The sequence below is a fragment of the Phormidesmis sp. 146-33 genome, from assembly GCF_052939515.1.
Genome location: NZ_JBJPHU010000006.1, coordinates 57,672 through 98,567 on the forward strand (window position 1 = coordinate 57,672; position 40,896 = coordinate 98,567).

Consider the following 40,896-nt stretch of genomic DNA (forward strand, 5'->3'; position numbering starts at 1 on the left):
CTGGTCGAGCCACACCATCTGAGTTTGCAATCGATGCGGCCGGGTCAAGTCGGAACCCCGTGGCAACTTTGCTGGAGTCAAGGACAATATCAGCCTGACAGCGTTTGGTACTGGAATTTTCACTATCCCGAAGAAACTCAACGCGGCTTAAATGATTGCGAAGATCTCTATAGTCCAGGATACATTTCAACCAGACTGCACGCTGGAGAAATGATCACATTAGAAGCAAGCGTAGGATTGACAGCCGAATCACTAAAGCTCACCAGCGAAACGTTTGATCGCGAACTCCAACAACAAACCGATCGGATTGCACCCTTGACCAACACAGCCTCATCAAACTTTCAGAAAAGACTATTAGAAACGAGCGATCGCTTTGTCGCCTTTAGAAGCACAACCGGAACGCCAACGCTCATTGCGGGTTACCCCTGGTTTAGAGATATCGGACGCTTTACCTTAATCTCACTTCCTGGATTAGCCCTGACGACACAACGCTATTCACTGGCGCGATCGCTATTAAAAACACTCGGACAATACTGCTATCAAGGGCTGATTCCCAATGGCTTTGCCGAACCTGACGGAAAGCCCATCTACAACAGCATCGACACCTCACTCTGGTGGATCGAAATGCTCGGACTCTATCTAGAAGCCAGCCAAGATTGGGACTTTCTCACTCAACAGTACGGCGTAGTCAAACAAATCTACAAATCTTTTACAGCCGGGACGCTTTACAACATTCGCATTGATGCCTCCGATGGACTGGTGATTTGGGATGATGCCACGATCGCCCTCACCTGGATGGATGCCCGCGTCCACGATCGACCCGTCACTCCCCGCCGAGGCAAACCGATCGAAGTGAATGCGCTCTGGTATTCTGCGTTGTGTTGGGCCACTCAGTGGGCTACAGCTTTGAGTCGATCGGATGCCACCAATGCTGCCCTCGTCAACCAAGCCCGTCGCTATGCCGATCAAGCCAGTCAGGTAAAGCAGTCTCTTCAGCGATTTTGGAATGCTGATCGCAGCTATCTATTTGACGTGATCACCCCGGACGATCGCAGCGACCCGACCCTTCGACCCAATGCAGTTTTGGCCCTGTCGCTTCATCACTGTGCGTTTTCTTCAGACCAGGCAAGACAGATTTTGCAGGTGGCCCGCGATCGACTCCTGACTCCCTATGGCTTACGAACGCTTGACCCCACTGATCCCAATTATCAAGGACGCTATGAAGGCGCGGTCTGGACGCGAGAATTGGCTTACCATCAGGGCACAGTTTGGAGTTGGTTACTCAGTCCTTTTTTGCGGGCATGGAATCATTTTTATGCGGATTGTCCCCTGCCATTTGATTGGCAGCCGTTGCAGACTCATCTAGAGCAGCAGGTTTGTTTGGGCGCGATTTCAGAATTGTTTGATGGCGATGCACCGCATCTACCGAGAGGAGCGATCGCCCATGTCGGCACCATTGCCGAACTTTTACGCTGCTTAGACGAATGCACAGACTTCTAACCAAGTTTCATTTCATCCAAAAATGTTGCGATAAATCAAGAGTGATTGCTGGGTTGATCAACTCAAGTCAATTGTCAGGAAATCATGTTAAAAACTAAAAGAAATCTTAAATTCTTCTGCTTTTGAATCACTGCGCGGTAAATAGCCTTTCCCATCGTTTTACTTGAGCTTGATCGCCCCAAAACCAGGAGCAATCCGCAAACTCATTCACCCGGAGGCTGTTATGTCGGGACTCATTCCCAGACCTCAGAGAGAGCGTCACTTGCCTAACTTAGATCATTGGAATGAGCCGTTTGAGCCAGAAGTAGCGGCTTCTAGCAGGGTGACGAATGCCTCTCAGGAGCACGACCGCGTGGTGGTGTTGGTCGATGGCTCTAATCTGTTTTATGCAGCATCGGTCTTGAGTGTTGGCATCGATTATGCAAAGCTTCTGCAATTTTTAGTCGGGGGGCGGCGACTGGTACGGGCTTACTTTTACACCGGAGTCGATCGCAGTAACGAAAAACAACAGGGATTTTTACTTTGGATGAGCCGCAACGGATATCGCGTCGTTGCTAAAGAGTTAATTCAGTTTCCAGATGGCACTCGTAAGGCTAATTTGGATGTTGAAATGGCGGTCGATATGTTGAGGTTGTCAGGTTGTTGTGACACGATCGTTTTGCTTAGTGGAGATGGAGATCTCGCTTATGCAGTCAATTCGGTTAGTTATCGGGGCGTGCGGGTCGAGGTGGTGAGCCTTTACTCAATGACCAGTGACAGCTTGATCAATGTGTCTGACCTCTACACCGATCTGGCAACCATCAAAGACCAAGTTCAGCGAGAGGAAAGCGATCTCTCCGAGTTACCCTCCAGGGGTCGCGAATCTCAGTCACCCACCTGGCTAAATATTCGTCGTGATTGAGTTCGATTTGCTCTTGTTTATTCTTGTTTATTAGTGTGAATTTGATGGATGCGGCTTCGGTGTTGACGGCTTCTGCCCCCCAAGCTGCCAATTTTGGGGGACTTTAAGAGTGACTTGAATTGATCGTTTTAGCTGCGATCGTAGATGCACTAAAATCAAGATCGAGCCTTTTGGAGAAAAGAAATTGCCTACTCTCGGCGTTAACATTGACCACATCGCCACTATTCGTCAAGCACGACGCACTGTAGAGCCTGACCCCGTTGCGGCCGCCGTCCTCGCAGAACTAGCCGGAGCCGATGGCATTACCGTTCATCTGCGCGAAGACCGTCGCCACATTCAAGACCGGGATGTACGGCTGTTGCGTCAGACGGTGAGAACTCATCTCAATCTAGAAATGGCAGCGACTGATGAAATGGTGGCGATCGCCCTCGATATCAAACCCGATTACGTCACCCTCGTCCCCGAAAAGCGTCAAGAAGTCACCACCGAAGGCGGATTAGACATTGCAGGGCAGCGTGATCGTATGCAGCAAGTTGTCGCCCAACTCCAAGACGCTCACATTCCGGTCAGCTTATTCATTGATGCAGATTCTCACCAGATTGCAGCCTCCGCCGCCACAGGCGCAAAATTTATCGAACTCCACACCGGACAGTATGCCGAAGCTCACAGCGAGTCCGATCGCCAAAAAGAATTAGAACTCTTAGCCAAAGGCTGTGAACAGGCGATCGCCGCTGGCCTGCGCGTGAATGCGGGACACGGTTTGACTTATTGGAATGTTTTTGCGATCTCAGGTCTCCCAGGCATGGAAGAATTGAATATTGGACACACGATCATCAGCCGGGCCGCCCTGGTCGGGTTAGAACGAGCCGTGCGCGAGATGAAACAAGCGATTCGAGGAGAACTTTGAACGTGAAGATCTTGGCTTAGGATCGTGAATTAAACAACCTGTAATCTCGCGATTTCGCTTCGTTTAATTCGGCTTCTGCCCCCTAAATCACCCAAATTTGGGGGACTTTGAACCGCGAAACTGCCTCAAATTCTAGAATGTCTGCTTTCTCAAAGTCTCCCAGAATGCGGGATTTAGGGGGCGAAGCAACCAGGCAATCATCGACCTTATTCAATTCACGATCCTTAGAGATTCGTCGAACCTCACACTCAAACCGCCCAAATCATCCTTTTGCCATCCAAACTACAAATTTAAGCAAATGACGACTTACTATTACGTTTTGGCCAGCGAGAAATTTCTCATCGATGAAGAACCGATCGCAGAAGTGATCAAGGAACGAACTCGCAATTATCGAGAAAACGAAAAGGAAATTGATTTTTGGCTAATTCGTCAGCCTGCCTTTTTGGAAGCGCCCGAATTGGCATCCGTCAAAGCTGGCTGTCCGCAACCCGCAGCGGCGATCGTGTCTACCAATCCTCAATTCATCACCTGGCTAAAACTGCGATTAGAATACGTGATCACCGGGCAGTTTGAGGCTTCAGAAACCATTCCTCAACCGCTTGCGTCACTGTCTTCTGTCTCATAGGCGCTTCGGATTTCAGAGATTAGATTGAAGCTCATCGGTAAAATCACTCAAACCCGTCCGACTAAATTTGAAACAAATCGCCTGAGACCGTCTAAAATCTAGAATCCAAAAGTCAAAACTCACTATGACTCGATCGTTACAGGTATTTCTTACAGTTGCAGGGTTGGCGATGACGGCCACAAGCACGATGGCGCAGACCTCCTATCCTCAGTGTCAGCCCCCCAAGTCCGGCGAGTATCTGTTATTGGTTCTCAACAAAACTTCAGAAACCCAGTCCAAAGTCCGGAGTGTGTTGCCCAACAATGCAGATGCGACGGTCTGTAACTACCTGGAAAATGTGGTGACTCGTGTGAGTGGCTTTAGTTCGGTTGAGACGGCTAACTCGTGGGCCCAATACCTCACCCAAACCGTTGGACTCCAAGCCTTTGTCGCCCGCTCAACTCAGACTCCGACAGCGACTCGCCCCCCCGAACCTGCACCTCTGTCGGCCAAAGCCTCTGATCCATCGACCTACAACCCTCAACCGCTTGGGACTGGATATGCCGTCTTGGTCAGCTACTTTGATCGTCCAGAATTGGCGGGACAAGTCCAGCAGGCATTGAGCAAAGAAGTGGGTCTGGTCTCCTATGGTCAGCGTCCCTATCTGTTAGCCATTCAAACGACGGATCAGGCGATCGCTAACTCAACTTTACAGAAACTCAGCGATCGCGGCTTTTGGGCGATGGTTGTCGATAGCCGTCGCGTCACCCTTTTGAGATCTGCGGTGAGTGTGCCTGCGATCGGCGGCAGGTAGCTTTACTTCAAATTATTTACTTTAGATTAAAGGCAAACTCGGCGACACAAGAAATCGCAATTCCCAAAATCGAGCCGACAATCACCTGAACGGGCGTGTGTCCGAGCAGTTCTTTGAGACGTTCTTCGGTAAATTGATGTTCGCCCTGAAAGAATTCGTCGATCATCTGGTTGAGAATTTGTGCCTGCTTTCCGGCTGCCCGTCTCACACCCGCCGCATCATACATGACGATAATGGCAAACACGGTGGCGATCGCAAACTCACTGCTGGCCCATCCCGATGTCTGCCCGACTCCTGCCGCCAGCGCTGCTACCAACGCCGCATGAGAACTGGGCATTCCACCACTTTCGACCAAAACCTTCAAGTTAACCTTCTGATTGACGACTAACTCAACCAATAGCTTTGTAGCCTGAGCAATCAAACACGCGACGAGAGCGATCAGCAGCACTCGGTTGTCTAAAATGGTGCCAAAGTCCTGCATAGGGGGGAGGGATGAGGGATGAAAGGGTTTGGTGGGTTGTTCAGTTGGTTTGAATCGGCACTTTTTATCGGTAGTTCTTAGTGGGTTCGAGCGGTGATAAAGTCCGCGATCGCCATCAGAGGTAGGGCGCGATCGCCAAATCCTGATACGTCTGACTTGGCTTGCTCGACGAGTTGTTGGGCTTGTTTTTTGGATTCGTCGATGCCCCAAAAGCTGGGATAGGTAGCTTTTTGAGCGCGTAGATCTTTGCCGACTGATTTGCCCAATTCTTCTTGAGTGGACGTGATATCTAAGACATCATCGACGATTTGAAAGGCTAGTCCGATCGCTTGAGAATATCGAGTCAATTTCTGAACATCTGTTTCGGAGGCCCCGGCTAAAATAGCGCCACTGACCACCGAAGCTTCGAGTAAAGCGGCCGTTTTGTGGGCGTGGATGAAATTGAGCGTCTCAATCTTGACATCACAAACGCCTTCACAATGGAGGTCAACAGCCTGTCCGCCGACCAGCCCCGCAGCCCCGACGGCCCGCCCCAATCGAGCAATGACTTTGACGAGACGATCGGCAGGCACGTTCTGAGTTTCTTCCGCAATATGCTCAAAAGCGTAAGCCAGCAGCCCATCGCCCGCCAAAATCGCCACCGCTTCGCCAAAAACTTTGTGGTTGGTGAGTTTGCCCCGCCGATAGTCGTCATCATCCATCGCAGGCAAATCGTCATGAATCAGCGACATCGTGTGAATCATTTCTAACGCGCAGGCGGTTGGCATCGCCATATCGATCGTTCCTCCTGCCAATTCGCACGTTGCTAGACAGAGGATCGGCCGTAGCCGCTTTCCACCGGCCAGCAGAGAGTAGCGCATCGCTTCGTAGATCTGCTCAGGGTAGACGATCGGAAGCGAACGATCGAGGGCCGCTTCTACCTTTTTTTGTCTTGCCGCGAGATAAGCCCGCAGATCAAACTGAGGCGCTTGTTTAGAAAACTGTGTTCCGTCCGTCACCACCATTAGAGTCCCTCCTACTGAGCCTTGCTTCCCATTGGGCAAATTTTGCATTAGAGATTTTATAAAAATGAGAAAGGTGAAAATCAGTTTTTAGTTCTCAACCCTCAAAGCTTTTGCGAATAGCTCCACACTGTATTGTGCAACAGCATGGTAACAGTCATCGCACCCACCCCACCCGGAACAGGCGTTAAGTATCCTGCGACCTGCTGCACCGCATCAAAATCGACATCTCCAACCAGACGACTTTTGCCCGTCGCGTCAGTTACGCGATTGATCCCCACATCGACCACCACGGCTCCCGGTTTGACCATTTCGGCTGTGACCAGGTTTTGACGACCGACTGCTGCGATCAAAATGTCAGCACTTTGGGCGATCGCCGTCAGGTCATGAGAGCGAGAATGGGCGATCGTCACCGTCGCATCCGCCTCCAACAACATGAGTGCAATGGGTTTCCCCACCAAAATACTACGCCCAATGACGACCGCTTGTTTGCCTTTACAATCAATTTGATATTCTTCGAGCAGCTTCATCACGCCGGCGGGTGTACAGCTTCTCAGCCCCGGTTCGCCGCGCAGCAGTCGCCCTAGATTAAAGGGATGCAACCCGTCTGCGTCTTTGTCGGGATTGATTTGATTGAGCAGAGCGACACTATCGAGGTGATTGGGTAGCGGCAGTTGTACCAGAATGCCATCGACGCGATCGTCCTGGTTTAATTCTCCGATCGTTTGCGCTAATTCTGCTTGAGTCGTCTCGATCGGAAAGTGTTTGCCAAACGAGGCGATTCCCACGGCTGCACAGGCGCGTTCTTTGTTTCGCACGTAGGCGGCGCTGGCGGGATTGTCTCCGACCATCAGTACAGCCAAACCGGGAGGACGATTTTGAGCTTGCAGGGTTTGCACCTGTTGGGCTAACTCGGTCTGCATTTTTTGGGCGAGGGCTTTACCGTCGAGGAGAATCATGGGGGATGAGGGATGAGGGATGAGGGATGAGGGATGAGGGATGAACTTAGAATTGGGAGGTTTGGCTGAATGCGGGTGATCTTCCGCTCAGTTTGGCAGATTTGGACTACCTTGTAATGGGTTGCTGGATTTGACTTTGGGTGTGGCGGTTCGATCGCCAGCCTTGATTGTAGATGTCCCGGATTGTGAGTTAAACCATTTGAGGCGGTGGGGGTTATGCGATCGCTCTTCTCGGTCTTCTCTTGTGTTGGGCTGGTCTTTTTGGTGGGTTGTGGGTCTCCTCAAGCGTCTGAGCCAGTTCAACCGGGGGCGGTGTTTTCAGTGTTGGATTTTGGTACGACCAAGATCAGTGAGATTCAAAAGGGTAAAACGAATTATACGGTGCGGTTGCAGGGCAAAATTGTCGCTCAAGCGCCGCTCCTGGGTCAACGGGCTTTTGAGCTTCAAGATGCGACGGGGAAGATTTGGGTTGTGACAAAAGAAAAGCTGCCAGTGGCGACTGAGGTGAAAGTGACTGGAAAAGTTCGCTATCAAAGTATTCTGCTAGACGGTCGAGAGTCGGGCACGGTCTATCTTGAGCAACAGGGAGCCGTTGAGGTCGTTTCTGTGGGCAAAACTTCATGAATCGGATTGACGACTTTGTAGCCGCACCAGATGAAACTCGCGTTCAGGTAGCGATCGCCATTCTTACTCGTGAGAATCAATTCTTAATGCAGCTACGCGATGATCTGCCCAATATCGTCTATCCCGCCCACTGGGGCATGTTTGGCGGACACTTGGAACCCGGAGAAACACCCGAAATCGCCGTCCAGCGGGAAGTAGTCGAAGAGATCAATTATGTAATGCCGATCGTTCAGCGGTTTGGCTGCTATGTCGATGAGAAGGTGATTCGCTATGTATTTTATGCGCCGCTCAAGGTGGAGTTGTCAGAGTTGACGCTGATGGAAGGCTGGGACATGCAGCTACTGACTCGCGAAGAGATTCGGCGAGGGGAACGGTATAGCGATCGGGCGCAGCAGATTCGACCGTTGACCGAAGGGGCGCAGCGAATTTTGTTAGACTTCATCGAGCAGGCAGATTAAAAGTAGTACAAATTGTCTAATTCGATGGATCTGGTGAAGTTGCAAAAGGCTCTTGCAGTTGAGGCGGAGCATGGATTCAATAACCTGGAGGGGAATCGTTACCACTTCAATGAATTTTTGCGCCTCAACTTGAGTGAACCTGCGGCAGATCTGCCTGTCGATCGCCAAAAGTGTCAAGAAATTGCCCAAAAGTTTGCAGGGTACGCCGATCTATCTTTTTCTGAACGACAGCATCTAGTGGCTGAGACCAGACGATTTCTGTATCAAGTTCACAAAGACACCACGCACAGCAAAACGGCAGAATCTTCCCAGTCACCAGACCCAAAACCCACGATCAAAACCCCCAAAACGGCTCCGGTTGCGGAAGTCAATCGCGATCTTTCTCTCGATCAAAAATTAACGTATCTGCCCGGAATTGGCCCAAAAAATGCCGAGAAACTGGCGAAGTTGGGGCTGTACACGGTGCGGGATGTGCTGTATTACTACCCGCGTGACCATGTGGACTATGCGCGTCAGGTGAGCATCCGAGAATTGCAGGTCGGCGAGACGGTGACGTTGGTGGGAACGATCAAAAGCTGTAGCTGTTTTACCAGTCCGCGCAACAGTAAGCTGACGATCGTCGAACTTGTAATTCGAGACAGCACAGGTCAGATGAAGATCAGCCGATTTTTTGCAGGAGCGCGTTACAGCAATCGAGGCTGGCAAGAACAACAAAAGCGCCAGTTTCCCGTTGGGGCCGCGATCGCTGCATCCGGTCTGGTCAAAGAAACCAAGTTTGGTAAAACGCTCGAAGATCCGGATTTGGAAATTTTGGATCACTCAGGCGATGCGATTGATTCCCTGACAGTCGGGCGGATCATTCCTATTTATTCGCTGACCGAAGGGGTGGGTGCTGATCTGGTCAGAAAAACAGTCGTCGCCTCACTTCCAGCCGTTTCCAAACTTCAAGAAGCGCTGCCTCCCGGACTGCTTGATCACTATCAGTTGATTGGATTAGCGGAAGCGATCGCTCACATTCACTTTCCCCCTGACAGCGAGACGTTGGCGGCGGCTCGACGGCGGTTGGTGTTTGACGAATTTTTCTATCTGCAACTCGGTCTGCTCAAGCGACGACAAGAACAGCAGCAGATTCAGAAAAGCGCGATTCTGGCTCCCCAGGGCGAACTGATTCACCGATTTACGGAGAGTTTGCCCTTCCAATTTACAGGCGCACAGCAGCGAGTTATCAACGACATTCTGAATGATTTGCAAAAGCCCAGTGCGATGAATCGGTTAGTTCAGGGCGATGTCGGATCGGGAAAAACGGTCGTAGCGGTGGTGGCGATTTTGGCGGCGATCGAGGCAGGCTATCAAGCCGCATTCATGGCACCGACTGAAGTTTTGTCAGAACAGCATTACCGAAAATTGGTTGGCTGGTTCAATTTACTCAATCTGCCTGTGGAGTTGCTGACAGGTTCGACCAAGGCCGCCAAACGTCGCGAAATTCATGCCCAACTCGAAACGGGACAGTTGCCGCTTTTGGTGGGGACTCACGCCCTGATTCAGGACACTGTGAACTTTCAGCGATTGGGCCTGTGTGTGATTGACGAGCAGCATCGATTTGGCGTTCAACAACGCGCCCGACTCCAGCAAAAAGGCGAGCATCCTCACGTTTTGACCATGACGGCGACTCCCATTCCTCGCACGTTGGCCTTGACCCTGCACGGCGATTTGGATGTAAGCCAGATTGACGAATTACCTCCCGGCCGCAAGGCGATTCAGACCACTGCGCTGATGGGACGCGATCGCCCACATGCCTACGATTTGATCCGGCGAGAAATTGCTCAGGGTCGCCAGGTTTACGTCGTCTTACCGCTGGTCGAAGAGTCTGAAAAATTGGATTTGAAGTCGGCGATCGAAGAGCATCAAGAACTTCAAGAAAAAGTCTTTCCCGAATTCAAAGTCGGCTTGCTGCACGGACGCATGACCTCAGCCGAAAAAGACGAATCGATCACCAAATTTCGCGACAACGAAACTCAAATTCTCGTCTCAACCACCGTCGTCGAAGTCGGGGTAGACGTTCCCAACGCTACCGTCATGCTGATCGAACACGCCGAGCGATTCGGATTGTCACAATTACACCAGCTTCGAGGGCGAGTCGGTCGAGGGGGATCTCAGTCGTTCTGTTTGTTAATGAGCAGTTCTAAAGCAGAGACGGCAAGACAGCGATTAAATGTACTAGAACAGTCTCAAGACGGCTTCTTTATTTCTGAGATGGATATGCGATTTCGCGGGCCCGGTGAAGTGTTGGGAATGCGTCAATCAGGACTACCAGATTTTGCTTTAGCCAGTTTAGTCGAAGATCAAGACGTTCTAGAAGTGGCACGAGAAGCCGCCGAAAAAGCGATCGCCAAAGACCCCAGCCTCGATCGTTTCCCCGCCATGAAAGCCGAATTAGCATACCGTTACCAGCGCTTAATGGGTGGCGCAATTTTGACCTGACGTTAAGACTGTTTCGGTTTTTTCTCAAGAATTGGACGAATCATTTCAAGCTGTTGATGCCATTCTTCTTCGGTTTTTGGAGGATGAAATAAAACAGCTTCCGAATCAGGACTGCGCCGAGAAAAAAAGGATTCGATCGCATCCAAATCATCGCGATGTTGTAAACAATAAGTCCTCAATTCTTTCCAAGACATTTTGTTGTAGTCAGGTTTCATTGATGAATCTCCAAGTTCCATCTCGATAAATCACAATCTGAATTTCATCACTTACAAAAAGGTAGATTTCACCCGTCCTATCACTGTATCGAAAGAGTTCAGCACTTTGATAGAAGTTCGACAAAGTTTGAAAAACTCGAATACATGTCAATCCTTGATCAGCAGTCGGTAAAATAGATCACTCCTCAGCTTTTATTTAGGGCGAATCAGACGGCTTCTTCTTCGATCGCTTCTCAATCTCTGCGCGTATCACTTCCTCTTGTTCCTTCCATTCTTCTAACGTTTTGGGTGCAGAAAACCAGGTCGCTTCTGAATCGGGACTGCGACGCGCAAAGAAAGATTCTATTGCCTCCAGATCATGACGATTTTGAAGAATATAAGCTCTCAATTCTTGCCAAGACATTGCATCATAATTGGGTTTCATCTACAAACCTCCATCTGCCATTACGGGGAATAATAATTTGCAACTCTTCACCAGCGAAGATGTAAATTTCGCCAGATTCTGTACTGAATCGAAACAGTTGAATATTACGGTACAGGTCAGAAAGCATCTGACAGACGCAAACGGTCGTGAAGTTTTGTTCGGCAGTCGGTAAAATGGCTCACTCCTCAATTTTGACACAATCATTTTCTCTGGTTCTGATCGTCTCAACACGGATGTAAACTTGTGTTAAGTTCTCTTATCTACAAGACTATGAACCGTCGATCGCTCCTCACTTTCTTCCTTTCCTGCTGTCTCGTTTTGCTGGCTGTGGTTCCTTCTGCGCTAGCGATGGGTGGCAAACTTCCGCCAATTAATGAGCCTGCTCCAGAGTTTGCGCTGCCCACAAATACCGGAGACGGTCAGATTTCGCTGGCAGACTATCGAGGCAAATGGATCGTCGCCTACTTTTACCCCAAAGATTTCACATCAGGCTGCACGATCGAAGCCAAAAAATTTCAGCAAGATTTACCGAAGTATCTCGATCGCAACACTCAAATTTTGGGTATCAGTGCCGATGATGTCGATTCTCACGCCGATTTTTGCGATTCTGAAGGGCTAAAATTTCCGCTTTTGGCCGACACTACAGGCGCAACCAGCAAAGCTTACGGCTCTTGGATGGGCGTTGTCTCATCGCGTCACACCTTCATCATCGATCCCGCAGGCACCCTCAAAGCCACCTTCACAGGCGTAAATCCGATCGTCCACAGCCGCGAAGTCCTGGCTAAACTAGACGAACTCCAGAAAGGCTGAGAAGCGATCGCCCAGAATTTTTGCCACAATCTGTAAAGGTCTCCTCCCTCCTCCCTCCTCTCTCCTCCCTCTTCCCTCTTCCCTCTTCCCTCCTCCCTCCCTCTGCCCATGTCGTCCCAAAACCCAAAAGAACGGCTGGAATTTGCCGAACCCACCCCATCGCCATTGGTAAGATTGCGAGATACCGAACGATCGCTGCGCCTCAAAACTGTGGAAACGATCGCTCCTCTCCTCCCCTCCGAAACCGCGATGAATTTGGGAGAAACTTCGCAAGCCGCCGACGAGTTTTTGGACGAATTGGCCAAGGTTGACCTCGACACCATCACCGACGCAGAACTCAAACCCGCTCGCATTATGGCAGGCTTGACCTTCACCGGGTTTAGCGGATTGATGCTGATGTTTTTACTGGTCTATTTGTCTAATCTGCACCCCGAATTGTCAGCCGTTGCTCAGATTCAAGCCTATTGGTATCAATATGTCTGGTTCATCAGTCTTGGCGTTGCAGGGTTAGCCGTCTTAGCACGAGAAGCCATGCGCCCCCCAGAAGATTAGCCTACAAATTCAAGCTACGAATTTAGTCTACGAATTTGGGTCGATCGCGCTGACTCTGACTAAGACTTTCCTCTAAAGCCGCCCAATTTTCCTGCTCGATCGTTCCAATAATCTGATCCAGCTTGTCTCGATAAACGGAGAGCGATCGCAGCACTTCAACAGTATTGTACTGAGCCATCATCACCCCCAATTCTGGATTGCCGCCCCCCACGCGACTGGTATCCCGAAACCCAGAACTTGCCAATGTTTGGGCGAGTTTCAATGCGCTGGAATCTGACTCACTGGTGCAGGCTGCAATCAAACTGGCGCTGACCATCACAGGCAGGTGAGAAATCCAGGCGACCGCCCGATCGTGATCCGCAGGTGAGCAGTGATAGAGACGGACTTGCAAAGGTTTGATGATCGATTCGACTAGAGCGATCGCATCTGGGGGCGTGGTTTCAGTTGGCGTGAGAACGTAAGGACTTCGGGCAAATAGTCCGTGCTGGGCCGCTTCGATGCCACTTTCTGCGGTGCCTGCCATAGGGTGTCCGCCTACAAAATTTTTCCACAGCGGCGAGATGTCCTGAACAACAGATTGTTTGACTGACCCCACATCGGTTAATACTGTGTTCAGAGAAAGATACGGAATCAACTGTGTAACCGTGGTGTAAAGATGGGCTAACGGTGTACAGAGGAAAATCACGTCCGTGTCTGCTAAAAATTTAAGGTCTACTCCCGCATCATCCACCGCTCCTCGCGTTACGGCAACCTGACAGGTTCGTTCTTGACGGCTGACTCCCAAAACTTCGTGACCCTGCGATCGCAGATCTAACCCCAGCGATCCCCCAATCAAACCCAATCCTACAATGCCGATTTTCATAAATGAAGATACGATTTCCCACCCCGTTATACAGGCTAATTCTGATTTGGATCTGGGTACGTTAATTCCAGCTAAACCGCAAATTTTCGGATATTTGGTCAAAGAGAATCTGAATGAAAGCTGAGGAAGTTCTTGAAAAGTATGGGGCAGGGTCAAGGGCGTTTTCTACCCTCAATCTCCGAGAAGCCAACCTCAGTGGAGTCAACCTGAGTGGAGCAGATCTCAGTCGCGCCGACCTGAGTATTGTCAATTTTACGGGTGCAAATCTCAGCCAAACCAACCTCAGTCAAGCCAACCTCAGCGTCGCCAAACTCAACGGCACTAATCTCAGCAGAGCCAACCTCACAGGCGCAAATCTCAACGTGGCAAACCTGACGCTGGCTGACCTGACGGGAGCAGACCTGACAAGCGCCCAATTGATCAAAGCCGAACTGACACGAGCCGAATTGAGCGGAGCCACCCTCAAAGGAGCCAATCTCAGCAATGCAGACCTGAGAGACACCAAACTGCGATACGCCAACCTGAGTCACGCAAATTTGAGTCGGGCCGACTTGCGCCATGCCGTTTTAACCTCCGCCAATCTAGAGCAGGCAAATCTGACGAGCAGTGATCTCAGTGGCGCTGATCTGACGGGCGTAGACCTCACTCAGTCCGAACTTAGACAAACCAATCTGAGCCGAGCCAACCTTCAAGGCGCAAATTTATCAGGGGCAAATTTACGGTGGGCTGATTTGAGCGGGGCAGATTTGCGGTGGGCCGATTTAAGCGGGACAAAGCTCAGTGGCGCAAATTTGACGGGAGCCGATCTCAGTCATGCCATTTTGCTGGATGCAACCCTGGTACATGTGGACTTAACGCGGGCAAATTTGGCGGGGGCTGATTGGGCCGGGGCCGATTTGAGTGGTTCGATGATGACGGGGGTTAAGCTACACGCCGTTCCGCCTTATGGAGTCAAGACCGAGGGGGCGACTTGCCGCTGGATCGATCTGAGTTTGAATGGCGATCAGAGTCGGGTCTACCAATTTTTGACCGATGACTGTCGCGAATATTTTAATGAAACACCGCCGACGGTGCAGATTGTGGTGGACGATCGCCTCGACACCGATGCTCACTGTGGGTTGGCCGTTACGTATGAACAAATTGCTCGACAGTGTGGCGCTTTGACCCCTCCCCCTAGTCTGACTGTTCGCCGCCGTCGCACGACGCTAACCTTTGAGCTAGAGCGAGACGAACAACTTTTCATTGCTGCCTACGTTGCGATATTTCCGTTTGATGATGCCAAGTTTGTTCAGAAAAATATTTTGGAGTTGATGCAGCAAATCCCGACGCAAGAGATGCACAACGGTTTGGGTAACGGTTCGAGTAACGGGTCAAGCATTCTGCGGCAGTTTCAAAAACTCGTAACTCGCTTGAGTCAGCAAACTCAGCAGGTAGACAGTGTAAAACTTTTGCAATCGATCCCGATCGCCATCAAAAAAATCCCCTTCTTCCAATCTCCGACCAAAATTACCCTACTCAACTCCAACAATCAAGCTCTGACGATCTATCACAATCCCCAGTTTGGCAAGCACTCCATTCCCTCCTCCAAAGCAGAGCCAAGTCTAAATCTGCCGCCCGTGAGAAAGTTTGAGTTACCCAGTGTCGAGCAAGCGATCGGCTTCATCAAAGGATTTCATCAATCCGGAAATCGAGATTGACGTGACGTGAATTCGATGGGGTTTCTACGCTTCGTTGTTTGGCGCTTCTCTCCCCAAGCTGCCAATTCTGGGGGACTTTAAGACCAAAATTTTGAGCCGACGCAAAATTCCCCAATTCGCATGGGATTAGCTGACGGCGACGATCAAAATATAGTCAATCATCAGCGAACCGCCTGCGACCAGTGCTGGCAACAGTCCGAGATTGCCACGGGCAACGATACAGGAACCGCCTCCCTGCGGGTAAGCGCGAATCGTCTGACGATAAGAAAGAATCACGATGATCAACAAGGCAATGATTGCGATCGCTACGGGCAGTGACCAACCCAATACCGACGCGCCTGTGCCTGTTGCAACCAAAACAATTAGAGTCGAGCGGCATAAGCGACCGTTGGAAGCACATCTGACGAAAGGACTGCCCACGCTGCTGAGTTGCTTAACCGTTCTTCTGCATGGGCACTAGTAGGAAGCGCTTTGCCCAATAACAGTTGCTTGACTTGAGAAAAGCTCATGAGAAGAAGTCACCTGAAATGTAAAAGGTAGTGCGAACTGCATCTTGAGAAGGCTCAATGGCGCGATCGTGGCGCTCATAGATCGATCGAAAGACTTCTAAACATCTCTCTATTTTGGCTCGGTATTCGCTACCCTGCGACGGATATGATCTGCACCACGAATTAGTACAGTAGATGAATGTTCTGAGTAAACTCTTTTATTTCAAGCGGGGTGAGGTGGATGAGTCTACGCGATCGCTTTAATCAATTTAGTGGTAAGACTCGCTTTGTGGTCTGCCGTCTATTCATTCACTTGGCGGGCAAAGAAGTCGCTCCGCTGTTGGGCGTTCTCAATCAAGCCGCGCGAGACGCAGTAGAGTCAGAAGGCGATATGCAAACCCTGGGCGAAGGACTGGTCGAACTCTGTCAAAGCCTATTGCAATATCAGACCTACTGGCAATCAGCAGCCAACGAAGGCGATGTGTTTTGGAGCGAGGGAGAAGCAGGCGACTATGTAAATGAGTTGTTTACCGACTCTGCCCAGCGCTACATGAGTGCCCCAGAATTGGCAAACGAGGCTGCGGATGATTTGGCGCTTCCGGTGACGCAGAACCTGGTCGTCATGATTACGATCGCCAGCGAAGGGGAAGTTCCCGATCTAGAAACCGATCTTGCCAGCATAAGCGCCCTGGGAACTGGACTCAAAGCCCTGATCAATCTGCACTATCAGGAGCGTCTACGAGCGGTTCAAGTTCACTTTTCACCCGCCAGCCTTGGAGAAGAACTCACCTCTGACCAGCTTTTAGAGTTTTTTCCAGAATTAATTCCCCTGTAACCACCACATTTTCTGTTAAACGTTGCTCTATTGAACTTTTGTTATCAGCTCATGAACTCACAACCCTTTATTAATCGGATTCGGTCTATGTCCCGACGTTTTTTAGTTCTCTCGATGTCTCTGGCTCTGTGTTGGACGACGATCGGCTGCGGCAGTTCCAGTCTCAGTGATCCCCAAGCCAGCCCCCAAGCTAACCGTGCGACCGAGACGCGCAATGGAGAAACCAAACTTCCTAATGGCCAGTATCCGCTTCAGCAGGCAACCTACAATGACGCTGATGGCGAGTATACGGTTTTGCTAAGAGACACGCCTCCTGGCACACCTTCCGCTTTCAGGACGACCAATTTGCCCCTAGCCCAACTGACCCCCGAAGAAATCAAAGCGGGACAAAAAGGCTACCTCAAGGTTGAGAATAATCAAGCCTCGCTGCACATTCCTGAAGACTTCAAAATTGAGTATGTCCACAATGTCACCGAGAATGTGACCAATCCTCAAACGGGTGAGCGTCAGACAGTCGTGGTGCGTCAAGAGCCAAGTTTTTGGACACCTTTTGCGGGAGCTTTGGCAGGTCAAGCGATCGGTAGCCTCCTGTTTCGGCCTCAATATTATGTGCCGCCCGTTTATCAACCCGGTATTCCTCTCAGTGGGTTTGGTGGTTATGGAAGCAGCTACAACCAAGCAGTCAACCGCTATCAACAGCGCTATCAGGCTCCTCCGGCCGCTGTGAGAAACCGTCAAGCCTTTCGTTCTACTGGACGGATCAATTCTCCAGGCTACAGCAATCCCACAGTTCGTCGCCCTGCTGTGAGAAACGATCGCCCCACCGGATCGGGGTATGGCTCTAGCACTCTACGCCGCTCTAATCGCTCAACCCCTAGTCGAGTCAACCGCCCTAGCTCGTTTGGTAGCGGTCGATCGCGTGTGGGTGGTAGAAGACGGTAGGAGAGGGATAAGGGATGAGGGATGAGGGACGAGGGATGAAGAAGTTTGGTGTGGTTTTTGATCCCCGATCACCTTCTTCAATAATCTACGCTACGAACGTGAAGCTGATCTGCTTTGTTTGACAAAGACAACCCAGGTGGCTTGCTGAATATAGAGAGAACGCCGATCGACTCCTAAAAACTAGGGAACGATTGGCGTTTTTAGTTGTCGATCGCGCCCAGCAAAGACCAAAACCCTGTTTAGCTCCTCCCTCCTCCCTCCATCCCTTCTCCCCGATTTTCTTGCAACATCGCTCCCCATTCAAGCGAAGATGGTAGACATCAGCCGACCTCTCAAAGAATTGTCTCTCTGTGGGAATGTCATCTGAGATAGAATTTGTAAGGTTTTTATAAACTGAGCCAATGGGATCAACGCAGGTAAGAATTGCAATTGATGCGATGGGCGGCGATCATGCCCCTACCGAAATTGTGGCTGGCGCACTCAGGGCACAAGCAGAACTGGGAGTCGAAGTCTTGTTGGTGGGCGATCCCCAGCAGGTTGAGGCAGCCTTAAAGCAACACACGCAGACTTCTACGATCGAGATTGTGCCGTCAGAAGGGACGATCGAAATGTCAGAAGAACCGCTCACCGCCCTGCGTCGTAAACCCAAAGCCTCGATTAATGTGGCAATGGATCTGGTCAAGAAAAAGCGGGCCGATGCGGTCGTCTCGGCAGGACATTCGGGGGCAGCGATGGCGGCGGCCTTGTTGCGGTTGGGCCGACTTCCGGGCATCGATCGTCCGGCGATCGGGGCCGTTCTCCCTACGCTAATCGCAGGTAAACCTGTGCTGATTCTGGATGTGGGCGCAAACGTAGACTGCCGACCCAAATTTCTTGAACAGTTTGCCCTGATGGGAACGATCTATTCTCAATATGTGTTGGGCAACACTGAACCCAAAGTCGGATTGCTAAACATCGGCGAAGAACCCAACAAGGGCAACGAACTGGCCCTACAAACCCATGAGATGTTGCAAGAAAACCCCCAAATCCCCTTTATCGGCAACGCAGAAGGGCGAGATGTGCTGTCGGGCAATTTTGATGTGATTGTCTGTGACGGCTTTGCGGGAAATGTGCTGCTCAAGTTTGCTGAAGCGGTGGGCGAAGTGGCTTTGCAAATTCTGCGCGAAGAGTTGCCCAGAGGTCTGCATGGGAAAGTGGGGGTCACCTTGCTGCGTCCCAATCTCAAGCGAATCAAGCAGCGCATGGATCACGCCGAACATGGGGGCGGTTTGCTTTTGGGCGTTGCGGGAATCTGCATTATCAGTCACGGCAGTTCTCAAGCGCCGACGATCTTTAATGCGGCCCGGTTGGCAAAAGACGCGATCGACAATCAGGTTCTTGATCGGATTCGCTCTAGCTATGAGCAGGCTGCTGTCAGCACTCAATCGGATAGCTAGAACGCAATTCGTCAGTTCCTCGTCACGATGGAGAAAAGATTTTGGAACAGTCAGGCGTAGGGATTGCAATTACCGGGAGTGGCTCGGCGACTCCTAGCGTGTCCCTTAGTAACGAGGCTTTGAGTCAGGTTGTAGAAACGTCGGATGAGTGGATCGCCTCTCGCACCGGAATTCGCCAACGCCGACTCGCAGAACCCGGATGTTCGCTGGTCAAGCTGGCAGTCGAGGCGGGAAGGGGCGCGATCGAGATGTCCGGCCTTTCCCCAATGGATCTGGATTTAATCATTCTCGCAACCTCGACGGCGGATGATTTGTTTGGCAGTGCGAGTCAGATTCAAGCTGAGTTGGGTGCGTCTAAAGCGGTGGCGTTTGATCTGACGGCTGCTTGTTCGGGGTTTGTGTTTGGCATGGTGACGGCTTCGCAGTTCATTCGCACAGGCGTTTATCAAAATGTGCTGCTGATTGGGGCGGATGTGCTGTCTCGCTGGGTTGATTGGTCAGATCGGCGTACCTGTGTGCTGTTTGGCGATGGAGCCGGGGCGGTGGTGATGCAGGCTAATTTGCACGATCGCCTGTTAGGGTTTGAACTCCGCAGCGATGGCACTCAAAATAACTGCTTGAATCTGTCGTATCAGTCTCAGCCCAAAAACCTGACGGATGATGTCACCATCAATCAAGGGACGTTTCACCCGATCACGATGAACGGGCAAGAAGTCTATCGCTTTGCCGTCAAAAAAGTGCCCGAAGTGATTGAGAAGGCCCTATTTCGAGCCAGCCTTGAGGTTGAAGAAGTCGATTGGTTGCTGTTGCATCAGGCTAATCAGCGCATTTTAGATGCAGTTGCCGATCGCCTCAAAATTCCTTCGAGCAAAGTGATCAGCAATCTTGCAGAGTATGGCAACACGTCGGCGGCCTCGATTCCTCTGGCGTTAGATGAAGCGGTTCGGCAAGGGAAGATTAAGGAAGGGCAAACGATCGTCACCTCTGGCTTTGGCGCAGGTCTAACTTGGGGAGCGATCGTCTTTCAGTGGGGCAGATAGAGGAGTGAGGAATGAGGGATGAAATAAGAGTTAGGCTTCTAAACAAAATCACTGATCATGAGCAAATCAATGTTGAAATATGAGCGAATCCATATTGGAGTTAGATGAAGATCTCGGCTTTTGCACATCGATAGAGGTTACTAAATCAAGTCTCTTTTCTCAAGGCATCAGTGTTACTTCCGAAGTCTTTGAGGATGATGCTTGCTTGTTCAGCGTATCCGTTCCCCCAGCAACCTCGAAGGAGTTTGCTCAACTGTGCAGTATTATCAGTGGAAATAGCAGCCGACAGGCAGAAGAGATGGACAGAGCAGCACCAATGCTGATTGAAGTTCCATATAGCAAAAACATACTTAGCTGGAGTTCAGAAAGGCAAGCCAAATTTGCAAGCGCTCTAGCTAATAGGTTTCTACGGGCGTACGAGCATACATATTTTGATGTATGGGTACCTAGGCATCGCCTTGATGGTCGCACAATTGTGATGATTGCACCTGAGGAGCAAAGACGACTGGAATACACACCAGTCATGCTCGACCTAAATGACATTCTTGAACATTATCTTCCTTCTCACGTAGACGTTGAAAAGCTCCACTTAGGGTACATGATGGGCTTACCAGACTCTATAAGCTCAAGTTGGCGAATCCTGATTGATGGAACTCGACATTTTGAAAACGGTAATCTACGCGAAGCAGTTCTCTGTGCTTGTTCATCTGCCGAGATCGTCGCCTCACCAGCAGTCGAATACTGGCTGGAGAAAAACACCCTAGCTGGTGGTAACGGTGTCAGAAATGCGGTTCGTGAAATGGGCAACCCACTTCGTTTTGATCTTTGTATTTCTGGTGCCTGTAGCAATGCATTTGTCGATGTTGAGGAGAAAGAGCGCAGAGATCTGCTTACAGAACTCCGCCATATGAATAGTTTGAGAAATGCAGTCGTACATCAAGGTGAAGAACCAGAAGCAACAGCAGCAGCAGCGGCACTACAAGCTGCTGCAAAGTTTGTGTGTAAGAACTGGCTTGCAACACTCGGACTTTGACGATAGAAGCCTAACAATTCTGTTGGAGCGGCGAGCAAAATCTTCGCATAAAGCTAATGCTTAACAGCCTCTCAAGGGCAACCTGCTAAACTGCTGAAATCGTTGGCAACGAGAGCCTCTGCATGGAATTTGAGTGGAATCCAGATAAAGCTATTATCAGTCTGAGAAAGCATAATATCTCTTTCCAAGAAGCTACGACCGTATTTGATGACTCGTTATCTGTGACATTTCCTGACCCTAATCATTCCATTGGGGAAAGCCGCTACATTATTATTGGGATGTCAGGGTTGGGGCAATTATTGGTTGTTTCCCACACCGATCGAGAAAACCAAACTCGCATCATCAGCGCTCGAAGAGCCACTCGCCAGGAAAGGATGTTTTATGAAGAAGGAAGTTGATGAGCTAGAAGATGAACTACGCCCTGAATACGACTTCTCCAAAATGGCGGGAGGGGTTAGAGGCAAATATGTTGAAAGATATCGGGCAGGAACAAACTTAGTTCTCTTAGATCCTGATATTGCCCAAGCTTTTCCGACTGATGCATCTGTAAATGAAGCATTACGATTATTGCTCCAGATCGCTCAACGCCAGCAGTCTAACAACCCGATTGAACCGACCTGAAGGGAGATATTGGTGGCGATGAAAGGGTTTGGATCAATGAGCATGGTTCAGAGATTCCAATGTCCCTTGAAACGAAGTACAAAGCAGTTGTAGTGTAAGCGTCACAACAATTCAGTTAGAGCGAACTTGCAAAGGTTGTCGATCGCAAAGTAACTTTTTATTTGAATTACGATATCAATGAAACCACATGAATCGTTAGTGTGGACGGCTGATTTTAGAGAGAGGCTTTGAGATGGAATGCCCGTGTTGTAAAGCTCAGATGCGTCGAGGCACCGCTCCTTTTAGCATTGATCGAAAGGGCTATCATGTTTCGTGGGATGCAATTCCTGCTTGGGTTTGCGATCAATGTGGCGAGTCGCTGTTTGAAACGCATGAAGTCGATGTGATTCAAGAGGCGCTTTCATTTCTAGATCGCGAAACGTTGGCGCTGGCTGGTTATTCGTCACGTCAGCAGCCCAACAACAATCCTGCTGCACCAAGACGGGTATAAGTTTGTCAGTAGAGTACAAATTTTTTGCGTTCGGTGAGGGGAAGCGTTAGAAACCTCCTTCATGTTTTGATAAGTACAAAGGACTTTGAATAGGCTGTAAAATTTAGGGCGTTGAACGGCCTTCAAAATCCAGAATTTGAAGTTTTTACTGATTAATGGCGAATGACTAAAACAGCGTGGGTGTTTCCGGGGCAAGGGTCGCAAGCGATCGACATGGGCGTTGATTTGCTTGAAATTCCAGAGGCGAAAGCTAAATTTGAACGGGCGGATCAGATTCTCGGCTGGTCGGTGGCTGAGGTGTGTCAGAGCGCAGACGATAAGGTGTCTCACACGCTGTATACGCAGCCTTGCCTGTATGTCGTAGAGAGCATTTTGGCGGACTTGCTCAAGGCAAAAGGGCATCAGCCTGATTTCGTCGCAGGTCACAGTTTGGGAGAATACACTGCCCTCTATGTGGCGGATGTGTTTAGCTTTGAAGACGGCCTGAAACTGATTCAGCGTCGCGCCGAATTGATGGATAGCGCCTCGGATGGCATGATGGCAGCCTTGTTGGGGTTCGATCGCACCCAACTCGAAACCGTCATTGAGCAAACTGCTGATGTAGTGTTAGCAAACGACAATAACGCCGGGCAGGTCGTGATCTCTGGCACACCCGTAGCGGTAGAATTTGTTCTCACTCAGGTTAAATCCAAACGGGCCGTCAAGCTAAATGTCAGTGGGGCGTTTCATTCGCCGTTGATGGCAGAGGCGGCGACGCAGTTCAAATTAGTGTTGGATGCGGTTGAGTTTCGATCGGCTCAGGTGCCCGTTTTGTCGAATGTCGATCCATTGCCCAGTACCGATGCGGCCGTTCTCAAAGATCGCCTCAATCGACAGATGACAGGAGCAGTGCGCTGGCGAGAAATCTCGTTGCAGTTGCCTTTAGAAGGAGTCGATCGCGTGGTCGAAGTCGGGCCGGGTAAAGTTCTCACGGGCATTATCAAACGCACTTGCCCCAATCTGGTGTTAGAAAATGTCAGCACTGTGGCCGAATTCCCTCAATAATGGGAGCGGTGGTTGCTAAAAACTATGCCGAACGATCGTGAGCCTTTCATTAGCCTTTTTCTATACCACTTGTTCAAGTGGTCGGTGGTGAGTCCTGCGCTGCATCTCTACTTTCGAGGGCGGATTTATGGATCTGAGCAGGTGCCCAAACGAGGACGGCTGTTGGTAGTGAGCAATCATGCCAGCGATTTTGATCCGATGTTGCTGTCTTGCTGTGTGGGTCGCCCCGTTGCCTACATGGCCAAAGAAGAACTGTTTCGGGTTCCGGGTCTCAAGCAGGCAATTACAGCTTATGGAGCCTATCCGGTGAAGCGAGGGGCGGGCGATCGTTCTGCGATGAAAGCGGCCATTGCCTCGATTGAATCAGGTTGGGCAACGGGCGTTTTTTTGGATGGCACTCGCACGGCTGATGGGCGCATTCAAGATCCCAAACTGGGTGCCGCCTGGATTGCTGCCAAAACTCAATCGCCGCTGTTGCCTGTGAGCCTGTGGGGGACTGAGCAGATCTTTCAAAAAGGCTCCGCCGTTCCGCGTCCTGTCCCCCTTACGGTGCGGATTGGTGAATTGATTTTGCCGCCAGAGTCGAGCGATCGCGCCCAACTCGAAGCCGTCACTCAGCGTTGTGCAGCAGCGATCAATGCGTTACATGATTTAGGACGATAACAGGACACTTTGAGCATGTCAGACTTGAAAGCAGAACTCACAGACTCGATCGATCAAGCCGAGTGGGAATGGTTGATGCCTCATTCTAAGCGAGACGCGGTGATCATCGTGGCTGCGGGATTAGACTTGGCGGATGTGGGGGTGGCGATCGTCAATGACAATACAAGCTCTGTCCAACACTGGATTGCAGAAGGGCTGTTGTATAAACCTTCTCCCCAACAAAAAGCCGACTGGAATCTCAATCAAACCAAACGATTTACAGCGCTAATTGTTCAACCCTATGTACTGATTCAGGAAGATACATCTTTAATTGATGAGTAGAAAGTGTATACAATTTTTTCAGCAGTTATCAGAGATTGAGCAATCTAATTTATTAGTGGGTTACCATCATTGTCCTACCCTAATTAACGTGAATTCGATGGAGTTTTTTCGCTTCGTTATTGAGCGCTTCGCCCCCTAAATCCCCCATTCTGAGGGACTTTGAATCAGCATAATTTCTTTGAACTCTGGAATTTTTTCTTGGTCAAAGTCCCCCAATTTGGGGGATTTAGGGGGCTGAAGCCGATTCAAACGAAGCGAGTCCCTCTCATCGAACTGATGTTAATTAAATAGAAATGGTTTGACAGAAAGAACTATGCGGTCTAACTCAGTTTTGTTAGCTTTGAGAAGATCATGCCCACACACCTTGTTTTCCTCACTAGAACAATCCTTTGCCAGAGCTTCTCCAATTCCTTCAAAACTCTTTTTAATATCGCTCCTTAATTTCTCTGGTTCAGACAACACTCCAAGAACAAATACTCTACTCTCTACATTTTCTGGAATCTGTTCCTTTACATAATTCAATCGGTTTTCATCTTCATCAAAATCAATCAGCAAAGCAATCATTCTATCCGGATACTGTTGCAGTGTAAAAGCATACTGATGAATAAACTTTTCTACTACATCTTTCCATCCTCTAGCCTCTGGTAAAACTTGTATCACACGGCTGTTGAGGCTTGGGTCAAGCAAAAAACCGATCGCAACCTGATGATTTGCATCATCTTCTGGCAACACAAGAAGGTGCGACTGATGCATGTCGATACTCATAATGCGATATCACCCAAGATCACAGTGTCTATTAGATCGCCTTTGATGGGTATGTCACTCAGCACTCTAACTAAACGTGAATTCGATGAAATCCTTCGCTGCCGTTACAAATCCGGGCAGCCCCTAAATCCCCCACAAGTAAGGGACTTTGAACGAAGGATAGTATCTAATAGTCCCCCAGATTGGGGGGTTGGGGGGCAGAAGCGCTGAAGACCGAAGCGAAAAACTCCTATCGAATTCACGTTAACTAACGTAGGTTCTAGATGACTTTTGCGATCGAGTACAAAGGTGTTTTCATTTGAAAACTTGCGGATAGTCTCCTCATCATGCGAAGTTGCTAAAATTTGACCTCTATTCTCAAACGATCGCCGCAATGATGTTACAAAGTGTCCGACTTCTGACAAAGAGAGATAGCTATCAGGTTCGTACCAGAAGCAGAAAAGTGGGCCGTAGTATTTGTTAGCTGCTAAGACAACAACACAAAGAAAGAAGCATTTTTCTCCATCAGACAGATCTTGGAAGTCAATGTTTAAACACGTGTTGTGTTGTTTCAACCGGACAATCATGCTCTTGAAGTCTTTGCCGATCAATTGACTTTGAATATCGTCGATGTCCGGCATTATCTCTCGAAGGTATTTGTCAACCTCTCTATAGGCAGCAGGATAGCGGCTGAGTAATCCAGAAAACCAGTTCCCAAAGTTTGAACCGTCTCGCCTTGGCTCCAAAGTTTCGCCATTAGAGTCTCCGGTGATCAGTCCTGAAATCGGGGACAAAATGATCAGACGTGCCAGCCAAGTCTTGAAAATATGAACTGGGTCGCTCTCTGATTGCTCTTGAATCAATGGCAGGGCGATCAGATGCCAGTCTACCCCATCTCCCTTTCACTGCTCACACCATTGAAGATCACTCTAAAGTCAAATCAATTTGTTGACGAATCAAGTCAGCCGATCGCTCTGCACTATCCACCACCGCAAGAGAGGCAGCTTGTTGGGCCATCTTTTGCAAATCGCTGGAATTTAATAGCGTCAGCACTTCTTCTTCTAAACTGTCTGGGGTCAAATCGGATTGGCGAAACATCTTAGCCGCGCCTGCTTTGACAAAGACCTCTGCATTAAAGGACTGGTGGTCTTCGGCTGCAAACGGGTAAGGAATCAGAATCGAAGGCGTGTGAGTGACGGCTAACTCTGTGAGGGTTCCTGCGCCCGATCGACTGATCGCCAAATCTGCTCGTCGAAACAGTCCCGCCATATTGTTGTAAAACGGCAAAGCTAGATAGTGCGGATGCTGAAGCGCTTTGGCGTTGGGGTCATTGTCTCCCGTCAGATGCACCACCCACGCCCCAGACTCAAACCAGCCCGACGATGCTTCTCGAACCATCTGATTGAGCGCCACCGCTCCTTGACTGCCCCCTACGACCACAATTAAGGGAACGTCTTGAGGAATCGGCAACTCTGCTAAAGCAGCCATCTCAGACCGGAACTGCGATCGCACCGGAGTCCCCACGCAAACCGTTTTGGCACGAGGCAAATGAGCCGCCGCCGCCTCAAATCCGATCGCCACCACGCTACACCACGGCGCAAACCAGCGAGTCACCTTTCCGGGCAGGGCGTTGGACTCGTGCAAAATGACGGGCAGGTTGAGCGATCGCGCCGCCAAAATCGCTGGAGCCGCGATATATCCTCCCGTCGTAAATACGCCATCAAAATTGCCCTGTTGGAGAATCTGTCTCACCTGACGAATCGAAGCAATCAGGCGCAACAGAACCTTAAACGTCCCTAGTCCCAATTTTTGCTGAAACCCGGCGACCGAAATCGTATGCAGCGGATAGCGATCGCCCACAAGCTGAGTTTCTAAGCGATCGGGGGTGCCCAACCATTCGATCTGATAATCGGGAAGCTGCTCGGCGGTGGCGATCGCAGGAAAGACGTGCCCTCCCGTTCCGCTGGCGGCAATTAACAAACGAGGCGACTTGTCGGTAGACTGCACAGTGTTTTCTGACGGCAGATCTGAAGGGGTTTGCACAAAGAAATGTAAGCGTTAAAGCAATTTTACAGCTATTTGAGAACTCCATCTTGAGAACTCCATCTGTTGTACTAGAAACCGTGGGGCTTGCATTCAAGATTAGCGGAGGGTCGGAAGGCGATCGCTTCCTTAGATGGACGTTTGAAACGTAGGAGCTGCTTTGCTTCGTTGCTGCCCTGCCCCCAGCGAGTGAATACAACAAACGATACTTTTCCAAACATTCTCTTAAGTTCTCTAAAAAGAAAGCTAGTTTTGATGAAGACACTGCTCGGTAAGTATAAGCACCATTGTTTGAAGTGCGAATTATGACTTAGCTTCTAAGTAATTCAGTTATCCACAAGGAACGTCTAATGCTCTCATTGACTTTGCGCCGTGCCCTCACTGCCACTTCGTTCGCCATTCCTGCCCTCTTGATCGGGATGCAAAGTGCCCAAGCCGAAGACCTTCAGTTCACACTGCACAACCGGAGTTCTAGCCCCATCACTCAGTTTTACGTCGAGTCAACCGAACTCAAGACTTGGGGAGACAACATTCTGACCGAGACGATCAACCCTGGCGAGTCGGCAACCGTGACGATCGCAGATGGTAAAAGCACCTGTATGTATGGCATTCGTGGCACGTTTGCAGATGGCGACGTGGTAGAAGAAGAAGACCTCAACCTCTGTGAATTGGGTTCCTACACGTACAACGACAAAAAGTAAGCCGCTTGATCGCTCACCATCAATTACTAAAGTTTGCCCTGCCTCGGTGGGGCTTTTGTTTTGGCGAGGAACCCGGACAACTGGCACACATTTTTGTAAATTGAGGAGTATATTATGTGAATCCGACTGACCTTCTCCCTACTTTTTGAGCAAGTCTTTATGCGCTATGTTTCTTTGCGGTCTGCTTCACCAGTCATCTCTTTGAGATCGCTCTTCACCCCGTCTCGTCCTGCTGTAAAGCGCTGGGGATTGTTGCTTTTGACGCTAGGGCTGGTCGTCGGTGGAGAATTATTGAGCGAACGAGCGATCGCTGCCCCACCCGAAACGGCCCCTCCTCAACTCAAAGAAGCGCTGACAAAAATTGACGCAGCCGCCAACAGCAAAAATGTACAGAATGTTCTCCAGTTCTATAGCCCCAGTTTCACCCACACGGACGGGCTGACGCGCCAAACCCTAGAACAGGCCCTCACCCAGCTTTGGAAGCAGTATCCCAACATTAACTACCGGACGGAGCTAAAATCCTGGCAAACCGATGGGCGAGGCATTCAAGCAGAAACGGTGACCTATATTACGGGCACTCAAACGGTGAATGGACAGCCCTCGAAGTTGAGTTCGATGTTGCAGTCTCGGCAGCGCTTTGAAGGGCAAAAAATTATTCAACAAGAAGTGGTGTCTGAGCGCAGTCAGATTACGTCGGGTGAAAATCCTCCAGATGTAAAAATCAATGTGCCGACTCAGGTGCGTGTGGGTCAAGAATTTAGCTTTGATGCGATCGTCGAAGAACCGTTAGGCAGCGATCTCCTATTAGGCAGTGTTTTAGAAGAACCTGTGAAGCCGAGCGGTTATTTGAACCCAACCACGGTCGATTTAGAATTGCTCACGTCGGGCGGCATTTTCAAAATTGGTCGCGCCCCCAATACGCCCAACAATCATTGGATTTCTGCGGTGCTGGTGCGACATGGCGGCATGACGATGGTGACACAGCGTTTGCGAGTGGTGGCTAATTCAGGGGTACCAGCAAAGTAAGGACGGCTTTAGCGAAACAGCCGAGCATCTTGACGGAGTAAGCCATGCCGAGACATGACATCGGCAACTTTGTCTGTGTCTCGCAGAATGCAGGAGTTGATCCAACGGTAAAACGAGTGACCCGACAAAATTTTACGGGCGCGGACAGTTCCCAGCAGGGTCGAGAGTGCATCAAGCTCTAACCAGTTGACGGCAAAATGCAGATAGGTAGAGTACTCGTCTACGCCGACTTCATCGCTCCTGGATGGATCAGGGGCATCTGGCCAACCCGATCGAAACTCATCGATCGCAGCCTCCACCTCATCGAGATCACAGGCACACAAAAACCAGTGCATCTGTTCATGCAAAAACACTGAGAGAAAGCGGTCTGGATCTCTAGCGTGCAGACTACCCAGCGATAAAATTGGATGGCTTGCCCCGCCGCGCCCCAAGGTCGAATCAAGACGAATCTGGCGCGTAAAGAGAAACGGTTCTAAGTCAAATCGAGTAGTGAAGTCTTGCAGAACAGTTGCAGCAAACTGGACTTCGAGATCATCCTGGACACATTCGATTTCTAGCATTTTGCAATCCTAGTATTCTAACGGTGCGGTTGGTCGCGATCGACTCATGCTTTCAGCCTAAAGAGTTTGATGCACGTTTGGTTAAGCTGGAGGCATGAGCAGAAAACCTCATTTAATTCTCGCTTTCAGACTCCTCTTGAGGTGGTGTTGAGCGATTCTTCCATCGTCCCGCTTTGCGAACGGACTCCATTAGCAAGTACTCAATTTGAGCATTGACACTGCGAAGATCATCCGCAGACCACTTTTCCAAGGCATCATAGAGCTTGGGATCGATCCGCAACAAAAATCGCTTCTTTTGACTCATGCGTATAAGGTTCCAGTGTTCACCACTGGTTGGGTATTTTGGTCAGACGTTAAGACAACCAGCAAATTATTGACCATCGATGCTTTGCGCTCTTCGTCTAACTCAACGATCCCTTCTGCGCTCAGTCGTTTGAGGGCTTCATCGACCATTCCGACCGCCCCTTCAACAATTTGGCGACGAGCATCAATGATCGCTTGGGCTTGCTGACGACGCAGCATCACTTGAGCCACTTCGGGGGCGTAGGCAAGATGTGAGAGTCGCGCTTCGATCACCTCAACGCCAGCGATCGTCAATCGAGCTTGTAGTTCTTCCCGCAGGGTTTGCAGAATCTCATCGGGCACGCCTCGCAAAGAAGAGGTTCCCGTCGGTGCATCGTAAGGATAACGCACGGCCAACGTCCGAATGGCGGTTTCGCTCTGGGTTGCAACGAATTCTTCGTAGTCGTTCACGGTGAAGCGCGATTTTGCTGAGTCTTGCACTTGCCAGACGACGACTGCTCCAATTTCGATCGGGCTGCCTTGTGCTTCGTTGACTTTCAAGATTTTGCTGTCGAAGTTGCGAATCCGCAGGGAGACTTTACGCTTGCCTGCAAAAGGATTGGCCCACCAAAATCCTGCTTCTCGAACGCTACCGATATAGCTGCCAAAGAGAGTCAAGACAACGGCTTCGTTTGGCTCAATGGTGAAGAATCCTGAGATTGAAGGCACTACAACGACGAGCAAAGTTGCAATAATCCAAGCCAAAAGTTCGGGGTCAAGCAGGTCATCCAGGTTATCTAGCCGACCTCCAAAGTGCTGTACCAAGCCCCAAATTCGCCAAGTGATCAGGGCTGTGATTGCTCCGAGTGTCCCTAATGCTAGAAATCCATTGAGCTTGAATGCTGAAGATTCTGCGATCGGCTTCATGAGAAGTCTCCTTGAGTCTGGTCGATACTAAAGTGATATCACTCTGAAATCAAAATGGCAAGAGCAAGCCGAATATTTCACAAAAAGGTGAATTGATGCAAGCTTTTCGCGTCGTTGTTCACGGCTTCTGCCCCCCAAGCTGCCAATTTTGGGGAACTTTAAGAAAAGAACTCTGGTTCAAAGTCCCTCACTCGTGGGGGATTTAGGGGGCGTTCCTGGAGGGGGCGTTCCTGGAGCTGCAAGCGATGCTAAATTCGTTTAACTTCTGGTAACTTTATTTGCTGTAAACTATCAATTTTTTGTTAACGCTCACATGCTGTTTTCTATTAAATTTTTAGTTCAGTAGTTTCTTTAATGTGAGCTTGAATGATCTAAATCTGAATAATTTTTTGATCTGAGTGCCTTGTGATCTTTGTTGTTCTTATTCTGTCGCTTTCAGTCTGCGGGATCAAATTAGCGAAAGTGAGGAATTCCGCCCGCTACCCGACAAGTCGCTCAAGCTACAATAAGCAAACAACTGTCTCAACAGTCCTAGCGGAGAGGCTTTCCATGCAATCACCCACTCTATTGATCTCAAAAGAACTGCCCAGCTTGAAATACACTTATACGCCCGATCGCTTTGACGAAACCTGGGAAGCACCCCTCTCAATTCTTCTCGGACTCGGACGGGCCGCAGGGGCTGACTTTATTGAGTTTTTTCTAGAACGAGTTAACTACATTAGCTGCATGGCCGAAGATGATGCCATTACCAGCATTTCGCCTCGACTCTCGACGGGGGCAGGGGTGCGGGTGTTTCGCGGTAAAGCCGACTGCTATGTTAGCACCAATGATCTGTCATTCAATGGTCTCAAAGCTGCGTTAGAGAAAGGCTTGTCCATCATGGGCTTGCAGCTTCCTACGCCCAACGCCTTTATCCCCGAAATCAATCTCGAACTGCTCCGAGACTACGCCGTCAAAAAGGGCAAAGAAGCCTGGTTAGCCAACTGTAGCTCGATGCGAGAAATGAGCGATGTGCTACTGGCAGCCAATGGTGAACTGGCGACCAAAGCTCAACATGTGCAGTCTCGTCGGGCCGTCTACTTCCGCGATTGGCAAGAAGTGTTGGTGGCTTCCAGTGACGGCACGTTTGCACGAGACATTCGCCTGACGCAATCGGTCGGTTACAGTCTGCTCTGCGCCGATGGCACTAATCGATCGTCGATCAACAAGCGAGTCGGCAGCACCAGTGATCCTGCATTCTTGAGAACCTGGGTATATAGCAAAGATGCTGAAGAAGTGGCAGAGTCCGCTTCCAAAATGCTGTATGCTGACTATGTTGAGTCGGGCACTTATCCGATCGTCATGGCTAATGAATTCGGCGGTGTTATCTTCCACGAAGCCTGCGGTCACTTGCTTGAAACGACGCAAATCGAGCGCAAAACTACGCCCTTCATCGACAAAAAAGGCGAAAAGATTGCCCACGAAAACCTGACCGCCTGGGATGAAGGACTGACCGGAGACGCATTCGGCACGATCGACATGGACGACGAAGGAATGCCCGCCCAGCGCACTCTATTGATCGAAAATGGAATTCTCAAGAACTTTATTGCCGATCGTGCAGGCTCCACTCGTACCGGACATCCTCGAACCGGAAGTGGTCGTCGTCAAGGCTACACCTACGCAGCAGCGAGTCGGATGAGAAACACCTACATTGCACCGGGCGAGTATTCTCTGGATGACTTGTTTGGTTCCATTGAAAAGGGCATCTATTGCAAAAAGATGGGTGGCGGCAGCGTCGGGCCGACCGGACAATTCAACTTTGCGGTAGACGAAGCTTATTTAATCGAAAACGGCAAACTCACCAAACCGCTCAAAGGTGCCACGCTGATTGGCGAAGCCGTTGACATCATGAACAAAATTTCCATGTGTTCCAACGATTTGGGATTGGCGGCTGGCTTCTGCGGTTCCGTAAGTGGCAGCGTCTACGTCACCGTCGGACAGCCTCACATCAAAGTTGACTCAATCACCGTCGGCGGACGCTAGGCAGCAAATCAATCAAAGCGGATGGTTACCGCTAGACTTAGCAGCCCATCCGTTTCGATCCTACTGTGTATCCATGAGTTGATTTGACTCGTCATTGCCAAGATGCTTCGCCCCCTAAATCCCCCATTCTGGGGGACTTTGAGAAAGAAAGGCTTCTAGAATTCAACGCAATTTCTCAGTTTAAAGTCCCCTACTTGTGGGAGATTTGGGAGGCAGAAGCAGATCGAAACGAAGCGATTAACGATTTGCGTGTACACAGCCGCTCAGTTATCTTCTCCGCATCATCTCTACACTTTCTAATTTCCCATGCCAAATATTACAGAAATTGCTGCTTACGCTCAGGATAGCGCTCAAAGATTGGGCATTCAGAAGTACGACGTGTATGGCGCGTCGATCGATGAAACCAGCGCTCAAGTCGATCAAGGCGAACCTCAACAGGTCAAAGCCTCCAATCGTTCTAGTGTCACCGTCCGCGTTTGGAATGATGACAATAGCGTTGGAGTCACTTCGACCACCGATGTCGATCCCGCAGGCTTAGAACTGGCGCTCAAAACAGCTCATGAAGCAAGTTTCTTTGGCGTTCGTGACAATGTGCCCGACTTTAGCCCCGAATCGACCGCACCCACGGCTACTCATACCGAAGAGAAATCTCCCCAGGCACCCGTCTCGACGCTGCTCGAAAAGCTGATCGTCGCCGAAAAAGAACTGATGTCGGCTCACCCTGCGATCAAGTCAGTGCCTTATAACGGATTGGCTCAACGGGATATCGATCGCTTCTATCTCAACAGTGCTGGAGCCGTTCGCAATGAATCTCATTCGGTTGCTTCGCTCTATCTCTACACCAAAACCGAAGAAGAAGGACGCAAACCTCGCAGCGCAGGGGCATTTCGCGTCAGCTATGGCTTAGACAAACTCGATATTGATGGTTGCCTCAAAGAAGCCGCCGAAAAAACCATCAGCCACCTTAACTACGAGAAGGTGAAAACGGGCAAGTATCGCGTCGTCTTTTCACCAGAAGCCATTCTCGGTCTGATTGGTGCATTCTCCAACCTGTTTAATGCCCAGAGCATTCTGGATAAGCAGAGCCTTTCTACACCCGAATCTTTGGGATCTCAAATTGCCTCTCCTTTGCTGTGTCTCTGCGATGATGCCCTGCACCCAGAAAATGTCGGGGCTGAAACCTTTGACGGGGAGGGCACTCCGACGCGCCGCATTCCCCTGATTACCAACGGCGTATTGTCCAACTTTCTGCACAGCGCTGGAACCGCCAAACGCATGAACGCCCAGCCGACAGGACACGCTAACATGGGCGCAAAGGTGACAGTTAGCCCTCACTTTTATCACATTTTCCCTGGCGAACCTGCCACCCAGGAATACAGTCTAGACACTGCCGATAATGTGATTTTGATTGATGACTTGAGCGCGCTCCATGCGGGAGTTCAATCGCTGCAAGGCTCATTCTCGCTACCGTTTGACGGCTGGCTAATTCAAAACGGCAAACGTATCAGCATCGAATCTGCCACCGTTGCAGGCGACATTCGCGAAGTGTTGAATTCAATCATCTATGTTGAGAAGGATTTAGAATTCACGGGGTCAGGCGTTGCGCCAAGAGTCTGGGTTGATAGTTTGTCGATTACGGGTGAATAAAGTCAGACTGTAAGCACGGATCTCTGAGTTCTTTAAGGGCTTGGAGATCCGAATATTGGTAGTTTTGATGTCTCGCTGACGGAGCAAGCAATGGCCAAATTACCCTCTCAACAGAAGTTGCTGCCACCTTTGGAGAATGGCGATCGCTTAACCCGCTATGAATTTGAGCGACGCTACAATGCCATGCCTCACCTCAAAAAAGCTGAACTGATTGAAGGAGTGGTCTACATGGCGGCAGCTTTGCGGTTTAGAAGTCACGGTCAACCCCACGGAAATCTAATTACTTGGTTGGGAAATTACAAAGTCGCAACATTGGGTGTTGAGTTGGGAGTTGAGCCGACGATTCGACTAGATTTGGACAATGCACCTCAGCCAGATGCAGTCTTGTTGATTGAGGAAGCCCATGGTGGGCAGGCTCGACTGGGCGAAGATGATTATATTGAGGGCGCACCAGAATTGGTCGCAGAGATTGCAGCGAGTAGTGCGGCGATCGACCTGGGAGATAAGAAACGTGCTTATCGTCGCAATGGCATTAAAGAATATATTGTCTGGCAGATATTTGAACAAAAGTTCAACTGGTTTTACCTGCAAGAAGGAGAGTATGTGCCGCTGTCTCTTGCAGAAGATGGCGTGATTCGGAGCGTTACCTTTCCAGGTTTGTGGTTGGCAGTAGAAGAGTTGCTGTCTGGAGATATGGTAAAAGTGTTGACGGTGTTGCAAGCAGGATTGGCTTCACCAGAGCATGTTGCATTTGTACAACAGCTATCACAGCACAAAACATCTCTAGGTGAAAGTCTGTAGAAGTGCGACCCCTTGCGGGTAAATCCAAGAGATCGTAAATTTTACTAGTGAGGCGATCGTGCGCAATTCGTCTAGTATCTACAAATTCGACTCTCTGCTTAGGTGCCAGTAGACTTGCTCTATGAAGAAGTTGTAGGAGATGAAAGCGGAAGATCGCTCTTGGCAGAAGTTGTCGGAAACTTGCATTTCACAGAAACTTCCATACTGCCTTCAGCAGAGCCTTCAGTGAAAATGATTCCAGTTTTGCCACCCAGTTTGATACCAAATTTGAGGCTGATTTCTTCAACTTCGGCCGCACCGAGGTGTTGGAATGCCCCGATCGCAAAGTTTGCGTAAGTCTGAATCTTTTCTTGAATCTCTGCCATTTTCAACAAAACTTCTTCTGTTGCACCTTTTTCACCAGGACGTTTGCCTACATGATTAGAATCTGGAATTGGCGGAGTCGGTGGAGTCTCGACGTATATTTCGATAATGCTACCGTTGTCTTCGATTTGGAGGCGCTTTAGCTCAGACATAATTTACCTTAGAAGCGTAATTAACCCAGAAACCCTGCGGATTTTGCGGAGGTAGACGTGATTATTATACTTAGGTATCTTAGTAGGTGCAGCAGACGGGTCGTTCTTGATGGAATCTTAACCACATGACCAGATACGCACTTGTGATTGGCATCCAGAAGTACGGCGGATCGGGTTTTAATGATCTACAGAAGCCAGTTGAGGATGCAGAAGCGATCGCCCAGCTTCTAGAAGATTACGGTGATTTTGTCGAGGTCAATCGCCTGCCTCGTTCCTGGAGTCACGAACATGATCGCTATGAGGTTGTCAGCGAGCATTTGACGGGAGAGAAACTAGGAGCGGAGATTCGTAGTTTTCTTGAGAACGTTGGCAGAAATGAAGCACTGATTTATTTCAGTGGGCACGGGGACAAGGTGCCTGATGCCCTGGGTAATCAGAATGGATACCTGGTGACTTCGGACTGCACAACCGAGACTTTGAGTAGCAAAGGGGTATCTCTAGAAGGACTGAATCGGTTAATTTTGAAGACAGAGTGCAGTAGTTTGACGCTCATCCTGGATTGTTGTCACGCCGGGAGTTCGTTGGAGGATAGTCAAATTGAGGGTGCGTTGACTGCAATTCTGGCATCTAATCGTAACTATTTTCTGGCAGCGGCTTGTCGGAGTCAGGGGAAAGCTTACGAGGGAGAGTTGTATAGCCTGTTCACGGCGGCCGTGATTAAGGCTCTGAAATCACCGGGCACTGTCAAGACAGCAGATTTACGGGCGATCGTCTCTAAAGAACTCAACGGTAAGGGGCAGGAACCATTTTTTTGGGGATCAGAGAAGATTACACTGACTTACCCGGCTGCGGAGAAGGGTGAAGCAGATGCGGTGGACAAGCTGCAAGCTGCCCTGGAAAAGCTACGTCCAGACTATGACATTTTGGATGCCCCATTTTTTGAAGAAGTTGAGACCAAAGTTGCTAATAAGCAAGCCCGTACCCAGATTCTGAAACTACGAGCGGCAAACTGGTCGATGCTGTTTCAGAAAAACTATGTGGAGCGTGACCAGCAGGGCGAGGCGTTAGAGAAAGCATTGCGTCTCTCTCAGGCAAATGGCATCTCACTGATGCTGATTCGTGGGGAACCGGGAGCAGGAAAAACCGCCTTGCTGCGCTGGCTGGCGTATGAATTATTTGACCAGGGTAAGCGGCTCTTTTACAAGAAAAGCCAGAACAAGGTGGGTTGGCTGGATCAGTTGCGCGAATTTTCAGAAGAAGCCGGTGGGAAACACTTTTATGTCATTGCAGATGACTTGTTTCGAGATGAGCCGATTTTGGAGGAGTTGCAGCAGAACGAATTTCTATTTCCGCTGACATTAATTGGGACGACGCGCCAGAATGAGGATCAGCACCATGACTTGCAGGGATTAGACTATGAAATCATCTGTTTGGATTTAGACAAGCCAAGCGCGGACGAGAAAGAGCGGGTGTTAGCGTTGCCAAGCTGCAAGCTGCCCTGGAAAAGCTACGTCCAGACTATGACATTTTGGATGCCCCATTTTTTGAAGAAGTTGAGACCAAAGTTGCTAATAAGCAAGCCCGTACCCAGATTCTGAAACTACGAGCGGCAAACTGGTCGATGCTGTTTCAGAAAAACTATGTGGAGCGTGACCAGCAGGGCGAGGCGTTAGAGAAAGCATTGCGTCTCTCTCAGGCAAATGGCATCTCACTGATGCTGATTCGTGGGGAACCGGGAGCAGGAAAAACCGCCTTGCTGCGCTGGCTGGCGTATGAATTATTTGACCAGGGTAAGCGGCTCTTTTACAAGAAAAGCCAGAACAAGGTGGGTTGGCTGGATCAGTTGCGCGAATTTTCAGAAGAAGCCGGTGGGAAACACTTTTATGTCATTGCAGATGACTTGTTTCGAGATGAGCCGATTTTGGAGGAGTTGCAGCAGAACGAATTTCTATTTCCGCTGACATTAATTGGGACGACGCGCCAGAATGAGGATCAGCACCATGACTTGCAGGGATTAGACTATGAAATCATCTGTTTGGATTTAGACAAGCCAAGCGCGGACGAGAAAGAGCGGGTGTTAGCGTTGCCAGAAGTACAGAGCCACCTGGCAGGAAAATCGGCAGCAGAGCGGCAACAACTGATGGACTCGCCGATTATGTTGGTGCTGATGTTGCAGCTATCGGAAGGAAAGCCGTTTCATGTGCTGTTGCAGGATATTGTGAAAGCGCTATCTAATACAGAACGTCAACCTCTATATCAAGCCTTTGGGGTTCTCTGTAGCTTTTTTCAATACGGCATTATTGTTCCTTTTGAGATTTTGAAGTTTTGCTTACCGCCCTCTAGTTCGCTAGAGCGATCCATCTTGTCAGGATTGGAGGGGTTGATTGATACCGCAGCATACGGCGAGTATGAGGGACTTATACCAGTTCATGAACTGATTGCCAAAACAGTGATGACGCTGAACTATCGCCCAAATAACCAGCATAATCAGCCCTATGGGTGGAATCGCCCCCCTTTGTTAGAGCAACATCTGAGCGCGATCGTGCAAAAGCTGGATGTGACACAGAAACTTCAGAGATGGTGGGTCAGTATTACCCTGAGAAAGCTAGCGGGGCAGTCTGGAGCAGCAGCATTAGTTTGTAAAATCCTACAAGACTCTTCTCCGCAGATTGCAGCTATCAAGCAGCACAATACCATCAGTGATTGGGTAACTTGGGGACAAATCTATATAGCGCTTGGTGATTCTGAGGAACAGCGATCGTGCATTCGCTCAATTTTGCAGGCACAACCAGAAAGCCCATTAGATCGGACATATTGGTTGTCTTTTGTTGAGAAGTTCGGTAGTTGGAAACAGCAGCAAACAGCAATTACCCAAACTGAAGTCTGGCTCAACACTCATACCCATTCTGATACTCGAAACGTTCGCCAAAACTACTTGGGACTGGTAGAACAGCAAGGTAATTGGGAACAGCAGCAAGTGGCAATTGCTCAAACTCAAGTCTGGCTAAACGACCATCCTGATGATGGGCATGTTCGCCAAAAGTATCTAGGACTCTTAGAACAATGCGGGAATCAAGAACAGCAGCAAGTGGCAATTACCCAGACCCAGCTCTGGCTGAATGAGCATCCTGGTGATTGGCATGTCCGCCAAAAATATCTAGGACTATTAGAACAACGCGGGAATCGAGAACAGCAGCAAGCGGCAATTACCCAGACCCAGCTCTGGCTGAATGAGCATCCTGGTGATTGGCATGTCCGCCAAAAATATCTAGGATTATTAGAACAACGCGGGAATCGAGAACAGCAGCAAGCGGCAATTACCCAAACCCGAACTTGGTTAGATGAGCATTCTCATGATGGGCATGTTCGCCAAAAATACCTGGCACTACTAGAACAACGAGGGAGCCGAGAACAGCAGCAAGCGGCGATCGCTCAAACCCAACTCTGGTTAAACAACTATGAAAATAATGAGAATGTTCGCCAAGCGTATCTAGCATTAGTAGAGCAGCGAGGTACCTGGGAGCAGCAGCAAGTGGCGATCGCTCAAACCCAACTCTGGTTAGACAACCATCCAGACAATGGAAATGTTCGTACAAAGTATTTAGCGTTAGTTGGCAAGATTGGCAAAAACAACGATGCAGTTGAGTTAGTGATTCACCAACAATGGCAATGGATCACTCAGCAGAACCAAGTAGAGCAGGGCTTGTGGCTTGCCTTCCTTCCTGTTCTTTATCATCATGCCTCTCCTGATTTATACCAACCCGCGTTTCAGCTTGCCTTGAAGCAATATCCGGATGCTCGAAACCTGACCCTGAATATTTTTGGGTATTTCCGCGACTACCTTGACGCTGCCACCTGCTACCACCTTGCCACCCGCATCAATCAGTACGATTTGCCAGTCAACAAGTGGCAAAATTTTGTTCACGTCGCCAACTTTTTCCGTGATCGGAAGGAATTTGATACTGCTGAGTCCATTTACCACCGCCTGATTGGTGCAGCAAGAAGAAAAGTCAGAGAATCTCCAGAGTTGCAGAAAACGATCGACTTTGCCACTCTCAGCTATGCCCAACTTCTGTTGTTAACCAAGCCTTCTCAGCCTGACCAGGCCTTGAAGAAGCTAGACCCCATTCTGAAGAAGAATCCGAAACATGGCTTTGGTAATTTATTGATGGCACAGTCTTACCAAGCCAAAGGCGCACCCTTCTACATCAGAGCCAAAAAACACTTTGAGACAGCCATTCAGTCCGATCGTGAACAGCGCGGATTCTTCCACCATCAATTTGGTTGCTTTTATCGCTACGCCGTGGGTGATATGCTCAATGCTCGTCGGTGTTTCGAGCAATCCCTCGCCCAAAAACTCAACCTTCCTGCCAGCATCGAACTCGCAGAACTAGAAGTCGCAGCCAAAAATCTTGAGCGTGCTAAAACTCTGCTGGAAAATGGACTTGATCTAACCCCCATCACTCGTCCCGAACAAGAAGAGCGCGAAAAACTCAAAGATCGTATTACAGCCCTACGATCGCTTCTCAATATACCTGAATCACCCACTTAAGCCTGCTTATTCAATTAAACCGATCGGTGGTGTAATTTCAATTCGCTTTTGCTCTAAATCGACAATAGGAACGATCGCCATCACAAATGGAATCAGCACCGTTTTCTCATTCTCAAGTTTGACTTCTAATAAGTCATGTCCTGCTGTCAGAATGTCTACAACGGTTCCAACTAATGTTTGGGTAGGTTGATCAAACACCTGCAAACCAATTAGATCTGCAACGTGAAATTCATCGGCTTCAAGCTTGGGTCGATCGTTAGCCATGACCAACAATTTGCTGCCCTGAAGGTTTTCGGCTTGAGTGCGATCGTTGACCCCTTCTAGCTGCACCACATACAACCCTTTGCCGTCTAAATATCGCCCTTTGATCAGTTGAATTTCTTGTGGCTCCGTTGTTCCGGGTCGCAAAATCCATCGTTTTCCAGGTTTCTCAAATCGCTCTGGAAAATCTGAGTTAGGATACACGCGCACCTCACCCTTCATGCCTTGGGCCGTAATGATTTTGCCGATTTCGAGAAAGGGAGTTTGTGGAGAAGACGCGACGGATTGCTGCATTTTAACGAAGTTTTGAATTCATTCTCTTGATTTGACTATCCACACAATACAGTGTTTGACTCAAGCTACAGGAAAGTTTGATCTAACCAGGTGTCTAAATCAGCTTCGCTAGAAAAGTCTAGTAAGGCCTCAGCTAACTGGGTCACTCTAAAAGAGGGTAGCTGCCGAATCTGTTCTTGTCTTTGGGCATTGACTTCACCAATCTGTCGGGTCAAAAGACGCATTGTCAGCACCAATCTTTCTTCCTGACGCGCAGTCTCTTTGACTTCCTCTTTAACTTCTTCGCGGACTTCCTCTTTAACTTCTTCGCGGACTTCC

The 40,896-nt window shown here is 49.6% G+C and carries 49 protein-coding genes (1 of these 49 cut by a window edge); 29 read left to right on the forward strand and 20 right to left on the reverse strand.

Going from position 1 to position 40,896, the window contains the following annotated elements; genetic code table 11:
- The 3 genes from ACJ2PR_RS04235 to ACJ2PR_RS04245 form a co-directional block, all read left to right on the forward strand.
- Positions 1-1,500 carry the 3' portion of an amylo-alpha-1,6-glucosidase gene (locus ACJ2PR_RS04235; RefSeq protein WP_446876056.1) on the forward strand. Its footprint begins 504 nt before the window's first position, so only the last 1,500 of its 2,004 coding nucleotides appear in the window; its start codon lies beyond the left edge, outside the window; the stop codon is at positions 1,498-1,500.
- Between the two features lie 223 nt (positions 1,501-1,723).
- Positions 1,724-2,401, forward strand: coding sequence for a LabA-like NYN domain-containing protein (locus ACJ2PR_RS04240; RefSeq protein WP_446860610.1), 678 nt, complete (start codon positions 1,724-1,726; stop codon positions 2,399-2,401).
- 184 nt (positions 2,402-2,585) lie between these two features.
- Positions 2,586-3,308, forward strand: a complete 723-nt coding sequence (locus tag ACJ2PR_RS04245; RefSeq protein WP_446876057.1) for a pyridoxine 5'-phosphate synthase — start codon at positions 2,586-2,588, stop codon at positions 3,306-3,308.
- 82 nt (positions 3,309-3,390) lie between these two features.
- Here the strand turns inward: ACJ2PR_RS04245 and ACJ2PR_RS04250 are convergent, their stop codons facing one another.
- Positions 3,391-3,522 (reverse strand): hypothetical protein, encoded by a 132-nt coding sequence (locus tag ACJ2PR_RS04250; RefSeq protein WP_446876058.1) that lies wholly within the window; start codon positions 3,520-3,522, stop codon positions 3,391-3,393.
- Positions 3,523-3,606: 84 nt separating this feature from the next.
- Here ACJ2PR_RS04250 and ACJ2PR_RS04255 point away from each other — a divergent pair, with 84 nt between their 5' ends.
- Entirely contained in the window at positions 3,607-3,933 is a 327-nt protein-coding gene (locus ACJ2PR_RS04255) for an MgPME-cyclase complex family protein (protein WP_446860608.1), read from the forward strand.
- 124 nt (positions 3,934-4,057) lie between these two features.
- On the forward strand, positions 4,058-4,726 hold the full coding sequence (locus tag ACJ2PR_RS04260) for a hypothetical protein (protein ID WP_446860607.1): 669 nt from the start codon (positions 4,058-4,060) through the stop codon (positions 4,724-4,726).
- A 16-nt stretch (positions 4,727-4,742) separates the two neighbouring features.
- Here ACJ2PR_RS04260 and ACJ2PR_RS04265 read toward each other — a convergent pair whose 3' ends face one another.
- The 3 genes from ACJ2PR_RS04265 to folD form a co-directional block, all read right to left on the reverse strand.
- Positions 4,743-5,207: a divergent PAP2 family protein gene (locus tag ACJ2PR_RS04265; protein WP_446860606.1), complete on the reverse strand. Its 465-nt coding sequence runs from the start codon at positions 5,205-5,207 to the stop codon at positions 4,743-4,745.
- Positions 5,208-5,284: 77 nt separating this feature from the next.
- Positions 5,285-6,211 carry a geranylgeranyl diphosphate synthase CrtE gene (gene crtE / locus ACJ2PR_RS04270; protein ID WP_446867673.1) on the reverse strand — a complete coding sequence of 309 codons (927 nt, stop codon included), beginning with the start codon at positions 6,209-6,211 and terminating at the stop codon, positions 5,285-5,287.
- Between the two features lie 101 nt (positions 6,212-6,312).
- Entirely contained in the window at positions 6,313-7,167 is an 855-nt protein-coding gene (gene folD, locus ACJ2PR_RS04275) for a bifunctional methylenetetrahydrofolate dehydrogenase/methenyltetrahydrofolate cyclohydrolase FolD (protein WP_446876059.1), read from the reverse strand.
- Between the two features lie 216 nt (positions 7,168-7,383).
- Here folD and ACJ2PR_RS04280 point away from each other — a divergent pair, with 216 nt between their 5' ends.
- Genes ACJ2PR_RS04280 through recG form a run of 3 tightly spaced genes read left to right on the forward strand, consistent with a single transcriptional unit; the run spans position 7,384 to position 10,730 of the window.
- Positions 7,384-7,791: a hypothetical protein gene (locus tag ACJ2PR_RS04280; protein ID WP_446867672.1), complete on the forward strand. Its 408-nt coding sequence runs from the start codon at positions 7,384-7,386 to the stop codon at positions 7,789-7,791.
- Positions 7,788-8,249 carry an NUDIX hydrolase gene (locus ACJ2PR_RS04285; RefSeq protein WP_446876060.1) on the forward strand — a complete coding sequence of 154 codons (462 nt, stop codon included), beginning with the start codon at positions 7,788-7,790 and terminating at the stop codon, positions 8,247-8,249. Before ACJ2PR_RS04280 ends, ACJ2PR_RS04285 begins: the two co-directional genes overlap by 4 nt.
- Positions 8,250-8,282: 33 nt before the next feature.
- Positions 8,283-10,730: an ATP-dependent DNA helicase RecG gene (gene recG, locus ACJ2PR_RS04290; RefSeq protein ID WP_446876111.1), complete on the forward strand. Its 2,448-nt coding sequence runs from the start codon at positions 8,283-8,285 to the stop codon at positions 10,728-10,730.
- A gap of 2 nt (positions 10,731-10,732) precedes the next feature.
- Here recG and ACJ2PR_RS04295 read toward each other — a convergent pair whose 3' ends face one another.
- The 4 genes from ACJ2PR_RS04295 to ACJ2PR_RS04310 are packed head-to-tail and all read right to left on the reverse strand — an operon-like array spanning position 10,733 to position 11,544.
- A complete protein-coding gene (locus tag ACJ2PR_RS04295) occupies positions 10,733-10,945 on the reverse strand; it encodes a DUF6887 family protein (RefSeq protein ID WP_446876062.1) in 213 nt (70 codons plus the stop codon).
- A complete protein-coding gene (locus tag ACJ2PR_RS04300) occupies positions 10,935-11,120 on the reverse strand; it encodes a DUF6888 family protein (RefSeq protein ID WP_446876112.1) in 186 nt (61 codons plus the stop codon). Before ACJ2PR_RS04300 ends, ACJ2PR_RS04295 begins: the two co-directional genes overlap by 11 nt.
- Before the next feature lie 21 nt (positions 11,121-11,141).
- Positions 11,142-11,369, reverse strand: a complete 228-nt coding sequence (locus ACJ2PR_RS04305) for a DUF6887 family protein (protein WP_446876063.1) — start codon at positions 11,367-11,369, stop codon at positions 11,142-11,144.
- A complete protein-coding gene (locus tag ACJ2PR_RS04310; RefSeq protein WP_446876113.1) occupies positions 11,353-11,544 on the reverse strand; it encodes a DUF6888 family protein in 192 nt (63 codons plus the stop codon). Before ACJ2PR_RS04310 ends, ACJ2PR_RS04305 begins: the two co-directional genes overlap by 17 nt.
- Positions 11,545-11,612: 68 nt before the next feature.
- Between ACJ2PR_RS04310 and ACJ2PR_RS04315 the strand changes: the two genes are divergently transcribed.
- Positions 11,613-12,179 carry a peroxiredoxin gene (locus ACJ2PR_RS04315; protein ID WP_446876064.1) on the forward strand — a complete coding sequence of 189 codons (567 nt, stop codon included), beginning with the start codon at positions 11,613-11,615 and terminating at the stop codon, positions 12,177-12,179.
- Positions 12,180-12,287: 108 nt separating this feature from the next.
- Positions 12,288-12,731 carry a hypothetical protein gene (locus ACJ2PR_RS04320; protein ID WP_446861338.1) on the forward strand — a complete coding sequence of 148 codons (444 nt, stop codon included), beginning with the start codon at positions 12,288-12,290 and terminating at the stop codon, positions 12,729-12,731.
- A gap of 22 nt (positions 12,732-12,753) precedes the next feature.
- Here the strand turns inward: ACJ2PR_RS04320 and ACJ2PR_RS04325 are convergent, their stop codons facing one another.
- Positions 12,754-13,593 (reverse strand): prephenate/arogenate dehydrogenase, encoded by an 840-nt coding sequence (locus ACJ2PR_RS04325; protein WP_446876065.1) that lies wholly within the window; start codon positions 13,591-13,593, stop codon positions 12,754-12,756.
- Between the two features lie 113 nt (positions 13,594-13,706).
- Here ACJ2PR_RS04325 and ACJ2PR_RS04330 point away from each other — a divergent pair, with 113 nt between their 5' ends.
- Positions 13,707-15,290: a pentapeptide repeat-containing protein gene (locus ACJ2PR_RS04330; protein ID WP_446876066.1), complete on the forward strand. Its 1,584-nt coding sequence runs from the start codon at positions 13,707-13,709 to the stop codon at positions 15,288-15,290.
- 126 nt (positions 15,291-15,416) lie between these two features.
- On the opposite strand, the gene ACJ2PR_RS04335 is transcribed toward ACJ2PR_RS04330, so the two are convergent.
- The gene (locus tag ACJ2PR_RS04335; RefSeq protein ID WP_446876067.1) at positions 15,417-15,647 is read right to left on the reverse strand and encodes a hypothetical protein; all 231 of its coding nucleotides are present in this window, start codon (positions 15,645-15,647) and stop codon (positions 15,417-15,419) included.
- 5 nt (positions 15,648-15,652) lie between these two features.
- A complete protein-coding gene (locus tag ACJ2PR_RS04340) occupies positions 15,653-15,799 on the reverse strand; it encodes a hypothetical protein (protein ID WP_446876068.1) in 147 nt (48 codons plus the stop codon).
- A 220-nt stretch (positions 15,800-16,019) separates the two neighbouring features.
- Between ACJ2PR_RS04340 and ACJ2PR_RS04345 the strand changes: the two genes are divergently transcribed.
- The 11 genes from ACJ2PR_RS04345 (at position 16,020) to ACJ2PR_RS04395 (ending at position 24,203) form a co-directional block, all read left to right on the forward strand.
- Positions 16,020-16,613, forward strand: coding sequence for a DUF1517 domain-containing protein (locus tag ACJ2PR_RS04345; protein ID WP_446876069.1), 594 nt, complete (start codon positions 16,020-16,022; stop codon positions 16,611-16,613).
- An 87-nt stretch (positions 16,614-16,700) separates the two neighbouring features.
- The gene (locus ACJ2PR_RS04350; RefSeq protein WP_446876070.1) at positions 16,701-17,555 is read left to right on the forward strand and encodes a hypothetical protein; all 855 of its coding nucleotides are present in this window, start codon (positions 16,701-16,703) and stop codon (positions 17,553-17,555) included.
- A 401-nt stretch (positions 17,556-17,956) separates the two neighbouring features.
- A complete protein-coding gene (plsX, locus tag ACJ2PR_RS04355) occupies positions 17,957-18,991 on the forward strand; it encodes a phosphate acyltransferase PlsX (protein WP_446867663.1) in 1,035 nt (344 codons plus the stop codon).
- A 41-nt stretch (positions 18,992-19,032) separates the two neighbouring features.
- On the forward strand, positions 19,033-20,031 hold the full coding sequence (locus ACJ2PR_RS04360) for a beta-ketoacyl-ACP synthase III (protein ID WP_446876071.1): 999 nt from the start codon (positions 19,033-19,035) through the stop codon (positions 20,029-20,031).
- Positions 20,032-20,110: 79 nt separating this feature from the next.
- The gene (locus tag ACJ2PR_RS04365) at positions 20,111-21,064 is read left to right on the forward strand and encodes a hypothetical protein (RefSeq protein ID WP_446876072.1); all 954 of its coding nucleotides are present in this window, start codon (positions 20,111-20,113) and stop codon (positions 21,062-21,064) included.
- Positions 21,065-21,186: 122 nt separating this feature from the next.
- Positions 21,187-21,462, forward strand: a complete 276-nt coding sequence (locus ACJ2PR_RS04370) for a BrnT family toxin (protein WP_446876073.1) — start codon at positions 21,187-21,189, stop codon at positions 21,460-21,462.
- Entirely contained in the window at positions 21,446-21,685 is a 240-nt protein-coding gene (locus ACJ2PR_RS04375) for a hypothetical protein (RefSeq protein WP_446876074.1), read from the forward strand. Before ACJ2PR_RS04370 ends, ACJ2PR_RS04375 begins: the two co-directional genes overlap by 17 nt.
- A gap of 232 nt (positions 21,686-21,917) precedes the next feature.
- Complete coding sequence (locus ACJ2PR_RS04380) at positions 21,918-22,175, forward strand: YgiT-type zinc finger protein (RefSeq protein WP_446867659.1); 258 nt, start codon at positions 21,918-21,920, stop codon at positions 22,173-22,175.
- A gap of 162 nt (positions 22,176-22,337) precedes the next feature.
- Entirely contained in the window at positions 22,338-23,219 is an 882-nt protein-coding gene (fabD, locus tag ACJ2PR_RS04385; protein ID WP_446876075.1) for an ACP S-malonyltransferase, read from the forward strand.
- Between the two features lie 24 nt (positions 23,220-23,243).
- Complete coding sequence (locus ACJ2PR_RS04390; protein WP_446876076.1) at positions 23,244-23,882, forward strand: lysophospholipid acyltransferase family protein; 639 nt, start codon at positions 23,244-23,246, stop codon at positions 23,880-23,882.
- A 15-nt stretch (positions 23,883-23,897) separates the two neighbouring features.
- A complete protein-coding gene (locus ACJ2PR_RS04395) occupies positions 23,898-24,203 on the forward strand; it encodes a DUF2288 domain-containing protein (RefSeq protein ID WP_446876077.1) in 306 nt (101 codons plus the stop codon).
- Positions 24,204-24,482: 279 nt separating this feature from the next.
- On the opposite strand, the gene ACJ2PR_RS04400 is transcribed toward ACJ2PR_RS04395, so the two are convergent.
- The 3 genes from ACJ2PR_RS04400 to murG form a co-directional block, all read right to left on the reverse strand.
- Positions 24,483-24,956 (reverse strand): hypothetical protein, encoded by a 474-nt coding sequence (locus ACJ2PR_RS04400; protein ID WP_446876078.1) that lies wholly within the window; start codon positions 24,954-24,956, stop codon positions 24,483-24,485.
- 116 nt (positions 24,957-25,072) lie between these two features.
- A complete protein-coding gene (locus tag ACJ2PR_RS04405) occupies positions 25,073-25,810 on the reverse strand; it encodes an AAA family ATPase (protein ID WP_446876079.1) in 738 nt (245 codons plus the stop codon).
- Positions 25,811-25,871: 61 nt separating this feature from the next.
- Positions 25,872-26,990, reverse strand: a complete 1,119-nt coding sequence (murG, locus tag ACJ2PR_RS04410; protein WP_446876080.1) for an undecaprenyldiphospho-muramoylpentapeptide beta-N-acetylglucosaminyltransferase — start codon at positions 26,988-26,990, stop codon at positions 25,872-25,874.
- Positions 26,991-27,340: 350 nt separating this feature from the next.
- Between murG and ACJ2PR_RS04415 the strand changes: the two genes are divergently transcribed.
- Together ACJ2PR_RS04415 and ACJ2PR_RS04420 are read left to right on the forward strand one after the other, a co-directional pair.
- The gene (locus tag ACJ2PR_RS04415) at positions 27,341-27,691 is read left to right on the forward strand and encodes a hypothetical protein (protein ID WP_446861317.1); all 351 of its coding nucleotides are present in this window, start codon (positions 27,341-27,343) and stop codon (positions 27,689-27,691) included.
- Between the two features lie 159 nt (positions 27,692-27,850).
- Entirely contained in the window at positions 27,851-28,717 is an 867-nt protein-coding gene (locus ACJ2PR_RS04420) for a nuclear transport factor 2 family protein (RefSeq protein WP_446876082.1), read from the forward strand.
- An 8-nt stretch (positions 28,718-28,725) separates the two neighbouring features.
- Here ACJ2PR_RS04420 and ACJ2PR_RS04425 read toward each other — a convergent pair whose 3' ends face one another.
- The 3 genes from ACJ2PR_RS04425 to ACJ2PR_RS04435 form a co-directional block, all read right to left on the reverse strand.
- On the reverse strand, positions 28,726-29,277 hold the full coding sequence (locus tag ACJ2PR_RS04425; protein ID WP_446876083.1) for a hypothetical protein: 552 nt from the start codon (positions 29,275-29,277) through the stop codon (positions 28,726-28,728).
- A gap of 112 nt (positions 29,278-29,389) precedes the next feature.
- On the reverse strand, positions 29,390-29,581 hold the full coding sequence (locus ACJ2PR_RS04430; RefSeq protein ID WP_446861314.1) for a hypothetical protein: 192 nt from the start codon (positions 29,579-29,581) through the stop codon (positions 29,390-29,392).
- Entirely contained in the window at positions 29,578-30,486 is a 909-nt protein-coding gene (locus ACJ2PR_RS04435) for an SPFH domain-containing protein (RefSeq protein WP_446871444.1), read from the reverse strand. The genes ACJ2PR_RS04430 and ACJ2PR_RS04435 overlap by 4 nt, the downstream gene beginning before the upstream one ends.
- A gap of 549 nt (positions 30,487-31,035) precedes the next feature.
- Between ACJ2PR_RS04435 and ACJ2PR_RS04440 the strand changes: the two genes are divergently transcribed.
- The 3 genes from ACJ2PR_RS04440 to ACJ2PR_RS04450 all read left to right on the forward strand — a co-directional run bounded on the left by ACJ2PR_RS04440 (position 31,036) and on the right by ACJ2PR_RS04450 (position 34,956).
- Complete coding sequence (locus ACJ2PR_RS04440; protein WP_446876084.1) at positions 31,036-32,508, forward strand: TldD/PmbA family protein; 1,473 nt, start codon at positions 31,036-31,038, stop codon at positions 32,506-32,508.
- A 306-nt stretch (positions 32,509-32,814) separates the two neighbouring features.
- Positions 32,815-34,155, forward strand: a complete 1,341-nt coding sequence (locus ACJ2PR_RS04445; RefSeq protein ID WP_446871440.1) for a TldD/PmbA family protein — start codon at positions 32,815-32,817, stop codon at positions 34,153-34,155.
- Between the two features lie 90 nt (positions 34,156-34,245).
- Positions 34,246-34,956 carry a Uma2 family endonuclease gene (locus ACJ2PR_RS04450; protein ID WP_446876085.1) on the forward strand — a complete coding sequence of 237 codons (711 nt, stop codon included), beginning with the start codon at positions 34,246-34,248 and terminating at the stop codon, positions 34,954-34,956.
- A gap of 119 nt (positions 34,957-35,075) precedes the next feature.
- Here the strand turns inward: ACJ2PR_RS04450 and ACJ2PR_RS04455 are convergent, their stop codons facing one another.
- On the reverse strand, positions 35,076-35,471 hold the full coding sequence (locus tag ACJ2PR_RS04455; RefSeq protein WP_446871436.1) for a CU044_2847 family protein: 396 nt from the start codon (positions 35,469-35,471) through the stop codon (positions 35,076-35,078).
- 125 nt (positions 35,472-35,596) lie between these two features.
- Between ACJ2PR_RS04455 and ACJ2PR_RS04460 the strand changes: the two genes are divergently transcribed.
- Together ACJ2PR_RS04460 and ACJ2PR_RS04465 are read left to right on the forward strand one after the other, a co-directional pair.
- Positions 35,597-37,069, forward strand: a complete 1,473-nt coding sequence (locus tag ACJ2PR_RS04460) for a caspase family protein (protein WP_446876087.1) — start codon at positions 35,597-35,599, stop codon at positions 37,067-37,069.
- Positions 37,000-40,023, forward strand: a complete 3,024-nt coding sequence (locus tag ACJ2PR_RS04465; RefSeq protein WP_446876088.1) for a hypothetical protein — start codon at positions 37,000-37,002, stop codon at positions 40,021-40,023. The genes ACJ2PR_RS04460 and ACJ2PR_RS04465 overlap by 70 nt, the downstream gene beginning before the upstream one ends.
- Before the next feature lie 6 nt (positions 40,024-40,029).
- Here ACJ2PR_RS04465 and rimM read toward each other — a convergent pair whose 3' ends face one another.
- Both rimM and ACJ2PR_RS04475 read right to left on the reverse strand, forming a co-directional pair.
- Positions 40,030-40,578 carry a ribosome maturation factor RimM gene (gene rimM, locus ACJ2PR_RS04470; RefSeq protein ID WP_446861309.1) on the reverse strand — a complete coding sequence of 183 codons (549 nt, stop codon included), beginning with the start codon at positions 40,576-40,578 and terminating at the stop codon, positions 40,030-40,032.
- A gap of 65 nt (positions 40,579-40,643) precedes the next feature.
- Positions 40,644-40,896, reverse strand: a 253-nt coding sequence (locus ACJ2PR_RS04475) for a DUF4351 domain-containing protein (RefSeq protein WP_446876090.1), incomplete at its 5' end; no start/stop codon positions are given.

Bases quoted from the DNA above. Each gene is read 5' to 3' on its own strand.
- ACJ2PR_RS04240 (WP_446860610.1), top strand. From the start codon at position 1,724: ATGTCGGGACTCATTCCCAGACCTCAGAGAGAGCGTCACTTGCCTAAC.
- ACJ2PR_RS04255 (WP_446860608.1), top strand. From the start codon at position 3,607: ATGACGACTTACTATTACGTTTTGGCCAGCGAGAAATTTCTCATCGAT.
- ACJ2PR_RS04260 (WP_446860607.1), top strand. From the start codon at position 4,058: ATGACTCGATCGTTACAGGTATTTCTTACAGTTGCAGGGTTGGCGATG.
- ACJ2PR_RS04265 (WP_446860606.1), bottom strand. From the start codon at position 5,207: ATGCAGGACTTTGGCACCATTTTAGACAACCGAGTGCTGCTGATCGCT.
- crtE (WP_446867673.1), bottom strand. From the start codon at position 6,211: ATGGTGGTGACGGACGGAACACAGTTTTCTAAACAAGCGCCTCAGTTT.
- folD (WP_446876059.1), bottom strand. From the start codon at position 7,167: ATGATTCTCCTCGACGGTAAAGCCCTCGCCCAAAAAATGCAGACCGAG.
- ACJ2PR_RS04280 (WP_446867672.1), top strand. From the start codon at position 7,384: ATGCGATCGCTCTTCTCGGTCTTCTCTTGTGTTGGGCTGGTCTTTTTG.
- ACJ2PR_RS04285 (WP_446876060.1), top strand. From the start codon at position 7,788: ATGAATCGGATTGACGACTTTGTAGCCGCACCAGATGAAACTCGCGTT.
- ACJ2PR_RS04295 (WP_446876062.1), bottom strand. From the start codon at position 10,945: ATGAAACCTGACTACAACAAAATGTCTTGGAAAGAATTGAGGACTTAT.
- ACJ2PR_RS04305 (WP_446876063.1), bottom strand. From the start codon at position 11,369: ATGAAACCCAATTATGATGCAATGTCTTGGCAAGAATTGAGAGCTTAT.
- ACJ2PR_RS04320 (WP_446861338.1), top strand. From the start codon at position 12,288: ATGTCGTCCCAAAACCCAAAAGAACGGCTGGAATTTGCCGAACCCACC.
- ACJ2PR_RS04325 (WP_446876065.1), bottom strand. From the start codon at position 13,593: ATGAAAATCGGCATTGTAGGATTGGGTTTGATTGGGGGATCGCTGGGG.
- ACJ2PR_RS04330 (WP_446876066.1), top strand. From the start codon at position 13,707: ATGAAAGCTGAGGAAGTTCTTGAAAAGTATGGGGCAGGGTCAAGGGCG.
- ACJ2PR_RS04340 (WP_446876068.1), bottom strand. From the start codon at position 15,799: ATGAGCTTTTCTCAAGTCAAGCAACTGTTATTGGGCAAAGCGCTTCCT.
- ACJ2PR_RS04345 (WP_446876069.1), top strand. From the start codon at position 16,020: ATGAGTCTACGCGATCGCTTTAATCAATTTAGTGGTAAGACTCGCTTT.
- ACJ2PR_RS04350 (WP_446876070.1), top strand. From the start codon at position 16,701: ATGTCCCGACGTTTTTTAGTTCTCTCGATGTCTCTGGCTCTGTGTTGG.
- plsX (WP_446867663.1), top strand. From the start codon at position 17,957: ATGGGATCAACGCAGGTAAGAATTGCAATTGATGCGATGGGCGGCGAT.
- ACJ2PR_RS04365 (WP_446876072.1), top strand. From the start codon at position 20,111: ATGAGCGAATCCATATTGGAGTTAGATGAAGATCTCGGCTTTTGCACA.
- ACJ2PR_RS04370 (WP_446876073.1), top strand. From the start codon at position 21,187: ATGGAATTTGAGTGGAATCCAGATAAAGCTATTATCAGTCTGAGAAAG.
- ACJ2PR_RS04375 (WP_446876074.1), top strand. From the start codon at position 21,446: ATGAAGAAGGAAGTTGATGAGCTAGAAGATGAACTACGCCCTGAATAC.
- ACJ2PR_RS04380 (WP_446867659.1), top strand. From the start codon at position 21,918: ATGGAATGCCCGTGTTGTAAAGCTCAGATGCGTCGAGGCACCGCTCCT.
- fabD (WP_446876075.1), top strand. From the start codon at position 22,338: ATGACTAAAACAGCGTGGGTGTTTCCGGGGCAAGGGTCGCAAGCGATC.
- ACJ2PR_RS04390 (WP_446876076.1), top strand. From the start codon at position 23,244: ATGCCGAACGATCGTGAGCCTTTCATTAGCCTTTTTCTATACCACTTG.
- ACJ2PR_RS04395 (WP_446876077.1), top strand. From the start codon at position 23,898: ATGTCAGACTTGAAAGCAGAACTCACAGACTCGATCGATCAAGCCGAG.
- ACJ2PR_RS04400 (WP_446876078.1), bottom strand. From the start codon at position 24,956: ATGCATCAGTCGCACCTTCTTGTGTTGCCAGAAGATGATGCAAATCAT.
- ACJ2PR_RS04415 (WP_446861317.1), top strand. From the start codon at position 27,341: ATGCTCTCATTGACTTTGCGCCGTGCCCTCACTGCCACTTCGTTCGCC.
- ACJ2PR_RS04420 (WP_446876082.1), top strand. From the start codon at position 27,851: ATGCGCTATGTTTCTTTGCGGTCTGCTTCACCAGTCATCTCTTTGAGA.
- ACJ2PR_RS04425 (WP_446876083.1), bottom strand. From the start codon at position 29,277: ATGCTAGAAATCGAATGTGTCCAGGATGATCTCGAAGTCCAGTTTGCT.
- ACJ2PR_RS04430 (WP_446861314.1), bottom strand. From the start codon at position 29,581: ATGAGTCAAAAGAAGCGATTTTTGTTGCGGATCGATCCCAAGCTCTAT.
- ACJ2PR_RS04435 (WP_446871444.1), bottom strand. From the start codon at position 30,486: ATGAAGCCGATCGCAGAATCTTCAGCATTCAAGCTCAATGGATTTCTA.
- ACJ2PR_RS04440 (WP_446876084.1), top strand. From the start codon at position 31,036: ATGCAATCACCCACTCTATTGATCTCAAAAGAACTGCCCAGCTTGAAA.
- ACJ2PR_RS04445 (WP_446871440.1), top strand. From the start codon at position 32,815: ATGCCAAATATTACAGAAATTGCTGCTTACGCTCAGGATAGCGCTCAA.
- ACJ2PR_RS04450 (WP_446876085.1), top strand. From the start codon at position 34,246: ATGGCCAAATTACCCTCTCAACAGAAGTTGCTGCCACCTTTGGAGAAT.
- ACJ2PR_RS04455 (WP_446871436.1), bottom strand. From the start codon at position 35,471: ATGTCTGAGCTAAAGCGCCTCCAAATCGAAGACAACGGTAGCATTATC.
- ACJ2PR_RS04460 (WP_446876087.1), top strand. From the start codon at position 35,597: ATGACCAGATACGCACTTGTGATTGGCATCCAGAAGTACGGCGGATCG.
- rimM (WP_446861309.1), bottom strand. From the start codon at position 40,578: ATGCAGCAATCCGTCGCGTCTTCTCCACAAACTCCCTTTCTCGAAATC.